At 57.5% G+C, this 53,902-nt stretch carries 67 protein-coding genes (1 of these 67 cut by a window edge); 13 read left to right on the plus strand and 54 right to left on the minus strand.

Annotated features, from left to right (window positions below):
* From AC1RN6_RS18545 to AC1RN6_RS18560, 4 genes are all read right to left on the minus strand, one after another.
* A partial coding sequence (locus AC1RN6_RS18545; RefSeq protein WP_493007357.1) for an ABC transporter permease subunit occupies positions 1-144 on the minus strand: 144 nt, incomplete at its 3' end.
* Positions 145-256: 112 nt separating this feature from the next.
* A complete protein-coding gene (locus tag AC1RN6_RS18550; protein WP_493006944.1) occupies positions 257-1,195 on the minus strand; it encodes a delta(1)-pyrroline-2-carboxylate reductase family protein in 939 nt (312 codons plus the stop codon).
* A gap of 4 nt (positions 1,196-1,199) precedes the next feature.
* The gene (gene lhpH / locus AC1RN6_RS18555; protein ID WP_493006945.1) at positions 1,200-2,210 is read right to left on the minus strand and encodes a trans-3-hydroxy-L-proline dehydratase; all 1,011 of its coding nucleotides are present in this window, start codon (positions 2,208-2,210) and stop codon (positions 1,200-1,202) included.
* Positions 2,211-2,467: 257 nt separating this feature from the next.
* The gene (locus AC1RN6_RS18560) at positions 2,468-3,595 is read right to left on the minus strand and encodes a branched-chain amino acid ABC transporter substrate-binding protein (RefSeq protein WP_493006946.1); all 1,128 of its coding nucleotides are present in this window, start codon (positions 3,593-3,595) and stop codon (positions 2,468-2,470) included.
* Between the two features lie 300 nt (positions 3,596-3,895).
* Between AC1RN6_RS18560 and AC1RN6_RS18565 the strand changes: the two genes are divergently transcribed.
* A complete protein-coding gene (locus tag AC1RN6_RS18565) occupies positions 3,896-4,360 on the plus strand; it encodes an Lrp/AsnC ligand binding domain-containing protein (RefSeq protein WP_007875383.1) in 465 nt (154 codons plus the stop codon).
* A 50-nt stretch (positions 4,361-4,410) separates the two neighbouring features.
* Here the strand turns inward: AC1RN6_RS18565 and AC1RN6_RS18570 are convergent, their stop codons facing one another.
* From AC1RN6_RS18570 to gpmA, 8 genes are all read right to left on the minus strand, one after another.
* Positions 4,411-5,538, minus strand: a complete 1,128-nt coding sequence (locus tag AC1RN6_RS18570) for a branched-chain amino acid ABC transporter substrate-binding protein (RefSeq protein WP_493006947.1) — start codon at positions 5,536-5,538, stop codon at positions 4,411-4,413.
* Between the two features lie 134 nt (positions 5,539-5,672).
* Complete coding sequence (locus AC1RN6_RS18575; protein WP_493006948.1) at positions 5,673-7,691, minus strand: TonB-dependent receptor; 2,019 nt, start codon at positions 7,689-7,691, stop codon at positions 5,673-5,675.
* 143 nt (positions 7,692-7,834) lie between these two features.
* The gene (locus AC1RN6_RS18580; protein ID WP_493006949.1) at positions 7,835-8,212 is read right to left on the minus strand and encodes a hypothetical protein; all 378 of its coding nucleotides are present in this window, start codon (positions 8,210-8,212) and stop codon (positions 7,835-7,837) included.
* A gap of 468 nt (positions 8,213-8,680) precedes the next feature.
* Complete coding sequence (gene dksA, locus AC1RN6_RS18585; protein WP_034378678.1) at positions 8,681-9,085, minus strand: RNA polymerase-binding protein DksA; 405 nt, start codon at positions 9,083-9,085, stop codon at positions 8,681-8,683.
* A 788-nt stretch (positions 9,086-9,873) separates the two neighbouring features.
* A complete protein-coding gene (locus AC1RN6_RS18590) occupies positions 9,874-10,629 on the minus strand; it encodes a HesA/MoeB/ThiF family protein (protein ID WP_493006950.1) in 756 nt (251 codons plus the stop codon).
* Between the two features lie 97 nt (positions 10,630-10,726).
* On the minus strand, positions 10,727-12,256 hold the full coding sequence (locus tag AC1RN6_RS18595) for a S41 family peptidase (protein WP_493006951.1): 1,530 nt from the start codon (positions 12,254-12,256) through the stop codon (positions 10,727-10,729).
* Positions 12,257-12,259: 3 nt separating this feature from the next.
* Positions 12,260-13,645, minus strand: coding sequence for a murein hydrolase activator EnvC family protein (locus AC1RN6_RS18600; protein ID WP_493006952.1), 1,386 nt, complete (start codon positions 13,643-13,645; stop codon positions 12,260-12,262).
* A 53-nt stretch (positions 13,646-13,698) separates the two neighbouring features.
* Positions 13,699-14,445: a 2,3-diphosphoglycerate-dependent phosphoglycerate mutase gene (gene gpmA, locus AC1RN6_RS18605; RefSeq protein WP_493006953.1), complete on the minus strand. Its 747-nt coding sequence runs from the start codon at positions 14,443-14,445 to the stop codon at positions 13,699-13,701.
* A gap of 112 nt (positions 14,446-14,557) precedes the next feature.
* Here gpmA and AC1RN6_RS18610 point away from each other — a divergent pair, with 112 nt between their 5' ends.
* From AC1RN6_RS18610 to AC1RN6_RS18630, 5 genes are all read left to right on the plus strand, one after another.
* Positions 14,558-14,983 carry a rhodanese-like domain-containing protein gene (locus AC1RN6_RS18610; RefSeq protein ID WP_050479894.1) on the plus strand — a complete coding sequence of 142 codons (426 nt, stop codon included), beginning with the start codon at positions 14,558-14,560 and terminating at the stop codon, positions 14,981-14,983.
* Entirely contained in the window at positions 14,980-15,240 is a 261-nt protein-coding gene (gene grxC, locus AC1RN6_RS18615; protein WP_050479895.1) for a glutaredoxin 3, read from the plus strand. Before AC1RN6_RS18610 ends, grxC begins: the two co-directional genes overlap by 4 nt.
* A gap of 57 nt (positions 15,241-15,297) precedes the next feature.
* Positions 15,298-15,792 (plus strand): protein-export chaperone SecB, encoded by a 495-nt coding sequence (gene secB, locus AC1RN6_RS18620; RefSeq protein WP_007875372.1) that lies wholly within the window; start codon positions 15,298-15,300, stop codon positions 15,790-15,792.
* Between the two features lie 138 nt (positions 15,793-15,930).
* Positions 15,931-16,383, plus strand: coding sequence for an SH3 domain-containing protein (locus AC1RN6_RS18625; protein ID WP_493006954.1), 453 nt, complete (start codon positions 15,931-15,933; stop codon positions 16,381-16,383).
* 140 nt (positions 16,384-16,523) lie between these two features.
* Positions 16,524-17,525 carry an NAD(P)H-dependent glycerol-3-phosphate dehydrogenase gene (locus AC1RN6_RS18630; RefSeq protein ID WP_493006955.1) on the plus strand — a complete coding sequence of 334 codons (1,002 nt, stop codon included), beginning with the start codon at positions 16,524-16,526 and terminating at the stop codon, positions 17,523-17,525.
* A 99-nt stretch (positions 17,526-17,624) separates the two neighbouring features.
* Here the strand turns inward: AC1RN6_RS18630 and AC1RN6_RS18635 are convergent, their stop codons facing one another.
* From AC1RN6_RS18635 to AC1RN6_RS18660, 6 genes are all read right to left on the minus strand, one after another.
* The gene (locus AC1RN6_RS18635) at positions 17,625-17,867 is read right to left on the minus strand and encodes a hypothetical protein (protein ID WP_493006956.1); all 243 of its coding nucleotides are present in this window, start codon (positions 17,865-17,867) and stop codon (positions 17,625-17,627) included.
* 247 nt (positions 17,868-18,114) lie between these two features.
* Positions 18,115-18,747: a protein-methionine-sulfoxide reductase heme-binding subunit MsrQ gene (gene msrQ, locus AC1RN6_RS18640; protein ID WP_493006957.1), complete on the minus strand. Its 633-nt coding sequence runs from the start codon at positions 18,745-18,747 to the stop codon at positions 18,115-18,117.
* 198 nt (positions 18,748-18,945) lie between these two features.
* On the minus strand, positions 18,946-19,605 hold the full coding sequence (locus AC1RN6_RS18645; RefSeq protein ID WP_493006958.1) for an HAD family hydrolase: 660 nt from the start codon (positions 19,603-19,605) through the stop codon (positions 18,946-18,948).
* Positions 19,606-19,617: 12 nt separating this feature from the next.
* The gene (gene ccsB / locus AC1RN6_RS18650) at positions 19,618-20,769 is read right to left on the minus strand and encodes a c-type cytochrome biogenesis protein CcsB (protein WP_493007358.1); all 1,152 of its coding nucleotides are present in this window, start codon (positions 20,767-20,769) and stop codon (positions 19,618-19,620) included.
* A 125-nt stretch (positions 20,770-20,894) separates the two neighbouring features.
* Positions 20,895-23,027, minus strand: coding sequence for a cytochrome c biogenesis protein ResB (locus tag AC1RN6_RS18655; protein WP_493006959.1), 2,133 nt, complete (start codon positions 23,025-23,027; stop codon positions 20,895-20,897).
* 131 nt (positions 23,028-23,158) lie between these two features.
* Positions 23,159-23,827, minus strand: a complete 669-nt coding sequence (locus tag AC1RN6_RS18660) for a c-type cytochrome (RefSeq protein WP_493006960.1) — start codon at positions 23,825-23,827, stop codon at positions 23,159-23,161.
* Between the two features lie 181 nt (positions 23,828-24,008).
* On the opposite strand from AC1RN6_RS18660, the gene yihA reads away from it, so the two are divergent.
* The 6 genes from yihA (at position 24,009) to cuyB (ending at position 29,795) form a co-directional block, all read left to right on the plus strand.
* The gene (gene yihA, locus AC1RN6_RS18665; protein WP_493006961.1) at positions 24,009-24,746 is read left to right on the plus strand and encodes a ribosome biogenesis GTP-binding protein YihA/YsxC; all 738 of its coding nucleotides are present in this window, start codon (positions 24,009-24,011) and stop codon (positions 24,744-24,746) included.
* A 340-nt stretch (positions 24,747-25,086) separates the two neighbouring features.
* Positions 25,087-26,097, plus strand: a complete 1,011-nt coding sequence (hemB, locus tag AC1RN6_RS18670; protein WP_493006962.1) for a porphobilinogen synthase — start codon at positions 25,087-25,089, stop codon at positions 26,095-26,097.
* A 270-nt stretch (positions 26,098-26,367) separates the two neighbouring features.
* Complete coding sequence (locus AC1RN6_RS18675) at positions 26,368-27,399, plus strand: taurine ABC transporter substrate-binding protein (protein WP_493006963.1); 1,032 nt, start codon at positions 26,368-26,370, stop codon at positions 27,397-27,399.
* A 55-nt stretch (positions 27,400-27,454) separates the two neighbouring features.
* Entirely contained in the window at positions 27,455-28,288 is an 834-nt protein-coding gene (locus AC1RN6_RS18680) for an ABC transporter permease (RefSeq protein WP_493006964.1), read from the plus strand.
* Positions 28,285-29,097: an ABC transporter ATP-binding protein gene (locus tag AC1RN6_RS18685; protein ID WP_493006965.1), complete on the plus strand. Its 813-nt coding sequence runs from the start codon at positions 28,285-28,287 to the stop codon at positions 29,095-29,097. Before AC1RN6_RS18680 ends, AC1RN6_RS18685 begins: the two co-directional genes overlap by 4 nt.
* Entirely contained in the window at positions 29,094-29,795 is a 702-nt protein-coding gene (cuyB, locus tag AC1RN6_RS18690; RefSeq protein WP_493006966.1) for a cysteate racemase, read from the plus strand. The genes AC1RN6_RS18685 and cuyB overlap by 4 nt, the downstream gene beginning before the upstream one ends.
* Before the next feature lie 158 nt (positions 29,796-29,953).
* On the opposite strand, the gene AC1RN6_RS18695 is transcribed toward cuyB, so the two are convergent.
* From AC1RN6_RS18695 to gbd, 3 genes are all read right to left on the minus strand, one after another.
* Complete coding sequence (locus tag AC1RN6_RS18695; protein WP_493007359.1) at positions 29,954-31,138, minus strand: ABC transporter substrate-binding protein; 1,185 nt, start codon at positions 31,136-31,138, stop codon at positions 29,954-29,956.
* A 114-nt stretch (positions 31,139-31,252) separates the two neighbouring features.
* The gene (locus AC1RN6_RS18700) at positions 31,253-32,848 is read right to left on the minus strand and encodes an aldehyde dehydrogenase (NADP(+)) (RefSeq protein WP_493006967.1); all 1,596 of its coding nucleotides are present in this window, start codon (positions 32,846-32,848) and stop codon (positions 31,253-31,255) included.
* Positions 32,849-32,862: 14 nt separating this feature from the next.
* Complete coding sequence (gbd, locus tag AC1RN6_RS18705) at positions 32,863-34,002, minus strand: 4-hydroxybutyrate dehydrogenase (protein ID WP_493006968.1); 1,140 nt, start codon at positions 34,000-34,002, stop codon at positions 32,863-32,865.
* 183 nt (positions 34,003-34,185) lie between these two features.
* On the opposite strand from gbd, the gene AC1RN6_RS18710 reads away from it, so the two are divergent.
* Positions 34,186-35,127 (plus strand): LysR substrate-binding domain-containing protein, encoded by a 942-nt coding sequence (locus tag AC1RN6_RS18710; RefSeq protein WP_493006969.1) that lies wholly within the window; start codon positions 34,186-34,188, stop codon positions 35,125-35,127.
* Between the two features lie 72 nt (positions 35,128-35,199).
* Here the strand turns inward: AC1RN6_RS18710 and AC1RN6_RS18715 are convergent, their stop codons facing one another.
* The 33 genes from AC1RN6_RS18715 to rplC form a co-directional block, all read right to left on the minus strand.
* The gene (locus AC1RN6_RS18715; RefSeq protein ID WP_007875357.1) at positions 35,200-35,838 is read right to left on the minus strand and encodes a peroxiredoxin; all 639 of its coding nucleotides are present in this window, start codon (positions 35,836-35,838) and stop codon (positions 35,200-35,202) included.
* Between the two features lie 167 nt (positions 35,839-36,005).
* Positions 36,006-37,784 carry a protein-disulfide reductase DsbD gene (gene dsbD / locus AC1RN6_RS18720; RefSeq protein ID WP_493006970.1) on the minus strand — a complete coding sequence of 593 codons (1,779 nt, stop codon included), beginning with the start codon at positions 37,782-37,784 and terminating at the stop codon, positions 36,006-36,008.
* Positions 37,785-37,839: 55 nt separating this feature from the next.
* Complete coding sequence (gene cutA / locus AC1RN6_RS18725; protein ID WP_493006971.1) at positions 37,840-38,172, minus strand: divalent-cation tolerance protein CutA; 333 nt, start codon at positions 38,170-38,172, stop codon at positions 37,840-37,842.
* A 35-nt stretch (positions 38,173-38,207) separates the two neighbouring features.
* Entirely contained in the window at positions 38,208-38,984 is a 777-nt protein-coding gene (locus AC1RN6_RS18730) for an ABC transporter permease (protein ID WP_493006972.1), read from the minus strand.
* 26 nt (positions 38,985-39,010) lie between these two features.
* Positions 39,011-39,943: an ATP-binding cassette domain-containing protein gene (locus AC1RN6_RS18735; RefSeq protein ID WP_493006973.1), complete on the minus strand. Its 933-nt coding sequence runs from the start codon at positions 39,941-39,943 to the stop codon at positions 39,011-39,013.
* A 376-nt stretch (positions 39,944-40,319) separates the two neighbouring features.
* On the minus strand, positions 40,320-40,709 hold the full coding sequence (gene rplQ / locus AC1RN6_RS18740) for a 50S ribosomal protein L17 (protein WP_050479914.1): 390 nt from the start codon (positions 40,707-40,709) through the stop codon (positions 40,320-40,322).
* A 189-nt stretch (positions 40,710-40,898) separates the two neighbouring features.
* Positions 40,899-41,876 (minus strand): DNA-directed RNA polymerase subunit alpha, encoded by a 978-nt coding sequence (locus AC1RN6_RS18745; RefSeq protein ID WP_007875351.1) that lies wholly within the window; start codon positions 41,874-41,876, stop codon positions 40,899-40,901.
* Positions 41,877-41,980: 104 nt separating this feature from the next.
* Positions 41,981-42,604, minus strand: a complete 624-nt coding sequence (rpsD, locus tag AC1RN6_RS18750) for a 30S ribosomal protein S4 (protein WP_493006974.1) — start codon at positions 42,602-42,604, stop codon at positions 41,981-41,983.
* Positions 42,605-42,771: 167 nt separating this feature from the next.
* The gene (gene rpsK, locus AC1RN6_RS18755; RefSeq protein ID WP_007875349.1) at positions 42,772-43,176 is read right to left on the minus strand and encodes a 30S ribosomal protein S11; all 405 of its coding nucleotides are present in this window, start codon (positions 43,174-43,176) and stop codon (positions 42,772-42,774) included.
* Positions 43,177-43,227: 51 nt separating this feature from the next.
* A complete protein-coding gene (gene rpsM / locus AC1RN6_RS18760) occupies positions 43,228-43,593 on the minus strand; it encodes a 30S ribosomal protein S13 (RefSeq protein WP_007875348.1) in 366 nt (121 codons plus the stop codon).
* Positions 43,594-43,621: 28 nt separating this feature from the next.
* Positions 43,622-43,735 (minus strand): 50S ribosomal protein L36, encoded by a 114-nt coding sequence (gene rpmJ / locus AC1RN6_RS18765; RefSeq protein ID WP_014004415.1) that lies wholly within the window; start codon positions 43,733-43,735, stop codon positions 43,622-43,624.
* Positions 43,736-43,773: 38 nt separating this feature from the next.
* Positions 43,774-43,992 (minus strand): translation initiation factor IF-1, encoded by a 219-nt coding sequence (infA, locus tag AC1RN6_RS18770; RefSeq protein WP_005663428.1) that lies wholly within the window; start codon positions 43,990-43,992, stop codon positions 43,774-43,776.
* A gap of 33 nt (positions 43,993-44,025) precedes the next feature.
* Entirely contained in the window at positions 44,026-45,357 is a 1,332-nt protein-coding gene (gene secY, locus AC1RN6_RS18775; protein ID WP_007875347.1) for a preprotein translocase subunit SecY, read from the minus strand.
* A gap of 25 nt (positions 45,358-45,382) precedes the next feature.
* Positions 45,383-45,814 (minus strand): 50S ribosomal protein L15, encoded by a 432-nt coding sequence (rplO, locus tag AC1RN6_RS18780; RefSeq protein WP_493006976.1) that lies wholly within the window; start codon positions 45,812-45,814, stop codon positions 45,383-45,385.
* A gap of 27 nt (positions 45,815-45,841) precedes the next feature.
* A complete protein-coding gene (gene rpmD, locus AC1RN6_RS18785; protein ID WP_007875342.1) occupies positions 45,842-46,021 on the minus strand; it encodes a 50S ribosomal protein L30 in 180 nt (59 codons plus the stop codon).
* Between the two features lie 10 nt (positions 46,022-46,031).
* Complete coding sequence (gene rpsE, locus AC1RN6_RS18790) at positions 46,032-46,550, minus strand: 30S ribosomal protein S5 (protein WP_007875340.1); 519 nt, start codon at positions 46,548-46,550, stop codon at positions 46,032-46,034.
* Between the two features lie 11 nt (positions 46,551-46,561).
* A complete protein-coding gene (gene rplR, locus AC1RN6_RS18795) occupies positions 46,562-46,924 on the minus strand; it encodes a 50S ribosomal protein L18 (protein ID WP_007875338.1) in 363 nt (120 codons plus the stop codon).
* Positions 46,925-46,936: 12 nt separating this feature from the next.
* On the minus strand, positions 46,937-47,470 hold the full coding sequence (gene rplF, locus AC1RN6_RS18800; RefSeq protein ID WP_007875337.1) for a 50S ribosomal protein L6: 534 nt from the start codon (positions 47,468-47,470) through the stop codon (positions 46,937-46,939).
* A 10-nt stretch (positions 47,471-47,480) separates the two neighbouring features.
* The gene (rpsH, locus tag AC1RN6_RS18805) at positions 47,481-47,876 is read right to left on the minus strand and encodes a 30S ribosomal protein S8 (protein WP_007875335.1); all 396 of its coding nucleotides are present in this window, start codon (positions 47,874-47,876) and stop codon (positions 47,481-47,483) included.
* Between the two features lie 14 nt (positions 47,877-47,890).
* A complete protein-coding gene (gene rpsN, locus AC1RN6_RS18810; RefSeq protein WP_007875333.1) occupies positions 47,891-48,196 on the minus strand; it encodes a 30S ribosomal protein S14 in 306 nt (101 codons plus the stop codon).
* 7 nt (positions 48,197-48,203) lie between these two features.
* On the minus strand, positions 48,204-48,743 hold the full coding sequence (gene rplE / locus AC1RN6_RS18815; RefSeq protein ID WP_007875323.1) for a 50S ribosomal protein L5: 540 nt from the start codon (positions 48,741-48,743) through the stop codon (positions 48,204-48,206).
* Positions 48,744-48,749: 6 nt separating this feature from the next.
* Positions 48,750-49,064 (minus strand): 50S ribosomal protein L24, encoded by a 315-nt coding sequence (rplX, locus tag AC1RN6_RS18820; protein ID WP_493006977.1) that lies wholly within the window; start codon positions 49,062-49,064, stop codon positions 48,750-48,752.
* A gap of 9 nt (positions 49,065-49,073) precedes the next feature.
* A complete protein-coding gene (gene rplN / locus AC1RN6_RS18825) occupies positions 49,074-49,442 on the minus strand; it encodes a 50S ribosomal protein L14 (protein ID WP_006464924.1) in 369 nt (122 codons plus the stop codon).
* 202 nt (positions 49,443-49,644) lie between these two features.
* The gene (gene rpsQ, locus AC1RN6_RS18830; protein WP_007875319.1) at positions 49,645-49,917 is read right to left on the minus strand and encodes a 30S ribosomal protein S17; all 273 of its coding nucleotides are present in this window, start codon (positions 49,915-49,917) and stop codon (positions 49,645-49,647) included.
* The gene (gene rpmC, locus AC1RN6_RS18835) at positions 49,914-50,105 is read right to left on the minus strand and encodes a 50S ribosomal protein L29 (protein WP_007875317.1); all 192 of its coding nucleotides are present in this window, start codon (positions 50,103-50,105) and stop codon (positions 49,914-49,916) included. The genes rpsQ and rpmC overlap by 4 nt, the downstream gene beginning before the upstream one ends.
* Positions 50,106-50,117: 12 nt before the next feature.
* On the minus strand, positions 50,118-50,537 hold the full coding sequence (gene rplP / locus AC1RN6_RS18840; protein WP_007875315.1) for a 50S ribosomal protein L16: 420 nt from the start codon (positions 50,535-50,537) through the stop codon (positions 50,118-50,120).
* A 2-nt stretch (positions 50,538-50,539) separates the two neighbouring features.
* Positions 50,540-51,358, minus strand: a complete 819-nt coding sequence (rpsC, locus tag AC1RN6_RS18845) for a 30S ribosomal protein S3 (RefSeq protein ID WP_493006978.1) — start codon at positions 51,356-51,358, stop codon at positions 50,540-50,542.
* 9 nt (positions 51,359-51,367) lie between these two features.
* Positions 51,368-51,700: a 50S ribosomal protein L22 gene (gene rplV / locus AC1RN6_RS18850; protein WP_183381547.1), complete on the minus strand. Its 333-nt coding sequence runs from the start codon at positions 51,698-51,700 to the stop codon at positions 51,368-51,370.
* A gap of 6 nt (positions 51,701-51,706) precedes the next feature.
* The gene (gene rpsS, locus AC1RN6_RS18855) at positions 51,707-51,982 is read right to left on the minus strand and encodes a 30S ribosomal protein S19 (RefSeq protein WP_007875308.1); all 276 of its coding nucleotides are present in this window, start codon (positions 51,980-51,982) and stop codon (positions 51,707-51,709) included.
* 9 nt (positions 51,983-51,991) lie between these two features.
* Positions 51,992-52,816: a 50S ribosomal protein L2 gene (gene rplB / locus AC1RN6_RS18860; RefSeq protein WP_050479919.1), complete on the minus strand. Its 825-nt coding sequence runs from the start codon at positions 52,814-52,816 to the stop codon at positions 51,992-51,994.
* Complete coding sequence (gene rplW / locus AC1RN6_RS18865) at positions 52,816-53,130, minus strand: 50S ribosomal protein L23 (RefSeq protein ID WP_007875303.1); 315 nt, start codon at positions 53,128-53,130, stop codon at positions 52,816-52,818. The genes rplB and rplW overlap by 1 nt, the downstream gene beginning before the upstream one ends.
* Positions 53,127-53,747 carry a 50S ribosomal protein L4 gene (gene rplD / locus AC1RN6_RS18870; RefSeq protein WP_493006979.1) on the minus strand — a complete coding sequence of 207 codons (621 nt, stop codon included), beginning with the start codon at positions 53,745-53,747 and terminating at the stop codon, positions 53,127-53,129. The genes rplW and rplD overlap by 4 nt, the downstream gene beginning before the upstream one ends.
* Positions 53,748-53,750: 3 nt before the next feature.
* A protein-coding gene (gene rplC / locus AC1RN6_RS18875; protein WP_007875299.1) for a 50S ribosomal protein L3 crosses the window boundary here: on the minus strand, positions 53,751-53,902 show its 3' end. Its footprint extends 505 nt past the window's final position; the window shows 152 of its 657 coding nt (coding positions 506-657); its start codon lies off the right edge, out of view; its stop codon occupies positions 53,751-53,753.

Below are 53,902 nucleotides of genomic sequence, written 5' to 3' on the forward strand. Positions count from 1 at the left end.
CATCGCTCCGATCATCAGCACGTCCCCGTGCGCAAAATTGATCAGGTTCAAGACCCCGTACACCATCGTGTAACCCAAGGCAATCAGGGCGTACATGCTCCCCAATACCAGGCCGTTGATGATTTGCTGGATGAATATGTCCATATGTCTCCTATGCTCCCTTTTTTCCGCCCCGGTTGTGATGAGGCGGTTCTTTGTAAATCTGAAAAAAATTTCCCTGCGTCAGCTCAGATCAAATCAGATCGGGCCTGCAGCTTCAGGCCTGCAACATGTCGCGCACCACACGCGCCGCCGCCAGATCCCACGAAGCCTGTCCCACGGTTTTGAACACTGGCAGGCCGCGATCTGCGGGAAGCGGTTCGCCGCGACCGGCGAGGATGTCGCCGATATTGCGGACCTGGTTCCAGTCGACGCCGGCCTGAATCAGGTCGCCCGCCTCGTGCTTGGCGCCGTCGATGTCGTCGACGACGATGGTGCGTTCAGCCAGCAGCGACGCCGGAAACTCCACCATATCGGGCTTGAAGGCACCGACGCCGATGGCCAGCGTGTGCGGCGCAAGTTTGGCCGGGATTACGGCGCTGCGCGAAGTGGTCAGGGCGATCAGCACATCGGTGGCGGGAACGTCTTTTTGCATGGCGTCTGCAGACAACGGGCTGGCGACGATGCCGCGATCGATGTGGCGTGTGCTGAGCTCGCTGCAAAACGCCTGGGTGCGGGCGATGTCGCGCGCCACGATCCAGAATTGCGTGACGCCGAAATATTCCACCAGCGCGTCGGCATGCGCAGCCGATTGCACGCCGGTGCCGATCAGCAGCGCCGACTTCGGCTTGGCCGGGGCTAGCGTCTGGATGCCGAGCAAAGTCATGGCCGCAGTGCGGCGCGCAGTCACCGTCGGGCCGTGCAGCAAGGCGATGCGGCGACCGGTCTGGGTTTCGAACACCACCACTTCGCCTTGGATCACCGGCAAGCCGTGCTTGGCGTTGTCGGCGTGGACAGTGATCAGTTTGGTGACGCTGAGGTCCGGGCTGACGGCCGGCATGCTGAGCAGCACGCTGGCGGCGTCGATCGGTACGACCTGGCGGTCGGGCGCGGTAATCTTGCCGCCGGAATATTCCTGCGCGGCTTGCGCCAGCGCCGGCACCAGGCGGTCAAACGGCAAGGCGTCGGCGGTTTGTTGGGCGTCGAGAATATGCATCGGTTTACCTCAGGAAGAAGCCGGTCGGAAACGGGTCGGACTCTTCCAGCACCCATTGGTTGGTGCTCATGATGTGCGCCGAACCGGTGACTTCGGTGAAGACCGCATCAAGCTCACCGACCTTGGTGGTGCCGGTGACTTTGACGCCGAAGTTGCTGCCGACGATGCTGCCGTTGACGTAGTTCTGGTTCAGCGCCAGTTTGCCGCGCTGGAACAATTGGGTCGCGCGGCCGGAAGTGCCGGTTCCGGTCGGCGAACGGTCGACTTCGCGGTCGGCGAAGATGCAGACGTTGGACTGATCGGCATCAGGGAAATTAGGCGCGCTGTCGATGATGGTGCCGTACAACGTATCCAAACCCGGCTCCAGCGGATGCTGAATCTTCACCTTGGCTTTGACGGCGGCCTTGGTTTCGGCGCCGAGCTGAATCAGTTGGCGCACCAGTTCCGGCTTGACGGTCAAATTGGCTTGGTCGGCGTTGATGTAATAGTAGAAGGCGCCGCCAAAGACGATGTCGCCGGTGATCTTGCCAAAGCTGGGCGTGTCGACTTCGACGTCCCGTTGATAAATGAAGGAAGGCACGTTCTTGAAGGTGACCTTGCCGGCACGCTGGCCGTCCCACTCCACGCTGGCGTCGATGAAACCGGCCGGCGCGTCGAAGCAGATGCGAGTGACCGGTGAAGTGCGCTCAACATAGCCCATCTCGACCAGCACTTTGCCCAGCGCGATGATGCCGTGGCCGCACATGTCGCTGTAGCCTTCGTTGTGGATAAAAATAACGCCGAAGTCGGCATTCGGCGTCAGTGGCGGAAACAGGTAAGCCCCGTACATGTCGGCGTGGCCGCGCGGCTCGTTCATGAGGAACTGGCGCAGGTCGTCACGGTTTTCTTTGAGCCAGCTGCGCTTTTCGAGGATGGTGGTGCCGGGAACTTGCGGCAAGCCGGACACGAGGATACGCAGGGGTTCGCCGCCGGTGTGGGCGTCGATGGTCTGGACGGTGCGGGTGTAACTGAGCATGAAACTTCCTTCTGCAAAATACTAGAAACTATTCGCAATGGGCAGTGTATTGCATTTCCGATTGCGTGCGCCGTATTGGTGATACGGATGCATCAATGCCTTGCCCGGTCGACAAGACGGGGCTATGGCGATCGCCGGCCCTGCTGCACTGCAGAGGGCCGGAGATGAACGGCGGAAATTACCTGGGGATCATTTCAGGGAAGCAATCACAAGGCTGCAATTGTTCCCTGACAGAAATGAAACGCGGGAATGAACGATCAGTAGCTGGTCAGCGCAACCGGCACGCCGTCCTTGAAGCGGAAGATCGTCACTGGCGATTGCTTCAGGTCATGCTTGTCGTCGAACTCGTACTGACCTGCCACGCCTTTGTATTTGATTTTAGCCAGCGCAGGGCCGTAGACCTTAGGTTCAACCGAGTTGGCCGCCTTCATTGCCTGAGCGATGACCATCATGCCGTCATAGAACGAGACTGCGTAGACTTCTGCAGGACGGCCGAACTTCTTTTGGTAGTCATCAGCGAAGGCCTTGCCTTCCTTGGCCTTCTCCAGCATGGTGCCGCCTTGAGTACAGTAGACGCTTTCGCCGATGGCGTCGCCGCCCAGACGGCCCATTTCAGGCGAGCAGATACCGTCGCCGCCCATCAGCAATGCGTCGATACCCAATTGCTTCATCTGACGCTTGATCGGACCGCCTTGTGGCGCGTAGCCGCCGATGAACACGGCTTGCGGCTTCTTGCCCTTGATGGAGGTCAGGATAGCGGTGAAGTCGGTTGCCTTGTCGTTGGTGAAATCCTTGCTGACGACTTTGATGCCGTTGGCTTGTGCGATCTTGATGAACTCTTCCGCCAGACCTTGACCATAGGCGGTACGGTCATCGATCACGGACACGGTCTTGATCTTCAGTTCCTTGGCTGCATACAGCGCCATCTTGCCGCCCAGCTGGCTGTCGCTTGCTGCAACGCGGAACAGTGTGGCAAAGCCTTGCTGGGTGATCTTCGGATTGGAAGCAACTGTCGCGGTGACGATGCCGGCGTCGTTGTAGACGCGCGAGGCAGGAATGGTCACGCCCGAGTTGTAAGGACCGACGATGGCCTTGACGCCCTGGTCAGCCAGCTTTTGCGCTACGCCCACACCCGACTTCGGATCGGCCTGGTCATCTTCCGCGATGATTTCGAACTTGATCTTTTTGCCGCCGATGACGAGACCTTGCGTGTTCAGACGCTCGACCGCCATTTGCAAACCGCCCTGGTTGTCCTTGCCGGCCGAAGCTTGTGGCCCGGTCAGCGGACTGCTGAAACCGATCTTCACTGTTTGCACTTCCTGAGCAGATGCGAATGCCGGGATGATGGCAAGTGAAGCGGCGATGATATGCATGCGGTTATACATGTTGTTTCCTCTCTTGGTTGAAGGTCAGGCTTGGGATAAATCGCTGAATTCAGGCCGGGGCGGCAACAAAGGCTAGACGGTCGCAAGGCGCAACTGCAGATAATGGCATGGCGGGTAAGTCTCTCTTCTGTGCTTTAGTCGGCTCGTCGCGTCCGGAAAGATCTGAAGTCCGATCCGGCGCAACACTTTTTATGGTGCTCGATTCTATTTACTCTTGAATGATATTAGTCCCGATAATTGCACTTATAATCAGAATTTAATTCACCCAATCTGCCTTTGGCAGAATTAAATTCAGATTCTATGGCTACGTTAGATAAAATCAGCAAAAAGATTCTGTCGGAGTTGCAAAACGATGGCCGCATCAGCAATGTCGACCTGGCCGCGCGCGTCAATCTGTCCCCCGCCGCCTGCCTGGAACGGGTGCGCAAGCTGCAGGACGCCGGCTATATTCTGGGTTACGCCGCCCAGCTCAATCCGGAATTGCTGGATGTTTCGCTGCTGGTATTTATTGAAGTCGTGCTGGACCGCACCACGGCCGACGTGTTCGAGGCTTTCAAAAAGAGCGTACAGAGCATTCCTGAAATCATGGAGTGCCACATGGTGGCGGGCGGCTTCGACTATCTGGTGAAGTCGCGCGTGAAGGACATGAACGCCTATCGTGAATTCCTCGGCAAGTCGCTGCTGCAACTCAAAGGCGTGCGCGAGACGCATACTTACGCAGTGATGGAAGAAGTGAAAAGCACCATCCGCCTGCCGATCAAATAATCCCTCCAGCTGCAGCACTGCACTGCGCCGGCGAGCCGGTATTCTGACAATCAAAAGCTTGAGAGCGGCGACAGCTTGCCGTCCTTGAAACGCAGGATGGTCACGGTTGACTCCTTCATGTCGTGCTTGGCGTCAAACTCGTAGGTCGCCGTGACGCCTTTGTAGCGCAAGCGCGTCAGCAACGGCAGGAAGGTGCGCGTCTCGGTCGAGTTGGCCGACTTCATTGCCTGCCCGAGCAGCATCACTCCGTCGTAGAACGTCGGTGCGTACACGTCCGGCATGCTGCCGTACTTGGTTTGATACGCCGAGGCAAACACCGCGCCGTCAGACACGCGCGTCAGCCACACGCCGCCCTGCACGCAATAAGCCCGGTCACCGAGACTGGCGCCTGCCTGCGTCAGCATGGCGGTCGAACATAAGGCATCGCCTCCAAGAAACAGCATCGACATGCCCAACTGCTGCATTTGCCTGAGCATGGCGCCGGCCTGCGGCACATAACCGCCGAAAAAGATGGCATCGACCCGCGCGGCGCGAACGTTGCTGAGCACGCCGCTGAAGTCGCTGGCTTTGTCGCTGATCGTTTCCTTGTGCGCGATCTGGATGCCATTCTGTTTGGCAGTCTTCTGGAACTCTTCGATCAGTCCTTGCGCATAGGCAGAACCATCATCGACGATGGCGACAACTTTGAGCTTGAGGTTGCGCGCAGCGTACAGGGCCATCTTGCTACCCATGTCGCTGTCGCTGGCGGCAATGCGAAAGACGTAATTCAGCGCGGCCTGCGTTACTTTGGGATTGGAAGCGACGGTCAGAGAGACGATGCCGGCGTCGTTATAGATCTTGGACGCAGCCAGCGCCACGCCGGAATTGAAAGGCCCGAGTACCGCTTTGACACCGGCATCCACCAGTTCTTTTGCCACCGCGGCGCCGGTTTGCGGATTGGCCTGATCATCCTTGACCAGCAATTCGAATTGCAAGGTTTTACCGTCGACCGTGATGCCCTGCTGGTTGAGGCGCTCGATCGCCATCTGCACGCCATTCAGCGCATCCTTGCCGGCGGGCGCCTGCGGCCCGGACAAGGGACTGCTGAAACCAAGTTTGACGACCAATCCATCTGCCTTTGCCACCGCACATACCGGCAACAATAACAGCAGCGCAGAAACGATCCGTATGATCAGCATGCAGCTCCCCCGTGATTCGACACAAACGTTTTCTCATCGTATTGCCGGACAGAATATAACAATCCGATGCCGGTTGCAGATGAAAAAACCGGCGAAAAGCATTGCTTTGCGCCGGTTTGGAGGAGAAGCGGCGATCAGAATTCCGTACGAACGCCCAAAATCAGATTACGACCAGATTGCGGCACGGTATCTTTCAATATGGATGTCGAAAAACGAATATCCTGATTCAACAAATTTTTGACCAACGCAAACCAGGTCACGCGCATCGACTGCAATTTCTGCGTGTACGACAGATTGGCGTCGATCTGTGTATAGGACGGCGTTACGCTTTGCTCGAAGGACGCCAGACGGTCTTGCTTGAGTGCACGCAGTACTCGTACGCCACTGGCCCAAGGTCCCTGGCGGTATCCGACATCAACGCCGTAGCGTGTGGCCGGTTGCAGCGGCAGGCTGCCCTGGTTGTCGAGCTTGCCGCGCGAGGTGTCGGCAAATCCCCGCGCCGAGAAACCTTCACCGCTGAGGTTGTAGCTGACCTCGGCTTCCGCACCATAAATCGTGGCGTCGCCCTGCGACCAGAAACGCTGCAGGAACTCGCCGGCCGGATCAGGATTGCCGCTGTCGTCGACCTGGCCGTTAGTACGGCCGTAGACGAAGTTCTTGACCTTGTTCTGGAACAGATTGCCCTTCCACCGCACCAGGCCTTCGGTTTTCTGCAACGTCAATTCGATATTGTGCGAGGTCTCCTTTTGCAGACTGCTGTCGCCGATGTCGAAGGTCGATGTCGAATCGTGCGGGCCGTTGGAATACAACTCTTCCACGGTCGGCGCGCGTTGCGCCACGGAATAGGTTGCTCCCAGACCGTAACCCGGCATGAAGCTCCACATGGCGCCGGTGGACCACGAGAACAGATTGAAATCACGGTTGAGCAAACCTTCCGGACGGCGCTGCACTGATTCCAGACGCAGGCCGGCGCTGGCCAGTACGTCGCCGAATTTGCGCTCTTCAACCAGGAAACCCGCGAACGAGCTGGACTTGGTTTTAGGCGTCAGTTGCGGCGAGCCGTCCACCGCCGACAAGGCCGCGTAATTGCTTTGCTCGGTCTGAACGCCGAAATTGCCGCGCCAGCCTGCCAGCGGTTTGTGCGTCAGTTCCCAGCGCGTTTGCAGGGAACGGTTGGTGAATACCGTGTCGGAGGTGCCGTCTTCCTTTTTCTCGGTGTGTGTGTAGTCAGTATAGCCAAGCTTGAATTTGAACGATTCGATGCCGGCAAACGGCTCACGGATCAGGCTGTCGAGGTCGTAGCGGGTCTGATGCAGGTCGATGAAGGACTTCTCCGCCGTCGGAATGCCGTAGTGGTCGTCCAGCGACGACACCGACGCACCGATGTGGCCCCAGTCGGCGATGTACGAACCGCCAACGCCGACGCTGCTCTCATGCGTGAAGGAATTCGGCAAGCGGCCGGAAGCGCTGGTGGCGTCGCCTTGCCTGGCGTTGCCGGGAATCTTGTAGTTGTCGGTATCGCGATAATTTCCGTCGATATGCAGGCCGATCCGGCCTGCGGAACCATCGACGCCGAATGACGTATTTTTCTGCCCGTCGACGGTGCCGTAACGCGCTTCGACCTGTCCGGTCGGCTTGCCCACCAGTTCGGTCGGAATGCGGTCGTTGACGACGTTGACCAGACCGCCGATGGCGCCCGATCCATACAACAGCGCAGCCGGGCCGCGCAGGATTTCGATCTGGCGCGCAGTCGCGGCTTCGGTGGCGACGGCATGATCGTTGGAGACGGTCGACACGTCGGCGGTCGACATGCCGTTTTGCAGCATCATCACGCGCGGGCCTTCCATGCCGCGGATGATGGGCCGCGAAGCGCCGGCGCCAAAGCTGGAGGCGGACACGCCCAACTCATGCGACAAGGTATCTCCAAGTGAATTGCCGAGCTTGTTGCGCAATTCGTCGCCGGACAGGACCTTGGCGGGCGCGAGGATCTGCGCGTTTTCTTCGGATGCGAAGGGACTGGCGGTGACGACGACTTCCTGCAGCTTCTGCTGCTGGTCGGCTTGTTGCGGCGGCGTTTGTGCGATGGCGGCCGAAGACATGGCGGCGAGCGCGGACAGGACGGCGCTTGCCAAAAGAGTTGGCTGGACTTGCATGGTGTTCCTTGACTGACAAATGAAGGTGGAGGCTGGCCGGGGGCGAATAGCGGCAGCAATCGTGGCGGCAGCAGGCAGGAACCCGCGCCGGCGCGATGGCAATCGCCATTGCAATCCGGTCAGCAAATCAAAACGTTCAATGGTCAGCGCGGCGGCGCGCGCGAGGAAAAATGGCAGACGACCGGCGCATCCCAGGAGGCAAATGCCTGCCATAGCGCAAGCACCTGCACGCCGGGAATCACCGGAGGGGAAAAGAAGTGAACGTGGATGCCGGTAGCGCCGCTGGCGGCATCATATTCGACGCAGGAATGGTGATGCTTTTGACGTTCGACGCTCTGTTTGCCGGACGCCTTTTCGCCGGCGTCGGTGTCGTCGTCGATATAGTTGAATACCGCCGCATTGAACGACGCTTCCGCGACACGCTCCATCGCCGGCGGCCAACCGGCATGCGCAATGCCGTGCAACAAACCGAGGTACTGAGAGAACAGCAGCATCACCGCCAGCAGCAGCGCCCATGCCATGCGCCGCGCCGGTGATCGCAATGCACGCAAGCGCCCTGTTCGCGCATATGCGCGAAGGCTAAGTGCATGCAGCGATGTAGCAATGGCAGCGGCCATGATGATCGGGCGGTTCCGGCAAAGATAAATGAGAGGAGAAGAGCAAAACGGCATCCATGCGATGCCGTGAAATGCGCGCGCCAAGCGTGTCGGCGAGCGCGAATTATAACAGCATATTGCAACACTGTTGCATTTAAGGATTGCAACGCCAAGTTTGCACTGTGCCATCAAGCCGGTGTGGAGCACGCCGCCCATCGCAACAGTTGAGAGACCGCCGGTCAGCGCGACGGCAAGAAATCAACGCACATGACAGTACCTGCGGCGAGGATGCGCAAACATCGCGGCTCGCAGCCACGAAAACGATAAAAATGGAGTTTGGTGAGCGAATGGCGCCAGCCAGGTGGCGCCATTGCTTGAGGATTGCTACAGAACTTAGTCGCCGTACAGCTTTTGTTTCAGTTCGCGACGTTGCTGCGCTTCCAGAGACAGAGTTGCAGTCGGACGTGCCAGCAGACGCGGGATGCCGATCGGCTCGCCAGTCTCTTCGCACCAGCCGTATTCGCCCGCATCGATGGAGACGATGGATTGCTGCACTTTTTTGAGCAGCTTGCGCTCGCGGTCGCGAGTGCGCAATTCCAGCGCATGCTCTTCCTCGATGGTCGCGCGATCGGCAGGATCGGGAACCAACACGGTTTCACGCAAATGTTCAGTGGTTTCGCCTGCGTTCTTGAGCAGATCTTTTTCCAGCTGTTGCAAACGGGCCTTGAAAAAAGCAAGTTGCGCTTCGTTCATGTAGTCCTTCTCGCCCATCTTGAGGATTTGTTCCTCAGTGAGCAAGGTTTGCGTATCAGGGGTAGTTTTGGGAGTTTTAGTTGCCACTTCGCTTACTTTCAATACTACGGGTTTTTCAATTTTATCCTTTAATCCGGCGCTTGCTTCCTGGTTTGCTGCCTTGGTTGCTACTGCCACGCGGGCTTTGCTGCCGCCTGCGCTGATGCCGGATTTGGTCGCTTTTGAATCCACTTCCCTTGCTGCCGATGGTACTGCCTTCTTGGGCATGCTATCGATTGCTTTGCCTGCGCTCTTCCCTGTGCCGGGCTTCGCCGACGCTGGTGCCGTTTTTTTAACGGTCAGGGATTTTACTACAACAACATTGCCTGTCGACGAAGTTGTGTTCTTCTTCGGCGCCACTGCGGTTTTTGCTGCGGCCGCAGTGTTTGTCGCGGCCTTGCTGCCTGCCGGCGATGCCTTGCCGGACGCTGTCTTTTTTATCGGCGTTGCCGCCCTGCTTGCCATTTTCGGAGGTGTCTTGACGGCCGTTTTTGGCGCTTTGACAACAGACTTGGCGGCGGCTGTGCCCACTGCGGCTACCTTGCTCGCAGCGGAGGTGCTTTTTTTGACGGTTTTCTTCGCGATGACGCCCATAGACTTCCCTTCCCCCGAATCACTCGGTTTGCGGTAGATCATTTGCCGTCTCCGGCTCGCAACGCGTACAAATGCAAATCCAATACAGTGTATACCAGAACTTGACGCATAAATAGCACTTCGCAAACCCCTTTTGCGATGCATCAATCATGCTGTACGCCCTACTGCTAGCCGTTGCGGACGTTTTGCCGCGCGGCTGCTCAGGCGTGGACGTCTCCGCACACCGGGCAGGCGGCGTTGCGCGCGAAACGGATGCTGGTCCACTCCATGCTGCGGGCATCAAGGATCTGCAGGCGCCCGGCCAGTGATTCGCCGATGCCGGCCACCAGCTTGAGCGCCTCGGCCGCCTGCATGGTGCCGATAATGCCGACCAATGGAGCAAATACCCCCATGGTCGAACATTGCACCTCGTCAAACTTCTGATCCGGCGGAAACAGGCAGGCATAGCACGGCGCGTCGTCCCGGCGCGTGTCGAACACGCTGATCTGGCCATCGAAACGGATCGCAGCGCCCGATACCAGCGGCACCTTGTGCTGCACGCAGGCGCGGTTGACGGCGTGACGGGTGGCGAAATTGTCGCTGCAGTCGAGTACTACAGAAGCCGTACCCACTAATTCGGCCAGCCGTGCATCGCTGACACGCTCGGCGACGGTGACGATCTCGATGCTGGGATTGAGCTCTTCCAGCGCCTGCCGCCCCGACTCCACCTTGAGCTGACCGACCCGCGCCGTGGTGTGCATGATCTGGCGCTGCAGATTGGTCAGATCGACGGTATCGTCATCCACCAGCGTGATCTTGCCCATACCCGCCGACGCCAGATACAAAGCCGCCGGCGAACCGAGTCCGCCGGCGCCGATCACCACCGCATGCCCTGCCAGGAGTTTTTCCTGGCCTTCGATGTCGATGTCGTCGAGAAGGATGTGGCGCGAATAGCGCAGCAATTGCTGGTCGTTCATGGCGTGGCGGTGACGAAGAGTGGCGGAGCAGTAAATGAAAAGAGGGCTGCATATCTGCAGCCCTCTCAATGTAACGCAATTCCTTACTTTGCTTCTTTTACTTCTTTTCGATCTTCTCTGCCGGAGCCTTTTCAATCTTTTCCGGTGGAGTCTTACTATCCTTGCCGTCCTTACGGATATCCTTCACCGGCTTGTCGTCCTTGCTGGAAGTGTCGCGGATCTCGGCCTTGACCTTGGAGACCTGTACCGGCAAGCCCTTCAGGTGATTCAACGCCTGCGCCAGCTGGAAGTCGTCCTTGCTGCCGAATTCGAGCGGCTTGCGTTTCTTCTCCTGCGCAATCAGACGCTCTTCTTCTTTCTCGTCGACGGTGCTGGCTTTGACTTCGGTCGCGTCCTTGTCCTTGTCGTTGATCAGATGCTTGGTCAGGTCGGCTTCGCGCAGACGCAAGCCGTTGAGGCCATCGCCGTCAGCGTATTCATCGACCATGATGTCCGGCACAATGCCACGCGCCTGGATCGAGCGGCCGTTCGGCGTGTAGTAACGCGCGGTGGTCAGCTTGACGGCGGTCTGGCGGTCAGGTGGCAGCGGGATAACCGATTGCACCGAACCCTTGCCGAACGACTGCGTACCCATGATGGTGGCGCGCTTGTAGTCTTGCAACGCGCCGGCCACGATTTCGGAAGCAGACGCCGAACCCGAATTGATCAGCACGACCATCGGCACCTTCTTGATCGCATCCGGCAGACGCGCCAGCGGATCGCTCAGCGAACCTTGTGCATATTCGTCACGCTTGGCTGCATAGATGACCTTGGAGCTGGCCAGTTGGCCGTTGGTGGTCACGACCACCGCATCCTTGGGCAGGAAAGCGCCCGACACGCCGATCGCACCCGGCAAGACACCGCCCGGATCGTTGCGCAGGTCGAGTACGAGGCCCTTCAGATTCGGTTCCTGCGCGTAGAACGCCAGAATCTTCTTGGCCATGTCATCAACGGTCGGCTCCTGGAATTGCGTCACGCGCAACCAGGCGTAGCCGGGCTCGATCACTTTCGACTTCACGCTTTGCATGCGAATTTCCTGACGCATGATGGTGACGATGATCGGACGATCTTCTTCCTTGCGGGCGATCGTCAGCGTGATTTTGGTATTGGGTTCGCCGCGCATCTTCTTGACGGCTTCATCCAGGGTCAGGCCCTTGACCGGCGTCGTGTCCAGACGGGTGATCAGATCGCCCGCCTTGATGCCTGCACGGTAAGCCGGAGAATCTTCGATCGGCGAGATCACTTTGACGTAACCGTCTTCCATGCCGACTTCGATACCCAGGCCGACAAACTTGCCCATGGTGCTTTCGCGCAGTTCCTTGAAAGCCTTCTTGTCGAGGTAAGCGGAGTGCGGGTCGAGCGAGGCGACCATGCCGGAAATCGCTTCCGTGAGCAGCTTCTTGTCTTCGACAGGTTCAACATAGTTGGACTTGATCATCCCGAACACGTCGGTCAGTTGACGGACCTCTTCCAGCGGCAGCGGTTCTGCTCCGCTTTTCTGTGCGATGGCGTCCAACTGCATCGAAGCCGCCACACCTGCAATCATGCCCAGACCGATAAGACCGATATTCTTGAGTTTGCTGCCCATGTTTCACCTAGTAGTTACCCAGCCGAGTGGGTCGAAAGCGCGGCCCTGATGCCGCATTTCAAAGTATAAACCCGATTGCTCATTGCCGCCGCTATTACCTGCGCTGGCGATGACATCCCCGGTTTTGACGAGATCCCCGGCCCGCTTCAACACGGACTGATTATTGCCATAAATGGTCATGTACTGATTGCCGTGGTCGACGATGATCAGATTCCCGAAGCCGCGCAGCCAGTCTGCATAGACCACCCGTCCAGCCGCCACTGCCTTGACTTCCGTGCCTTCCGGCGCACGGATGAAAAGCCCCTTCCAGCTCGGCCCGTCACCGCGCTTGCCGCCGAACTTGGCAAGCAGGTCGCCACGCACCGGCAGGCGCAACTGGCCGCGCAGGCTGACGAACGGCTTACCAAAATTTTCCTCCGGCGATGGCGTCGCGTCGTTGCGGCCCAGCGATTGCGGCGCTTCGTCGTCGTCAATTGCGTCGGACGGCGCCGGCTTGCTCTTGGTTCCCGGCGCGGCCTTGGCTTGCTGGGCAACGCGCTTGTCGTGTTCGGCCTTGGCTCTGGCCAATTGTTCCTGGCGGCGTTTTTCACGCGCGGCGGCTTCGGCCTTCTTTTGCTCTTCGATGATCTGCGCCAGCTTGTCGACCAGGCCGGACAGGCGCTGCTCGTCACGCTGCAAATTACCGACTTCCTTGCGCTGGGCGGTAAGTTTGGTCGACAACTGCGCCAGCAAACCGCTGCGTTTGGCCTTTTCCTTTTCCAGCAGTTTCTTTTGCTCGTTCTCTTCCTGGGCGATTTCTTCCAGTTCGAACTTGGCGTTTTGCGTCGCGGCCTTGTTGTCCTTGATCGCCTGCAGATTCACGCGCAGGGTCTCGATCAGACGCGCCTGCGCCTGCGAGACGTAGCCCATGTACTGCAATTCGCGGTTGATGCGGTTGGGATTATCGCCGGAGAGCAAGAGCTTGATGCGATCCTCGTTGCCGGCCACGTACTGCTCGCGCAGCAGCTTGGACAGCTGCGCCTGCTGGACGTTGACCACGCCGGACAACTCCGACTGCTGCTTGACCAGCACGCCGAGCTTGGACTCGGTGTCGGCCTGCTCCTGCGTCAGTTCACGCAGCGAGCGATTGGCTTTGGAGATGGCCTGCTCCGACTCCGCCAGCGCGTCGGCGGCATTGCCCTTGGCGGTTTCAGTCTTGTCGATGTCGCGTTTGAGATTGGCCAGCTTTTGCTGCAGGTCGGCGCGTTCTTTCTCCGCCGCCTGCTTTTGCTTGGTGCGTTCGGTCACCTGCTGCGCCGAGGCGCATGGCTGCCAGAGCGCCGCCGACAGGAAAACCGCAGCTACGGCCACCGAGAGTACGTTCGCCGGTCGCAGCTGGAATGACGGCATAGGCCGCCAAGTGTGCTGCAGGATCTGCCGCTTAAGCATGCCGCGAGAGGTAGTTATTTCGATTTCCCTTGGCTGGCGACCGCTTTCAGGGCCGCTTCGATGGCCGACTGGTCGCCGAGGTAGTAGCTCTTGATCGGCTTCAGATCGGCGTCCAGCTCATACACCAGCGGCTGGCCGTTGGGGATATTCAGACCGACGATGTCGCTGTCGCTGATGCCGTCCAGATACTTGATCAGGGCGCGCAGGCTGTTGCCGTGGGCCGAGATGATGATCTTCTTGCCGGCGCGGATGGCAGGAGCGATGGTGTCGTTCCAGGCCGGCAGCACGCGGGCGACGGTGTCCTTGAGGCATTCGGTCAACGGGATCTGGTCGCGCTTCAGATCGGCGTAACGCGGGTCGTTGAACGACGCGCGCGGGTCGGTCGGCTCCAGCGGCAGCGGCGGCGTGTCGTAGCTGCGGCGCCAGACCAGCACTTGCTCGTCGCCGTACTGGGCAGCGGTTTCCGCCTTGTTCAGGCCTTGCAGGGCGCCGTAGTGACGCTCGTTCAGGCGCCAGTCATGCTGCACCGGCAGGTACATCAGATCCATTTCGTCGAGCGTGGTCCACAGCGTGCGGATGGCGCGTTTGAGCACCGAGGTGTAAGCCAGGTCAAAAGTGAAACCGGCTTCCTTGAGCAGCTTGCCGGCCTGCTTGGCTTCGGCCACGCCTTTTTCAGTCAGATCGACGTCAACCCAGCCTGTGAAACGGTTGGCAAGATTCCAGGTCGACTCGCCGTGGCGCATGAAAACGATTTTGTACATAGTGAGGAACAGTCAGAAAAAGGAAGCGATGAGAAAATAGCAATTGAAGATTTAAATAGCGTGTCAGCTTCTATTTTATAATGCCGGGATTCAGTAAACCCATTGAGATCCCGTGAAATTCATCGTAGACAATATTTTTCTGATCGGCCTCGTCATCATTTCCGGTGGCGCGCTGCTCGTTCCCTTCCTGCAACAGCGCGGCAGCAAGCTGACATTGCTGCAGGCCACGCAACTGATCAACACCGGTAAAACCCTGGTTCTGGACGTACGCGACGTCGAGCAATTCAATGCCGCTCACCTGCGCGACGCCCGCAACATCCCGCTCAAGGACCTGGCGCAACGCGTCGGCGAACTGGACAAGTTCAAGGGTAAGAACGTCATCGTCGTCTGCCAGTCGGGTACCCAGACCGCCAAGGCGGAAGGCATCCTGAAGAAAGCCGGCTTCCCCGAAGTACACGGCCTGACCGGCGGTATCGCAGCATGGCAAGCCCAGGGTCTCCCGACCGCCAGCCAGAACAGCCCGAAGGTCGCCAAATGACAGCCCGCGTCGTCATGTACAGCACTGCCGTCTGCCCGTATTGCATGATGGCTGAGCGGCTGCTCAAGAGCAAAGGTATCGAAGACATCGAAAAAATCCGTGTCGACCTCGATCCCCAGCAACGCGAAATCATGATGCAGAAGACCGGCCGCCGCACCGTGCCGCAGATCTATGTCGGCGACACTCATGTCGGCGGTTTCGACGATCTGAGCGCGCTGGACCGTGCGGGTGGACTCGATCCCCTGCTGCAAGCCTGATTTATTGCATCATTCCTACGTAAACCGTATTAATCCAACCTGAAACGAGAGCATTCCATGGCGGAAGAGAACCAACAAGCTGAACAGCAACCCGTATTCCAGATCCAACGCGTCTATCTGAAGGACCTGTCGCTGGAGCAACCGAACTCCCCGGCGATTTTCCTGGAACAGGACGCACCGGCCATCGAAGTGTCGGTTGACGTCGGCGCCGAAGCGCTGGCTGACGGCATTTTCGAATCCACCGTCACCATCACCGTGACCGCCAAGGTCAAGGACAAGGTCGCTTTCCTGGTCGAAGGCAAGCAAGCCGGCATCTTCGAAGTGCGCAACGTTCCTGCTGAACAACTGGATCCGCTGCTGGGTATCGGTTGCCCGAACATCATCTATCCATACCTGCGCGCCAACATCGCCGACGTGATCACCCGCGCCGGTTTCCCGCCTATCCATCTGGCTGAAATCAATTTCGAAGTGTTCTATCAGCAACGCCTGCAAGCGCTGGCCGAGCAACAAACCGATGGCACACTGGTCACCGGTTCGACCACCGTCAACTGATTCTGCCATACCGCTGCATTGTCGTTGCACCTGGTGCGAACGGCAATGCAGCGCGCTTCTTTCCTGCTATTCGATGCCTTCGTGTTCGTGCCAAGCTGTCCGGGCACGCGGCTTCAACCTCTACAGCGGAGCAAGTCCATGAAATTTTCCCCTCTCGTCCTGTCCGCTCTCGTACTTGGCTCGGCTGCCGCCGTTCCTGCTTATGCACTCGACTTCAAGTCAGTCGGCGCGGCACCGGCGATCCTGTACGACGCGCCATCCGAAAAAGGCCGCCGCGTCTCCATCGCGCCGCGCGGCATGCCGGTCGAAGTGGTGCTGACCTACGGTGACTGGAGCAAGGTGCGCGACGCCTCCGGCGCGCTGTCGTGGGCCCAGTCCAAAGCTTTGGCCGCCAAGCGCAACGTCGTCGTCAGCGCAGCCAATGCCAAGATCCACGCCGCTGCCGATGAAGCCAGCGCAACGGTCTTCAGCGCCGACAGGAATGTGCTGCTGGAACTGACCGATCCGACGCCGCAATCAGGCTGGGTCAAGGTCAGGCACCGCGACGGCCAGAGCGGCTTCGTCAAGACGTCCGAGGTCTGGGGCGATTGATTTCCCCGGGATTTCAGATAAGCGCCCGATCAGTATCAGTCTTGCTTTCCCCGATACCGGACCGGGCGCATACTCCGGGCATCACCAGGCCACACCTTGCCTTCACCAGCCATAGTCATTAGCCACTAGCGATAGCCTTCATGAACATTTCGATACTCGGCGCCGGCGCCTGGGGCACGGCACTGGCGATCAACCTGGTGCAACGTCACAAGGTCGTCCTGTGGGGCCGCAATGCCAAGACCATGCAAGACGCCGCCATACAGCGTGAAAACATGGACTATCTGCGCGGCTTCCACCTGCCGGAGTCGCTCAAAGTCACATCGGATCTCGATCTGGCAGTCAGTCACGTCACGCAAAGCCCGGCCGACAGCCTGCTGATCGTCGCCTCGTCGGTGTCCGGCCTGCGCGCGCTGGCGGAGACGCTGCGCGACCGCAACATCCCCAACATCGTCTGGCTCTGCAAAGGCCTGGAAGAGCAAACCCGCCTGCTGCCGCACCAGATCGTGCGCGAAGTGATGGGCGACAGCCTGCCTGCCGGCTCCTTGTCGGGCCCGTCGTTCGCACAGGAAGTCGCGCGCGGCCTGCCCTGCGCGCTGACCATCGCCAGCAGCGACAAGACCTTGTGCGAGCGTGTCGTCGCCGCAGTGCATGGCGGCAATCTGCGCGTGTATTCGAGCGATGATCTGATCGGGGTGGAAATCGGCGGCGCAGTGAAGAATATCCTGGCCATCGCCACGGGCGCGGCCGACGGCCTGCAACTGGGCTTGAATGCGCGCGCCGCGCTGATCACGCGCGGCCTGGCGGAAATCAGCCGCCTCGGCATTGCGCTCGGCGGACGTGCGGAAACCTTTATGGGCTTATCCGGTGTAGGCGATCTGATCCTGACCTGCACCGGCGATCTGTCGCGCAATCGCCGCGTCGGCTTGGGTCTGGCGCAAGGAAAGAAACTGGAAACGATCGTCACCGAACTCGGCCATGTCGCCGAAGGCGTACGCTGCGCACAAGCCGTACGCTCGCTGGCGCAGGAGCTGAACATCGACATGCCGATCACCAATGCAGTGGCCGGCGCCTTGTTCGATGGTATTTCCGTACAGGAAATGGTGGCGCAATTGCTGTCGCGCGATCCGCGCGAAGAAAACTAGAAAAACACGATAGCGTCAAAACAAACGCTGAAACCTGAAATACCGGACTGCACGATCAATATCCTGTGCAGTCCCGGCACTACCTCAGCTTGTAGCGCCTTAGCGGGCAACGATATCGCTGTCCATTTTGGGGCGTTTGAAACGCTTCGGCGACTCGCCCTCGACGATATCGTCGATCTGCTTGGGCAGCTTGTCGTACATGGAGCAATCGTCTTCGCGCTCTTTTGAGCGGAACGACTTCCCGGCTTTACTGCTGAAGCGGCCTTCCTTGGCGGACAGCGCGTATGGCTGGCGATGGCCGGCGCCAAGCGTAGTCTTTGGATTGCGTTCGATTGCTTGCATAACTCTATCCTTACCCGTCTTCTGACGTTCCTGTTCGTGACTTCCGCAGCAACATCGATTCTGTGAGGTGTCGAAGCTGCGTGTTTGTAGCTGCGCGTTTTTGGCGCGCTGTACGTCATCTAACGCACCAAATACGATTTGGAATACGCAGAAATCACTTTTTTGTCAGGGAATAGCAAGAAAAGTTAAACCGACCGCATGTTTGCGGCGTCGCAACAAATAAAAATTATCATTTATTTTCAATAACTTACATCTTCTTCTGCGGCCTGAATTTGAAGAACATACGCAGTAGCAGCAACATCGTAACAATTGTTGCGAAAAGTATCGGCTGCGCCAGCAGGTTCTTCCCGGCCTTCATCCACCAGAAGTGCAAAATGCCCAGCGGCAAGATCACGTACATCAGGCGATGCAGCCATTGCCAGCGTTTTCCGCCGAGTCTGCGCACCATGCCGTTGGTGCTGGTCACCGCCAGCGGAATCAGCAACACGAAAGCAATGAAACCGACCGTGATGAAAGGCCGCTTAAGCACATCCTTCCACATCTCCCCAACGTCGAAGAAGTGATCGAACCAGAGGAAGGTCGTGAAATGCAGTACGACATAGAAGAATGAGAACAGTCCGAACATGCGGCGCATGCGGATCAGCCAATTCCATCCCGTCAACCGGCGCAGCGGCGTGATTGCCAGTGTGATGCACAAAAAGTACAGCGTCCAGTCGCCAGTGTTGCGCGTGATGAACTCGATGGGATTGGCGCCCAGCCGGTCGGTGAAGGCGAACACGGCGAGACGCAGAAACGGCAGCAGCGACGCCGCAAACAGCAAGACCTTGAGGATGCCGACCTGCCGGGTCGTCAGCTTGCGGATGGCGTGCACCGGATTCATATCGCGGCCTGGGCGCAGTGAAAAAGAAGAACTTCGATGCTGCAGGGCAAGCGCCTGATCGACATGTGGACTCCGTAAGCGGTAATCAATACGTGAGGCAGGTGACCTGCCGGCCGCCTCAAATCGGCACCATCTTACAGAAATTCTCGATGTTGATTTTCCCCGACGACTAGCTGGAGAAATGCTGCGACCACGACTTCAGGCCACAGCCAGCAATCGTCCGGGCAATTCGGCCAATTCACGGATGACGTGTACGCCGTCCGGCAACTCCAGAATATGGTCTTCCGACTGCAAGGCAAACACCGTCATGCCGGCAGCGAGGCCGGCCTGAATACCGGGCAGACTGTCTTCCACCACGGCGCAGCGATGCGGCAGTGCGCCCAGGCTGGCGGCGGCATGCAGGAACAACGCGGGATCGGGCTTCCACTTCTGCACGTCGTAAGCGCTGAAAATGCGGCCGGCAAAATACGGCAGCATGCCGGTGACACGCAGGCACAGCTCGATTTTGGGACGAGGAGCGTTGGATGCGAGGCAGAACGGCACCGACAGCGCCTGTACCAGCTCCAGCGCGCCATTGATAGGCTGCAGGCGCTCGCTGAGCATTTCGGTCATGACGCCGCGCAGCTCGTGTTCAAATTCAGCCGGCAGCGGCGCGCCGTGCAATTCTTCAATGCGCGCCAGACACAGCTTCATGCTGGTGCCGCGGAATTGCTGCAAGGCTTCCTGCGCCGTCAGCGTAAGGCCGTAGCGTTCCACGTACTGCGACCAGGCATCGGCAACCACCACTTCGCTGTCGACCAGAGTGCCGTCGCAATCGAACAGCACCAGATCGAAGCCGGACCTTGCTTCTTTCTTCAACGTCGGAATCCTTTAGAGTTCACCGTAGGAATGCAGACCGGACAGGAACATGTTCACACCCAGGAAGGCAAACGTCGTCACCAGCAGACCGACCAGCGCCCACCAGGCCGCGACCTGTCCGCGCAAACCCTTCATCAGACGCATGTGCAGCCACGCCGCGTAATTGAGCCAGACGATCAGCGCCCAGGTTTCCTTCGGATCCCAGGACCAGTAGCCGCCCCAGGCTTCCGCCGCCCACAAGGCGCCAAGAATGGTGGCGATGGTGAAGAAGGCAAAACCGACGGCAATCGCCTTGTACATCACATCGTCAAGCACTTCCAGCGACGGCAGGCGATCTGCCAGATAGCCTTTTGACTTGAGCAGGTACGCCACCGCAACCATGGCCGACAATGCAAAGGTGCCATAACCGATGAAGTTGGCAGGGACGTGAATCTTCATCCACCAGCTTTGCAGCGCCGGTACCAGCGGCTGGATCTCGGCCGCATCGCGCGACATGGTGTACCAGAACAGGAAGCCGACCGCCGCCGTGATCACCAGCAGCACGAAAGCGCCCAGCTGACGGGTCTCGTAACGCTCTTCGTAATACAGATAGAACAGCGCCGTGATCATGCAGAACAGGATGAACACTTCGTACAGATTGGAAATCGGAATGTGGCCGACGTCAGCCCCGATCAGGTAAGACTCGTACCAGCGCACCAGCATGCCGGTGAAACCCAGCACCACCGCCGCCCAGCACAGCTTGGAGCCGATCGCGGAGCCGACCGGCGAACGGCCGATCAGACCGATCCAGTAGAACAAGGTCGACAGCACGAACAAGGCACTCATCCACAGGATGGCCGACTGGCTGGAAAGGAAGTATTTGAGGAAGAATTTCTTGTCGGCCAGTTCCAGATTGCCGCCGTACATGGCGATCGTCGAGAGCGCCAGCACCGCCAGCAGCGCCATGAGCCAGCGCACCTGCTTCCAGTGCCAGCCGAGCCAGGCAAAGGTCGGCGCTGCCAGGACCAGGACCGCCTTTTCGTAATAGTCCATATGACTGCCGTAGCGGTTCAGCGCGAACAGCGAGGCCGCCACTAATGCAGCGGCATAAATCCAGTCCAGCACGCTGAGACGTTTAAAAAAGCCGATATCCTGCGAGTAAGCGTGGGTTTGGCTCAATTCCATCATATTCTCCGATTTGTCTCCTGCCGCCATCCTACCCGTCTGCGGTGCGGGAGATATGTCGTTTCAGGCATAAGCGTTAAACGCTTATCCCCATAATCCAAAGCCTGTCATCTCTGGCCCGTAGCTTACGCCGTTTGGGTCAATTTCGCTTTGAGTAATTCGAATTCCTTGTCGAAATCCATCGTCTTGCGCTGCGTACTCATCGCCATGAGCGCGTGCGACCCGCCCGACTCATCGGCCTGAGGACGAATCCAGACCCACAGGCGGCGCTCGCGGATGTACAGCATCGAGAACACGCCCAGCACCAGGAACAGGCAGCCCAGATAAACCACCTTCTTACCCGGCGAACGCGTCACCTGGAAGACAGACGCCTTGACCTCATCGAAGCTGCTCAATTGCAGATACACCGGCGCATGGTAAAACCCGGCGTCAGCCATGGCGTTGATCGCCAGTTGCAGAAAGCGCGCATGCTTTTCGTCGGTCGCCATCGCCGGCTGGCCGGCCTTCTCACGCGCGACTTGCCACAGTTCCCACATGCTGCCGTTGAGGATTTTCATGAAGATGTCGGCGGCTTTTTCCTGCTCTGCGGCCGGAATCTTTTCAATGAAGCGCGACACGGCGATGTAGCCCGAGTCCTTGCCGTCGCCGGCAAAAATGCTCAAGCCACGCAGCGCCGATTGCTGTACCTGTTCGCGCAACTGGTCGGAAGCGGTGCTGGTGCCTTTCATGGCCTGGCGCGCATAGCGTGCCGCCGCTTCTTCGCGCAGCGCCGGATTGGCCAGTGCGGCGCGCAAGCGCATCCATTCGTTGACACTGTCGTTCTCGTCAGCCGGGATGCGCAGGTAGCGGAACGGCTCGTCCGGCATGTCGCGCACGCCCGCCAGGAAGACATAAGCGCCGTCGACCTGCACCGACATCATGTAGTTGAGAAACTCGCGCGCCTGGCCGGTCTTGTCGCGCAATTTATATTGCACGCTGGGGCCGACGTTCTTCAGGTCCTTGTTGTTGGCGTTCTTGGCGCCGGAACCAAGATGCTTGTCAAAGCCTGCAGCAAAGCCCTGGTTAACGCTTTTATTGACGCTGCGCACATCCTGGCTGGCGCTGTTGCTCATGTTTTCGACGTTGAAAGGGCGGAAACCGGTCCATTCGACGGTGTAGTCGCTGTCTTTGCCCGCATCTTTACTCTTGTCGAATGGCGCCAGCGGCGTACTGCCGTTGACTTCGCCGGCAATCTGGAAGCTCTTGTCTTCCGCGCCGCTCATTGCATGTCCGGTCAGGCGCAACTTGCTGCCGCCATCTTCAAAGCTGGATTGATAGACCGCCACGCCGTTATAAATCAGCGGTTCGTTGACTTTGATCGTGGCGGAGAAATCCTTGCCGGTGGCGTTGTCGCGCACCACCACGTCGCTGGCGAACAGCTTCGGCATGCCGGTCGAGTAATAGTCGATGACGAAGCGCTTGAGCTGGATCGTGAACGGCAAGTCCTGGATCATCACGCCGTTTTGCTGCGGGATAATGGCGGTGCTGCTGCTGGCGCCTTCGGGGATCAGCGTATTGCCGCGGAAGGTGGGGTTGCCGAGGCCGAGGCGATGCTCGGCCGGAATCTGCGAAATCAGACCGTTGCCGGAGAACGGCGTCTTGCCGTAAAACCATTGCTGGAACCGGATCGGCAAGTCGGAGTCGAGCAAGCCGCCGACGCAGATGATGACGATCGCGCTGTGCGCAAAAATGTAGCCCCATTTATTGGCGGCGCCCTTCTTGGCAGCAATCAGCGTCGCGCCATCCTTTGCCACCAGTTTGACCTTGTAGCCGTTAGCGCCGATGCGCTGTGCCAATTGCTGCGCGAGGCCGGCAACCGGTGCGGCCGCTGTCCATTCGGCCTTGTGGTGGAAATTCTGCAGCGATTGTTCGCGCACGTTTTCACGCCAGCTTTTGACGTCCTTGATCATCTTGGGACCATTGCGCGCGATGCACAGCGAAGTCGACAGCACCAGAAAGCCCATGATCAGCAAGAACCACCACGCCGAATAGACGGCGTACAAACCCAGCTTGTTGAATACTTCGAACCAGAACGGCCCGAACTGGTTGACGTAGTTCGGCATCGGTTCGTTCTGCTTGAGCACGGTGCCGATGATGGAGGCGATGGCGATCAGCGTCAGCAGACTGATGGCAAAGCGCATGGAGGAAAACAGTTCAACGAAGTCTGCCACCCAGCGCTGCCGGGTTTTCAGTTGTATGCCTGCGGTACTGCCTGTCATAAGTGCTACCTTTAATGATGCTGCTTGTGCAGCGCTTTTGCAATTCCTGAGCGACTCCCCGCGGCCCCTGTGCGGAAATGAAAAAGGGGCGGCTTCTCAGCCACCCCCTCCAATTTGTTACCAGCTAATTTTTACTTCAAACCGGCGATGTAGTCTGCAACCGCCTTGATTTCTTTATCCGACAAACGTTCCGCAATCGTGGTCATTTGCGGGCTGTTGCTGCGTGTGCCGCCGCGGAAATTGGTCAGTTCGGCCACGGTGTAATCCTGATGCTGGCCCGCCAGACGCGGATACTGTGCGGGGATGCCGGCGCCGTTCGGGCTGTGGCAGCCTGCGCAGGCCGGGACATTCTTGGAAGCGATACCGCCGCGCCAGATGTGCTTGCCCAGTTCGATGGTGTCTTTGTTCTTGGCGGCGCCCGGTTTCGGTGCCTGCGCATTGAGGTAAGCCGCAATATTCTTCACGTCTTCATCCGACAAGGCCTTGGCCAGCGGCGACATGATCGGATTATTGCGGCTGGCGGAACGGAAATCGGTCAGTTGCTTGATGATATAAGCAGTATGCTGGCCGGCCAGACGCGGATTGGCGGTAATTGTGGAATTGCCCGCAGCGCCATGGCAGGAAACGCAGGCAGTGATGTTGCGGGTAGTGTCGCCGTTGGTATAAAGCGCCTCACCTTTGGCCGGATCAACCTTGGCGACTGGCTCTGGTTTCTTTTCTTCGGCTGCAAATGCTGTGGAAGACACCGCCAGCACTGCAATAAACAAGGATTTCAACAATGGTGAAAAGGCACGATTCATTCAAACACCCTGAGACTTGATTATATTAATAAATTGCCAGGTTGGCGACGATGCTTCTTTCCTCAATCTTTCCAAAAATTCCTGAAAAGTGTTTCCTCCAGCACAACACAACAAGAGGTAACCCCTTATTGTACAATAGCTTTTCGGCATTTTTGCCCACTTTTAATGCATTCCTCCTACTATGTCCCAACTTTGGCAAGCCCGTTTCTTCACCACGGTGAATCATCTCCGTGATTTGCCAACCACTCAGGTACCCGAGATTGCCTTCGCCGGCCGCTCCAATGCCGGCAAATCTACCGCAATTAATGTGTTGTGCAATCAAAAGAAGTTGGCTTTTGCTTCAAAAACGCCAGGACGGACACAGCATATCAATTATTTCTCCATCGGCGGCGCTCATGTAGCCCAGCATCGCAAAGATGAGACAAAAGTCGATGAAATCCGCGCCCTGCTGGTCGACTTGCCCGGCTACGGCTACGCCCAGGTCTCCGGTTCGGCCAAGCTGCACTGGCAGGAACTGCTCGGTGATTATGTACGCCGCCGCGAACAACTGGCTGCGCTGGTAATGATCATCGACTCGCGCCGACCGTTTACCGAACTCGATATTCAAATGGTTGAATGGTTTGCACCAACTGGCAAACCCATGCATTGCATTCTCAGCAAAGCCGACAAGCTCAACCGCAATGAGGCTACCAACGCGCTGCGTCAGGCAGAGACGTTTTTGGCCAGCTATGTCGATGCAAACGGCAAGCCTTTTCCGTTCACGGCACAATTGTTTTCGGCGCTCAAGCGTACCGGCATCGATGAAGCCACCGACAAGATTATGGAACTGGCAGGGCTGACGGATGAGGATATCGAAGGCACAGAACCTGCGGCAGAGAATGACGCTGCCGGCGGCGCAGACCAGCGCGAGGAAGAATGAAAGAAAGCCCGAAAGCGTCAGCCCAGATGTAAAAATGCCCTGGAAGGGGGGAAACCTTTCCAGGGCAAACGCCTATCGTTTGCACGATGAGCCCCGCTCAGGGAGGGAAGGGGAAGCGGGAGGCAACATACATTGCCTATGCGTAGGAACCCCGACCCGAGGAAAAGTTTCAGAGAGCGAATGGATTTTTTAATTATCGTTTTTTGCCTATTTTTTAATTGAATTTGTTTGGATTTGTCCGCATTTAACGTCGCTACCAACATACCGGGTGCAAGGTATCTGCGCCGCCCGCTCAGCGTCGTCTTCATGTACTTTTTCATGCGCTTTAGCGAGTATTCACATGTCATCGTCTATCAAGTCTCCCCAGTTCCCCGCCATCCGTATGCGCCGCATGCGCAAGGACGCGTTTTCCCGCGCCATGATGCAGGAAAATGTCATCACTCCGGCCGATCTGATTTATCCGGTCTTCATCCAGGAAGGCCAGAACCTGCGCACGCCGGTCGGCTCCTTGCCCGGCGTTGAACGCCTGTCCATCGACCAGTTGCTGCACATCGCCGAAGACACCGTCGCGCTCGGCATTCCGGTGCTAGCGTTGTTCCCGGTCATCGATCCGTCGCTGAAGACACCGGACGGCATCGAAGCCACCAATCCCGACGGCTTGGTGCCGCGTGCCGTCGCCGCGCTCAAGAAGCGCTTCCCCGAACTCGGCATCCTGACCGACGTCGCACTCGACCCGTACACCAGCCACGGCCAGGACGGCGTGATGGACGACAGCGGTTACGTGCTCAATGACGAAACCACCGCCCTGCTGGTCCGGCAGGCGCTCACGCAAGCACAAGCCGGCGTCGACATCGTGGCGCCGTCGGACATGATGGACGGCCGCATCGGCGCCGTACGCAACGCACTGGAAGCGGACAAATTCATCTATACCCGTATCATGGCGTACTCGGCCAAATACGCCTCGGCGTTCTACGGCCCGTTCCGCGATGCGGTCGGCTCGGCCGCCAATCTCGGCAAAGGCAGCAAAAGCACTTATCAGATGGATCCGGCCAACAGCGACGAAGCGCTGCGCGAAGTCGCGCTCGACCTGGAAGAAGGCGCCGACATGGTCATGGTCAAACCCGGCATGCCCTATCTCGACATCGTGCGCCGCGTGAAGGATGAGTTCAAAGTCCCGACCTTTGCGTACCAGGTCAGCGGCGAATACGCCATGATCAAAGCCGCCGCGCAAAACGGCTGGCTCGATCACGACAAAGCCATGATGGAAGCAATGATGGCTTTCAAGCGCGCCGGCGCCGACGGCGTGCTGACTTACTTCGCCCGCGATATCGCGCGCTACCTCAAGAAATAAATTAAAAAACAAGTCCGCCGGCGTCGCCACCCAGGCGGCGCTTTCTCCCTTTTCCGTCTATCCCCTTCCACCGGTTTCGCCCTACCCACGCGGCATAGTTGAAATCCGGATATCCAATCTCTGAATTGGTATTTTTACAAAGTCGCCGGACTCTTTATAGTCAGCGGAATACGGAGTCCTGTCGGGCTCCGATTCTTTTCGCGGGCGCGCTTTGTATTTCCATGACAATGCCGCGCCCGCTTTTCGCTCAACAAGAAAAAAGGTCCGGGAATGACATTGCACAAACTCTTCAAACAACTCGCGGCGATCGCCGCACTCACACTCAGTGTCGTCAACATCAACGTCGCCTGCGCCGAAGACGTGCCGCAAGAAGTCCGCTTCGCCTGGGCCGGCGGTCCGCGCGTCTGGATCCTCGGCAAGATCGACAAGTCCTTCGACAAATCCTTCGGCGCACCGGTGAAATGGATTCCCTTCGCCACCGGCGCCGACGTGCTGTCGCTATTTGCGGCCAAAGAGATCGACATCGCCCGCTTCGGGTCCAGCCCGGCAGTGGCCGGCATCGCGCGCAAATTGCCGATTGAAATCATCAGCGTCCCCGAAGTCATCGCCACCAGCGAACGCCTGATCGGGCGCAAGAGCAAGAACATCAACAGCGTCAAGGATCTCGAAGGCAAGACCGTTGCCTATCCGCCCAACTCGACTGCGCAATATGCGCTGGAGCTGGCTATCAAAGTCAATCGCCTCGACAAATCCAAGATCCGCCTGGTGCCGCTGAAGCCGGCCGATCAGGTCGCCGCATGGAAGCGCGGCGACATCGATGCAGCCTACGTCTGGGGTCCGTTCACGCAACAATTCGAAGCCGATGGCGGACATGAAATCTTCGTCACCAAGCAACTGCAAAAAGATGGCTTCCTGATCTACAACAACTTCGTCGTGCGCAAGGAATTCGCCGAGAAATATCCGCAACTGGTCGTGAAGTTCCTGCGCACTTATCAGGAGAAGGTCGACCAGTACAAGAAGGACCCGGACGGCTCCGCGCAATTGATCGCAAAGCATCTCGACATCCCGTTTGAAACAGCCCGCAGCGTGCTGACAGGTCTGGAATATCCGTCCAACACCGAGCAGCTGACACCGGCATTCCTCGGCAACGGCGCGACTACGCCGACCTCCGGTATCGCCAAAGCCGCCAAGGACACCGCCAACTTCCTGGTGGAAATCGGCGACCTGCGCAAGAGCGATATTCCGGAATCCTTCGCACCGGCGATCAATACGACGTACCTGAAACAGGCTGTGGCGAAATAATGCAATCGACGATGCAACACAACAAGCATTGCCGCGCCCGGCGAGGAGTACTCTCATGACGACACCCGTGAGCACATCTGCCAGTCAGTACATCGGCACGCGCTCGCAGTCCGGCATGAGCGCAACACGCCGTGCTGCCGTCAGCACTGGCGCTGTCGCGCTGGTGCTGGGTGTCTGGCAACTCTCCGGCACCCTGAAGTGGATCGATCCGCTGCTGCTGCCGCCACCGACCGAGATCTTCCAGACTACGGTCGACATCCTCGCCGACGGCTACCGTCAGGTCTCGCTGTGGCAGCACATCTGGGTCAGCGTGCTGCGCGCGACGGCGGCATTTGTCGCCGCCATCGTGACAGGCATTCCGCTGGGACTGGCGATGGGCTTGTCGCAACCCGTCAGCGCGGTGCTGGAACCGTTCGTGCAATTCTTGCGGCCATTGCCGAAGATCGCGCTGATTCCCTTGACGGTGGTGTGGTTCGGCATCGACGAAGGCTCCAAGTTTTTTCTTATCTTCATTTCGTGTTTCCTGAGTGTCGTGGTCAGCGCAGCTGCAGCAGCAGTCGGTGTCAGCAAGAACCGGATACGCGCCGCGCAAACGCTCGGCGCCAACCGCTATCAGATATTTACGCGCGTGGTCTTGCCGAACGCCTTGCCGGAAATTTTTACCGGCGTGCGCCTGTCGATCGGCATCGGCTGGACCTCGCTGATCGCCGCCGAAATGGTCGCCGCCAATTCCGGTCTCGGATGGATGGTGATCAACGCCGGCACCTATCTGCGTACCGATGTCGTCATGCTCGGCATTCTGCTGCTGGGCGGCATCGGCTATCTGTTTGACCTGGCGCTGGTGCTGCTGCAACGCGCCGTTGTACCTTGGGCGGGACGCGACGCATGAACCAGCTTGCACAACTGCCCGCACGCGTGCGGCTCGACGGCGTCAACAAAAGTTTCACCTCCGGCAAGCAAGCGGCGACGCCGGTGCTCTCCGACATCACGCTGGAACTGGAACAAGGCGAGCTGGTCTGCCTGCTCGGTCCCTCCGGCTGCGGCAAGTCGACCATCCTCAACCTGATTGCCGGATTCGAACAAACCGACACTGGCGCTATCCTTCTTGACGGAACGCCGGTGAACAAACCCGGCCCGGAACGCGGTGTGGTGTTCCAGCAGCCGACACTGTTTCCCTGGCTCTCCGTGCTGGACAACGTGACGTTCGGCCCGCGCATGGCGGGAGTGAAAAAGTCAGCCTATCTGCCGGAAGCGGAACGCTATCTGCGCCTGGTCGGCTTGCAGGATTTCCATCCTCACATGCCGTGGCAATTGTCCGGCGGCATGCGCCAGCGGGTCGCCCTCGCGCGCGCCTGGCTGCCCAATCCGGAAATCCTGTTGATGGACGAACCCTTCGGCGCGCTCGATGCGCAAACGCGGCTGATGATGCAGGAACTGCTCACCAGCGTCTGGCAAAAAACCGGCACCACCATCCTGTTCATCACCCACGATGTCGATGAGGCGCTGTTCCTCGCCGATCGCGTGCTGGTGATGTCGGCGCGGCCGGGGCGCATCTGCGCCGAGTTCAGGATACCTTTCCCGCGTCCTCGCGATGTCGAGTTGCTGGTCGCCGACGTCGGCTACGGTGCGCTCAAGCAAAAGATCCTTCACATTGTGCGCGAAGAAGCCCGCAAGAGCATGGGGAGCACAGCGTCATGAGTGCGCCGCTGCTAGGCGTGCTCGGCGGCATGGGTCCGCTGGCGGCGGTGGATTTTGCGCGCAAGCTGCTGGAATTGAATCCCGTCGAAACCGAGCAGCAGCACATCCCGACGCTGCTGTGGAATGTGCCGCAAATTCCGGATCGCCAGCTCGCTCTGTCGCGTGGCGGCCTTTCTCCGTTGCCTGCCATGCTGCAGGGCATCGCCGTGCTGAACGCCGCCGGCGCCACACGCATTGCGGTTGCGTGTAACACCGCGCATCACTGGTTTGAAGAACTGGCGGCAGCAAGTCAGACGCCGCTGTTTCACATCGTCGACGCCACACTGGCGCAGTTGGACGACAAGCAGGAAGCCGTCGGTTTGCTGGCGACGCGCGGCGCCTTGCAGTCACGCCTGTATCAAGACCGCTTCGACGCTTTACAACGCCGTTACGTGGTCAATACGGAAGACGAACTCGACGAATTGTTCATGCCCGGATGCTACGCAGTCAAGCACGGCAAAATCGCCGAAGGCGGGCGTTTGCTGGAAGCTGCAGGGCAACGCTTGCTGGCGCGCGGCGCGACCCGTCTGGTGCTCGCCTGTACGGAAATCGCCACCGGCCTTGAACGCATCAGCTCTCCTCTTCTCGCCGTGTCGGTCGACACCAATGAGGCGCTGGCGCACGCTTGCCTTGCGTATTGGCGCGAGCAAAACAAATAGACTTTTCTGACGCCGCATAAAAAAAGCGCACCCCGACGTGAGTCGAGATGCGCTGAAATGCATCGGCTTTCGCCGACTTCTGCTCAGAAGCCATTCACTTGTCTTTGCGCCTGCTTTGGCATCTACTGCACAGAGACAAGTTGATATTCAGTTGATGTTTATTTCCACAAGGAGCACTTCGACTCCGCTTTGGTCATGTAAGCCTGGTCGCCTGGAATCGTCTGCACCAGCTTGTAGTAGTCCCACGGGCGCTTGGATTCGGACGGCTTTTTCACTTCCATCAGGTACATGTCATGCACCATGCGGCCGTCAGGACGCACCACGCCGTTGGAAGTGTAGAAGTCGTTGATCTTGTTCTTGCGCAGGTAGTCCATGATCTTGTCGGCATCGGTGCTGCCAACCGCTTTGACCGCCTTCAGGTACTGGCCTACAGCCGACGCATCGCCGGCCTGGAACATCGTCGGCATCTTCTTCATCTTGCCGAAGTAACGGTTGCCCCATGCGCGCGACTGGTCGTTGAGATCCCAGTACCAGCCGTCCGTCAGGTACATGCCCTGCGTAACTTGCAGGCCCAGCGAATGTGTGTCGGTGATAAAGATCAGCAGACCCGCCAGCTTCATGGTCTTGTTGACGCCGAATTCATTGGCCGCCTTGATGGCGTTGATCACGTCGCCGCCCGCTACCGCCAGACCCAGGATCTGCGCCTTGGAGGACTGCGCCTGCAGCAGGAAGGACGAGAAGTCGGACGTTGCCAGCGGTGCGCGCACCTGGCCGACGACGGTGCCGCCACCGGCCTTCACGACGTCGCTGGTGTCTTTTTCCAGCGAGGTGCCGAAGGCATAATCGGCCGTCACGAAGTACCACGATTTGCCGCCTTGTTTAGTGATAGCAGCGCCGGTGCCGCGCGCCAGCGCTGTGGTGTCGTAGGCGTACTGGATGGTGTAGGCGTTGCATTCTTCATTGGTCTGGCGCGTGGTGCCGGCGCCGACCGAGATGAAGACCTTTTTCTTTTCACCGGCGACTTTGCCCATGGCCAGGCTGGCTGCGGAATTGACGCCGCCGATCAGCATGTCGACGCCGTCGCGGTCGAACCATTCACGCGCCTTGTTGGCTGCGATGTCGGCCTTGTTCTGGTGATCGGCAAAAACGAACTCGACCTTCTTGCCGTTGATGGTGCCGCCGGCATCGGCAATCGCCATCTTGATGGCTTCGATGCCGCCCTGGCCGTCCATGTCGGCATAGGTGCCGGACAGATCGGTGATGAAGCCGATCTTGATGGTATCGCCTGCGGCGTTGGCCGCTGTCATGTTGCTTGCGAATGCTGCGCACATTGCAGCGGACATCGCTGCCAGTTTCAGAAATTTCTTCAAACCTGTCTCCTCTGTTGTTATGGTTCCACCGTAGCGCGCAGCTGCATGAGCATGGGACAGCCGCACGCTACCTCCCTCTTCACTTCGTTACGCTGTGCGCGGATCGTTCACGACAGCCTTGGTTTGTTCACCATCGACCAGACGCATCAGACCCAGCGGATTGGCGTTTTGCAACGCCGCCGGCAACAGCTCGTCCGGATAGTTCTGATAGCAGATCGGACGCAGGAAACGATCGATTGCCAGGGTGCCGACGGAGGTGCCGCGGGCATCCGAAGTCGCAGGATACGGACCGCCATGCACCATGGCGTCGCTGACTTCAACACCGGTCGGGAAGCCGTTGACCAGCAGGCGGCCAGCCTTGTGTTCCAGCAGCGCGATCAGATCCTGATAGGCGCGCAGATCTTCCGGTTGCGCCTGCAAGGTCGCGGTCAGCTGACCGTGCATGTTGCGGGCGAAGTCGATCAGCTGTTCGCGGCTTTCCAGCTCGACGATGACGGTTGCAGGGCCGAACACTTCTTCTTCCAGCGGCGCATCCTTGGTGAACAGCACCGACGCTTCCGCCTTGAACAGGTGCGGCACGGCCTGGGTATCGCTGCTGCCGCCGGCGGCAACGGCGACCACGCCAGGGACCTTGCTCAGACGTTCCACGCCACCGCCATAGGTCTTGAGACCGGCGCTGTTTAGCATGGTCTGAGGCGTTTGCGCAGCCATCGCTTCGCGCAGTTGTTCGATGAACCTGGTCAGTTCCGGCGAACGTACGCCCAGCACCAGGCCCGGGCTGGTGCACAGCTGGCCGACGCCGACCACGACCGAGCCGATCAGATCGCGTGCAATCGCTTCGCCGCGTGTCGCCAGTGCTTGCGGCAACAGGATGATCGGGTTGATGCTCGACATTTCAGCGAATACCGGAATCGGTTGCGGACGCGCTGCCGCCATGTCGCACAGAGCACGGCCGCCGCGCAGCGAACCGGTGAAGCCGACCGCCTGGATGCCGGCGCTCTTGACCAGTTGTGCGCCAACGCGATCACCGTAAATCATGTTGAAGGTACCGGCTGGCACGCCGCTGCGCTTGACGGCGCGCTCAATGGCGTCAGCCACCAGCTCAGACGTGATCAGATGGCCGCTGTGCGCCTTGAACACGACCGGGCAACCGGCTGCCAAAGCTGCCGCGGTATCACCGCCGGCAACCGAAAACGCCAATGGAAAATTGCTGGCGCCGAACACGCCCACCGGACCGAGGCCGATGCGATATTGACGCAGATCGGGACGCGGCAGCGGCTGACGTTGCGGCAGTGCCGTGTCGATACGAGCACCGTAGAAATCGCCGCGGCGCAAGACCTTGGCGAACAGACGCATCTGGTTGCTGGTGCGGCTGCGCTCGCCTTGCAGACGAGCTGCCGGCAATGCGGTTTCGCGCGATACTTCGGCAATGAAGTCGTCGCCGAGGGCGTCGATTTCTTCAGCGATGGCGTCAAGAAATTTCGCGCGCGCTTCTGCAGGCAAGGCGCGATAAACCGGATAGGCTGCGCTGGCGGCATCAACCGCGGCGCTGACTTCCGCTTCGGTTGCGGTCAGGAATGGAACGGCATGCGCTTCGCCGGTCGCTGCTGCGATGCTGAGCAACTTGACGTCGCCCTTGCCGCTGCGTGCGCCGCCGATGTAGTTGTGTCCGAGGATGGTCATTTGTCTCTCTCCGTTTACATCGATTGTGTGAGCATGCGCGCGTAGTCGTCTTCCGACGCGACACGCGGATTGGTCTTGTGGCTGTGATCAGCCAGCGCGCCCTTGATGATCTTGGGGAACATGTCTTCGGTAACGCCGAGTTCGGCCAGGCCGGTCGGCAAGCCGAGACGCTTGCTCATGTCCTTGATGGCAGGACCGATGTCGGCTTCGTTCGCCAGACCCATGGCATGTGCCATGCGTGCCAGTTTCTTTTCCTTGATGACAGATTCCGAATCCTTGTTGAATTCGATGATGGCAGGCAGGAAGATCGCGTTCAGGGTGCCGTGATGCAGACGCGGATTGATGCCGCCCAGCGAGTGGCTCAGGCTGTGCACACAGCCCAGCCCCTTCTGGAATGCCATCGCACCTTGCATCGAGGCGCTCATCATGTTCAGGCGCGCTTCGCGGTCGTGTGGCTCTTTGGTGGCGCGTTCGATGTGCGCCCAGGCGCGCCACAAACCGTCCAGCGCGATACCGTCGGCTGGCGGATTGAAGGACGGCGCCATGAAGGTTTCCAGGCAGTGAGCAATCGCGTCCATGCCTGTCGCGGCGGTCATCATGGCCGGCAGATTCAATGTCAGTTCCGGATCGCAGATCGCCAGGCGCGGCACCAGGTACGGCGACAACACGCCGACCTTGCGGCCGTCATCGAGAATCAGGATCGCGCCGCGGCCAACTTCGCTGCCGGTACCGGCAGTAGTCGGGATGGCAATTACCGGCGCGGTCTTGGCGGTGATGTTGGCGAGGCCGCCTTCGATCAGGGCGAAGGATTTCAGCTTGCCCTCATGCGTGCCGCACACGGCCACACCCTTGGCAAGGTCAATCGACGATCCGCCGCCGACCGCAATGATGCCGTCGCAAGCGCCGTCGCGGAACATCTTGACCGCAGCGCGCACGGCGTTTTCATTCGGGTTCGGAGGAGTCTGATCGAACACGGCGACTTGTGCGCCGTCTTTCAACTGGGCCACGACCTTGTCGAGGATGCCGGCGTTGCGGATGCCCATGTCGGTGACGATCAGCGGTTTGCGGATACCGATGCGGTCGCATTCCTGCTGCAGCAGCGCCAGTGCGCCATAGTCGAACTGAACCTGGGTAATGTAGTTAATCAGTGCCATTACATAGCCTTAAAGTTATAGATATACTTGCACTGCCATTCGGATCCGGCCGTCTCCAAATGTCTTTGCGCATGGCATTTTCCCTACGCAAATCAAGCTTTAGAGGCGAAACTGTATGCCAATCATCACGCTTTGCCTAATGAGAGCTACTGATACAGCTATAACCATGACTCATACAAAACAATGCAAGACATTCCATCCTTAAGCTCTATCACTTCCCGCCTGCATCTCAAGCAGCTGCGGCTGCTGACCGCGCTGGCCGACCACGGCTCGCTGCTCAAGGCGGCGGAGCAGGTTGCACTGACGCAACCCGGTGCCAGCAAGGCTTTGCAAGAGATTGAGACGACCTTGGGCGCGCAGCTGTTCGTGCGTACCAACCGCGGATTGGAAGCGACCGACCTCGGCCATTGCGTGATCCGCTATGCGCGCCTGATCCAGACCGACCTGGCGCACCTGCGCGAGGACATGATCGGCATCCTGCAAGGCCATGGCGGACGGCTGGCTCTGGGCGTGATCATGGGGGCGGTGCCGCTGCTGACCGATGCGCTGACGCGCTTGCTGGAAAAGCGCCCCGCCTTGTCGGTGGAAATCGTCGAAGACACCAGCGCGCGACTGCTGCGCATGCTGGATCAGGGCCGGCTGGACATGGCAATCTGCCGCACCAGTATCAGCCAGCAGCCGCACCTTTATGACAGTGTCAATATTCACAACGAAAAGCTGGCGGTCGTCGCCAACATTCACCATCCGCTGGCGCAGCAGCAGACGCTGCAACTGAGCGACCTGGCCAACTCGCGCTGGGTGGTGTATTCCGCCAACATGCCGATGCGCCTGCTGCTGGAACGCGAATTCCACGAGGCCAACCTGCGTTTCCCGCTGCATTTGCTGGAAACGACCTCGGCCTTCACGACCTTGTCCCTGTTGCAGAGAAATCCATCCTTCGTCGCGCTGATGTCGGTCGACGTGGCGCAGTTCTGCACGCGCTTCGGCATGACGACGATCCTGCCGCTGACGCTGCAGTCGCGCAGCGAACCATATCAGCTGGTGACGCGCCACGGCAGCATGCGCTCATCGGTTGCGCAGTTGTTCATCGACGAGTTCGCCGAAGTGCCGCCGGAACTGGCGTAGCGTTGCTGTTAGCTTCAGACGTAAAAAAAGCGCTCCCGTCGGGAGCGCTTTTTCTTGAGGCGAAACGTCTGCTTACTTGTTCGGCTGCGGCGTGATGCGCAGATAAGGACGTGGCGAGGTGTAACCCTTCGGATATTTTTGCTTGATCACTTCTTCATCCTTGACCGACAACGGGATGATGACGTCGTCGCCGTCTTTCCAGTTACCTGGGGTCGCGACGGTATAGCCATCGGTGAGTTGCAGCGCATCCAGCACGCGCAGCACTTCGTCGAAATTGCGGCCGGTGCTCATCGGGTAAGTGATGATCAGACGCACCTTCTTTTTCGGATCGATGATGAAGAGCGAACGAACCGTCGCGGTTTCCGACTGGTTCGGATGGATCATGTCGTACAGGCCGGCAACTTTCTTGTCGACGTCGGCAACGATAGGGAAGCCGACCACGGTCTTTTGCGTGTCTTCGATGTCCTTGATCCATTGATTGTGCGCTTCGGCGCCGTCCACCGACAAGGCGATGGCTTTGACGTTGCGCTTGTCGAATTCAGGTTTGAGCTTGGCGGTCAGGCCCAGCTCGGTGGTGCAGACCGGCGTGAAATCGGCCGGGTGCGAGAACAGGACCACCCAGGAATCGCCCGCCCATTCATGGAACTTGATTTTCCCGATAGAGGAATCTTGCTCGAAATCCGGTGCGGTATCGCCCAAACGTAAGGTCATCTCAGTCTCCTTGGTCATGAAAGTAGTAAGGGAAATGCGCGTCGACAGAGTGCGAGACGCATCCAGAACAGGGCGTTAACTATAAGTCTGCGCCGGTCACGTATCAACAACTATTAATGCGTAACCTAATAACCTCAGGCTATGACAAATGGATCGCGACAGGAGTCTTACCGGACGGCTTGCAGACTCTGCAGAAACTGGTCGGCGTTCTGATAACCGATCACACGCTTGCCTGGCAATTCGCGCCCTTGACGATCGAACAAGATGATGCCCGGCGGTCCGAACAGCTGAAAGCGTTTGAGCATGGCTTTGTCGTCGGCGTTGTTGGCGGTGACGTCGATCTGCAGCAAGACCATTTTCGAAAACTGTTCACGCACGCGCACATCGGTGAAGGTGAATTTTTCCATCTCTTTGCAGGAGACGCACCAGTCCGCATAGAAGTCGAGCAAGGCCGCTTTGCCGTTGGTCTGCGCCAGCGCGGCGTCGAGTTCGGCGATCGAGCGCACGCGCACGAAGTCGGTGTGCGCAGCCTGAGCGCCGCTGCCATCGCCGCCACGCAGATGCGACAAAGGCGCCAGAGCATCGCGCCCGCCAGTGGCGACGCTGACCAGTTGCAACAATCCCAAGGCAACAAACACCAGACCGAGGGCGCGCGAAGTCCAGCGCACCGGCTGGCTCCACAACAAATACGCGCCGTAAGCGATACCGAGCGCCGCCCAGCCCGCGACGAACAACCACGCAGGAATAACCGGCGACACCATCCACAACGCGGTCGCCAGCATCAGCACGCCGAAGAAGCGTTTGACCGATTCCATCCAGCCGCCGGCACGCGGCAACAAGGCGCCGGCCGATGCGCCAATAATCAGCAGCGGCACACCCATGCCGATGGCCATGGCGAACAAGGCGCTGCCACCCAGCACCACGTCGCGCGTCTGGCTGATGTAGAGCAAAGCGCCAGCCAGCGGTGCGGCTACGCAAGGGCCGACGATCAGCGCCGAAATTGCGCCCATGATGAAGACGCCGGCCAGCTTGCCGCCGCCCTGCTGCTCCGACGCCTGCGTCAGTTTGGACTGCAGCGCCGACGGCACCTGCAATTGATAGAAATCGAACATCGACAGCGACAGGCCGACCATCAGCAAAGCGAACACGCCCAGCACCCAGGGATTCTGCAGGGCGGCCGACAAGCCTTCACCGATCATGCCGGCGGCGATACCCAATGCGGTGTAGACCAGCGCCATACCGAGCACATAGGTGACAGACAGCAACAAGCCGCGTCCTCGACTGGACTGAGCACCTTCACCGACGATGATGGACGACAGAATGGGCACCATGGGCAAGACGCACGGCGTGAACGACAAGCCGATGCCGAGCAGGAAAAACAAGGACAGCACTGCCAGCAGCTTGCCGCTCTTGAGGACGGCGCTGATCTTGTCCATGTCGGAGGCATCTGCACCGTTGGCACCGCCGTTTGCAGCGGAAGCCGCTCCATCGCCGGCAGTTGCTTTCACTACCTGGCCGATGGCGTCCGGCGACAGTGCCGCTACAGTGTCCATCGGCGGGTAACACAGACCTTTATCGGCGCAGCCCTGCCCGGTTGCGGTCAACGTGAAGGAGCCGGCAGCGTCAACCGGAATACGGATGCTGACACTGTTGTGATAGGTTTCCACTTCCTTCTGGAAGTTGTCGTCGTACTTGACCTTACCCTGCGGGAACTCCGGCTGGCCGAGCGTCGCGCCCTTCGCCTTGAAGTGGAAGCGGTCGCGGTACATGTAATAGCCGTCGGCAATGGCGTAATCGACTTCCAGCGTCTTGGCGTCCAGCATTCTGGCGAAGAAGCTGAACGCCACTTCAGGCGCCAGATAATCTTCCGCATGCGCAGTCGCCGGCGCCATCATCGATACGATTGCGACCGGCATAGCCAGCAACAGCGGCATTAGCGCCATCATGCCGCTTTTCCAACTTCCCCCTATGGCGCCGTGTATTACGGCGGCCAGCAAACGCTTAAACATTCAACTCTTTCCTTGTTTCTGCAACGATCCAGTTCAGATAGGCCGGCAAACCGGCCGCAATCGGGATGGCGATGATCTCGGGTACATCATACGGATGCGCCGCCTTGATGGCGGCTTCCAATTCGGCGTAGCGCGCCTGCGTGGTCTTGATCATCAGCGTAACCTCGCTGGCATGCTCAACGGCCCCTTGCCACTGATATACCGACTGTACCGCAGGCATGATATTGACGCAGGCGGCCAGCCGTTGCTCCACCAGCGTACGCGCTATGCTGCCTGCCAGCTCAGCGTCCGGCACGTTGCTCAGTACGAGCAGAGTTTGGTCCATGGCAGTCCTCCTTATGAGTAGCGTGCAGGCCGATCTCAGAACCGGCGGCGCGTGAAAATCATCGCCACATAAAATCCACAACAACAATATGCCGCAAGTATCCCCAGATCCAGCAACGGCGTCTGCGGCCAGCCGCCAAGCACCAGCGGACGTACCAGGTTAACGGCCGCGCTCAACGGCAGGAACTGCGATACCAGCTGCAGCCACGGCGGCAACTGCGCAACCGGATAATACACGCCCGACAGAAAAACCATCGGTGTCAGGATTAATGTGAAATAGTAGGTGAAAAAATCATAGCCACGCGCGAGCGCATTCATGATCAGACCGAGCGAGGCGAAGGTCATGCCCGCCAGGAACAGCACCGGCAACACCAGCAGCACTTGCAGATGCAGCCCGATACCGAGCGCAAACATCACGCACAGAATCGCGACACCGCTGAACAGCGACTTGGTGGCGCTCCACAGCAGTTCCGCCAGGACGATGTCGTCCAGCGCCAGCGGCGCATTCATCAGGGCATCCCAGGTGCGTTGCACGCTCATGCGCGAGTAGGCCGAGTACAAGGCCTCGAACGACGACGCCATCATGACCGACATGCAGATCGATCCCGAGGCCAGATAGTGAATGTAGGGAATGCCGTCGACTTCCTTCAGCATGCTGCCCAGACCGTAGCCGAAGGCGATCAGCGTGATCAGCGGGTCGGCGATGTTGCCCAGCACGCTGGCGACCATCAGCTTTTTCCAGACCAGGAAATTGCGCCGCCAGATCGGATAGAAGCGCAACGAGAATGCGGGAAAGGCGTAGATGCTTGTCATGTCGTGATCCTTGATTCTCGATATTCTCAATCGCGCATTTCGCGGCCGGTCAGCTTGAGAAAGAGATCCTCAAGATTGGCCGGCCGGTGCAGATAGCGCACGCCCTGGACGTTCTGCAAGGTCGCCAGCAGTGTGTGCGCCTGATTGGTATAACAGAACACCGTTTCGCCGCTGTGCTCGACACGCGCGGCGTGATCGCGACCATGCTGTCCGGCCCAGGTGCGGGCGTTTTCGCCGTAGACTTCGATGACTTCCGCTTCGATGTGCTGGGCGATCAGTTGCTGCGGCGATCCTTCCGCAATCATCTTGCCGTGATCGATGACGGCCAGACGGTCGCACAGGCGTTCCGCTTCGTCCATGAAGTGGGTGGTCAGCAGTATCGTCTTGCCTCGCGCCAGCAGGCTCTTGAGACGCTCCCAGATCATGTGGCGCGCTTGCGGATCAAGGCCGGTGGTCGGCTCATCCATGAAAATCAGATCGGGGTCGTTGACCAGCGCCCGCGCCAGCGTCAGACGACGCTTCATGCCGCCGGACAGTTCGCCGATGCGCGCATCCTTCTTGGCCGACAGGTTGGCGAATTCCAGCAAGTCCGGAATGCGTTGCGCCATCACGGCGTCGGCGATGCCGAAGTAGCGGCCGAAGACTTGCAGGTTTTCCTGCACGGTAAAGTCGGGATCGAGATTATCGGCTTGCGGCACTACGCCGACCCGCATGCGGGCGGCGCGCGCCTGGTCCGGTATCGGCTTGCCGTTGAGCCGGATCTCTCCGCTGTCCGGGATCGACAAGCCGAGGCAGAGTCGCAAGGTAGTGGTCTTGCCGGCGCCATTCGGGCCGAGGAGACCGTAGCATTCGCCGGGACGCAAGGCAAAAGACAAGTCGTTGATGATAGGCGTGCGCCCGGCACCGGTGCCAAAAGCTTTGTGCAGCTTGCTGACTGAAAGTATCGATGTCTCTGTCATGTTGTCCTTGGCGTTGTAACGGGAGCGTCTCTGTCGTCTCTGCGGTCTTTGTTTGTAGCTGCAATGCGCAATGCTGCAGCGTTAGTCATTGCAATAGAGTTAGCAGTCATCGCTAGGGACGTTCGGCCGCCGATAGTCAGGATCTCCGATGGCAGGCACACGGTCGCTCTGCATCCTTTTAGCTATCAGGTGAATGCCCCCGGCAGTGCCCGTGTTTCACCGCACCTCGCCATTCGACCGCGTGCGGGCCTGGTCGTTTCCACATTCCACACACTTACAAGACACTGCGCATCTCGTCGCCCGAAAATGCAAAAAGCCAGGCATAGCCTGGCTTTTTTTTTCATCGTGCTTGACGCGATGTCAGCATGCAGCGAGATTACTCAACGCTTGGCGCTTCTTCGGAGACGTCTGGACGATCGACCAGTTCAACGAAAGCCATCGGTGCATTGTCACCAACGCGGAAACCCATTTTCAGGATACGCAGGTAGCCGCCGTTACGAGTAGCGTAACGTGGGCCCAGTTCGGAGAACAGCTTGCCGACGATTTCGCGATCGCGCAGGCGGGAGAATGCCAGACGCTTGTTAGCCAGTGTGTCAGTCTTGCCCAGAGTCAGGATAGGCTCGACGACGCGGCGCAGTTCCTTGGCTTTTGGCAGAGTTGTCTTGATTGCTTCGTGACGCAGCAGGGATACTGTCATGTTGCGCAGCATTGCCAGGCGGTGCGAGGAAGTACGATTCAGTTTACGGAGACCGTGACGGTGACGCATGATATTTCCTTTCAGATTACAGTTTTAATCCAGCTCTTCTATCGGCAGTGTCTAGTTGCCGCGGACCGGTATCGATTAGGTTATTGCCTGTTGCCAGGACTTGTTGCTACTACTACGGTGCTGCTTGATTCTTTACTGCCTTGCTTTGCATGGTGAGCGACTTTTAAACCGCTCACCATCATTGCAAAATTACTTTTCCAGGCCGGCTGGCGGCCAGTTTTCCAGCTTCATGCCCAGGGTCAGACCACGGGATGCCAGAACTTCCTTGATTTCGTTCAGGGACTTACGGCCCAGATTCGGTGTCTTCAGCAGTTCATTTTCGCTACGTTGGATCAGATCGCCAATGTAGTAAATGTTTTCGGCCTTCAGGCAGTTTGCCGAACGGACTGTCAGTTCCAGATCGTCGACCGGACGCAGCAGGATAGGGTCGACTTGCGGTGCACGCGATGGCGCTTCGGCAGTCGCTTCAGTGCCTTCCAGAGCAGCGAACACGTTCAGTTGATCAACCAGGACGCGAGCCGATTGACGGATCGCTTCTTCCGGCGTGATCACACCGTTGGTCTCGATGTTGATGACCAGCTTGTCCAGGTCGGTACGTTGTTCCACACGCGCCGATTCGACAGCGTAGGAAACACGGCGCACTGGCGAGAACGATGCATCCAGGATAATGCGGCCGATGGTCTTGTTAGCATCTTCGGACAGACGGCGAACGTTACCCGGCACATAGCCACGGCCCTTTTCGACCTTGATCTGCATGTCCAGCTTGCCGCCTGCTGTCAGGTTGGCGATCACGTGATCTGGATTGATCAGCTCAACATCGTGCGGCAGATCGATATCCGACGCCAGCACAACGCCTTCGCCTTCTTTCTTCAGAGTCAGTGTGACTTCGTCGCGGTTGTGCAGCTTGAAGACCACGCCCTTCAGGTTCAGCAGGATGTCAACGACGTCTTCTTGCACGCCGTCGAGGGACGAATATTCATGTACAACGCCGGCGATGGTGACTTCGGTCGGGGCATAACCGATCATCGACGACAGCAGAACGCGACGCAGCGCGTTGCCCAGGGTGTGGCCATAACCACGTTCGAATGGCTCCATCACGACCTTTGCGTGACCGGCGCCGAGCGCTTCAACTTCGATAATACGTGGCTTCAACAAACTATTTTGCATGAAATGTCCTTTTCAATACCCTCGGTTCGTTACACCGATAAGGCTGATGGCATGTCGGAAAAATGCCCACCGAGAGGTGGGCACGGGGAAAATCAGGGTGCAGATTAACGCGAATACAATTCGACGATCAGCGATTCGTTGACGTCGTTGGCGATTTCGCTGCGGTCCGGGGAAGTCTTGTAAGTACCTTCGAGCTTCTTCGCATCGACGGAAACCCACGATGGGAAACCGGATTGCTCAGCCAGCGACAGGGCTTCAGCGATACGCACTTGCTTCTTGGCCTTTTCACGAACGGCAACAACGTCGCCGGCCTTGACTTGGTACGAAGCGATGTTCACGACGATACCGTTGACAGTCAGCGCCTTGTGGGACACCAACTGACGCGCTTCAGCGCGGGTCGAGCCGAAGCCCATGCGATAAACGACGTTATCCAGACGGGCTTCCAGCAACTTCAGCAGAGTTTCACCGGTGTTGCCCTTGCGACGGTCCGCTTCAGCGAAGTAGCGGCGGAATTGGCGCTCGAGTACGCCGTAGATACGCTTGACCTTTTGCTTTTCGCGCAATTGGTTACCGTAATCCGAAGTACGAGCACCCGAAGTGCGGCCGTGTTGACCTGGCTTGGAGTCCAGTTTGCACTTGGAATCCAGCGAGCGGCGTGCGCTCTTCAGGAACAGGTCGGTGCCTTCGCGGCGGGAAAGTTTTGCTTTTGGTCCGATATAACGTGCCACGGTATTTCCTTTATTAAGTGACGTCCCAAAGCCATCGCTGGCCTGAACGCTAGTTTGATCTGCGTGCTATCAAACAGTGGGCTTAAGAACAAAACCCGCCAAGGTCATTGGCGGGTGATTTCCGACACTTCCGCGTATTCGGCGAAAGCGCAAGATTATACTACAGATTAGATACGACGACGCTTTGGTGGGCGGCAGCCGTTGTGCGGGACCGGAGTCACGTCCTGGATCTGGGTGATCTTGATGCCCAGATTGTTCAGTGCGCGGACAGCCGATTCACGACCTGGGCCTGGACCCTTGATGCGAACTTCCAGATTCTTGATACCGCATTCGATTGCAACCTTGCCGGCAGCTTCAGCAGCGACCTGAGCAGCAAACGGAGTCGATTTACGCGAACCCTTGAAACCGGCACCACCCGAAGTCGCCCAAGACAAAGCATTACCTTGGCGATCAGTGATCGTGATGATGGTATTGTTGAACGAAGCGTGAACGTGAGCGATACCTTCTGCAACGTTCTTCTTAACTTTCTTGCGCACACGTGCTGCTGCGGCGTTATTTGGGGCTTTTGCCATAATTATTTCCTTGATTCCGAACCGACTAGCAGTTACAGAGACGCTAGGGGATTATTTCTTCAACGATTGAGCGGCCTTGCGCGGACCCTTGCGAGTACGTGCATTGGTGCGGGTACGTTGGCCACGGCAAGGCAAGCCCTTACGGTGACGCATACCACGGTAGCAGCCCAGATCCATCAAACGCTTGATGTTCATGGACAGTTCACGACGCAGGTCACCTTCGACGACGAATTTTGCAATTTCGTCACGAAGCTTTTCCAGCTCGTTATCGTCCAGATCCTTGACCTTTTTGTTGGTCGGAACACCCGTAGCGACGCAGATTTCTTCTGCGCGTGGGCGGCCAACACCGTAGATGGCTGTCAGGCCGATAACAGTGTGCTGATGGTTGGGGATATTCACCCCTGCAATACGTGCCATGCGTTATTCCTCGATCAATAACGTTAAATTAACCTTGGCGCTGTTTATGACGCGGTTCTGTGCAGATAACACGAACTACGCCTTTGCGCTTGATGATTTTGCAGTTGCGGCAGATCCGCTTAACTGATGCGAGCACTTTCATTGTGGCCCTCTTTCTTTCAATACTAGGTTCGTTTCACACTACTTGGTACGGAACACGATACGTGCCCGGCTCAAATCATAAGGAGTCAGTTCCACTGTCACCTTATCTCCTGGGAGGATGCGAATATAGTTCATCCGCATTTTCCCGGAAATATGGCCGAGTACAACATGTCCGTTTTCCAACTTAACTCTGAATGTCGCATTAGGCAGATTCTCCAGAATCTCGCCTTGCATCTGAATAACGTCGTCTTTTGCCATTCCGCGTCTGTTCCTTTGGGCGTTACCCTTCACCTATCGTGAAGTCATGCCGCCCTTGAAATTTGCTTTACGAAGCAACGATTCATACTGCTGTGACATTACATAATTCTGAACCTGCGCCATGAAATCCATGGTGACGACCACAATAATCAGAAGAGAAGTTCCACCGAAGTAGAAAGGCACCTTCCAACGTGCGATCAAGAATTCCGGCAACAAGCAAACCAGTGTGATGTACACCGCACCAGCCAACGTCAAGCGCATCAAGATCTTGTCGATGTAGCGTGCTGTTTGATCACCTGGACGAATACCTGGAACAAACGCGCCGCTCTTTTTCAGGTTATCTGCAGTTTCTTTGCTGTTGAAAACCAACGCAGTATAGAAAAAACAGAAGAAAACAATTGCGATCGCATACAGCAGCGCATGAATCGGTTCACCTGGCGCCATCGATGCAGCCAAATCCTTCAGGAAACGAATGAAAGGATTCGATGTATCGCCGGAAGTGAACCAGCTCGTGATCGTCGCCGGGAACAAGATGATCGACGAAGCAAAAATAGGAGGAATAACACCAGCCATATTCAGCTTCAGCGGCAAATGACTGCTTTGACCGCCGTAAATCTTGTTGCCAACCTGACGCTTCGCATAATTCACCAGAATCTTGCGCTGGCCGCGTTCAATGAACACAACCAGGAACGTCACCAGAGCGACGATCAGGCAGATCAGAATCGCCGACAATGCGTTCATCGAGCCTGTACGAACCAGCTCAAACAAACCACCTAATGCGTTTGGCAAACCAGCTGCGATACCGGCAAAGATAATGATGGAAATACCATTACCCAGACCACGCTCTGTAATTTGCTCGCCCAACCACATCAGGAACATCGTACCGGTCACCAGTGTCACCACCGTTGTCAGACGGAACGCCAGACCCGGATCCAACACAAGACCAGCTTGCGACTCCAATGCGACAGCAATACCCAGCGCCTGGAACGTTGCCAGCACCAAGGTGCCGTAGCGGGTGTACTGGGTAATCTTGCGACGACCAGCTTCACCTTCTTTTTTCAACGCTTCCAGCTGCGGCGATACTACCGACAACAACTGCATGATGATCGACGCCGAGATGTACGGCATGATCCCAAGAGCGAAAATTGTGAAACGCGACAGAGCACCACCGGAGAACATGTTGAACATGCCCAGAATGCCGCCCTGATTTTGTTTGAACAATTGCGCCAACTGCGTCGGGTCAATTCCTGGCACAGGAATGTGAGCACCGATGCGATATACAACTAATGCTGCCAGCAAAAACCACAAACGGCCCCAAGGGAAACCTTTTGCAGCGCCTTTAGCAAGTTGGGGTGTAGTCGCCAATTAATGCTCCGCGTCAACTGTCAGATTAAGCTACAGAACCACCGGCAGCTTCAATAGCTGCTTTAGCGCCCTTGGTAGCAATCAGACCTTTGACTGTTACTTTCTTGGTCAGCTCGCCCGACAAAATGATGCGGACAACCTTGGCCAGCTCAGGAACGATACCGGCTTGCTTCAACGCCAGGATATCGACTTCGCCAACTGGCAGGCTTTCCAGGTCGGACAAACGAACTTCAGCCTTATACGGCGTTGCCAGCGACTTGAAACCACGCTTTGGCAGACGACGTTGCAGAGGCATCTGACCGCCTTCGAAACCGACTTTATGGAAACCGCCCGAACGCGATTTTTGACCCTTGTGACCACGGCCGGCTGTCTTACCCAGGCCAGAACCGATACCACGACCGACGCGACGCTTGTAGTGCTTGGCGCCATCTGCGGGTTGGATTGTGTTTAATTCCATGATTTGCTCCGTTCGCAAGCCGGGGGCTTACGAAACCACTTTCACAAGATAGGACACTTTGTTGATCATGCCGCGAACCGATGGAGTGTCTTGCAATTCGGAAACCGAATTAACGCGACGCAGTCCCAGACCGCGCACTGTTGCGCGGTGGTCTTGGCGAGTACCGATCAAACCCTTGACCAGTTGTACTTTGATTGTGTTTGCCATCTGTTTCACCTTAGCCCAGGATGTCTTCAACAGACTTGCCGCGCTTGGCTGCAATTTCTGCTGGAGTGTTCATTTTGGCCAAACCGTCGAGTGTTGCACGGACCATGTTGTAAGGATTGGTAGAACCATTCGACTTAGCAACGACGTTGGTCACGCCCATCACTTCGAAAATTGCGCGCATTGGACCACCGGCGATAACACCAGTACCGTCTTTAGCCGGCGACATCAGAACAGACGATGCGCCATGCTTGCCGGTGACTGTGTGTTGCAGAGTGCCGTTCTTCAAGGTGACCTTGATCATCTTGCGACGGGCTTCTTCCATTGCCTTCTGCACTGCAACTGGCACTTCCTTCGATTTGCCCTTGCCCATGCCGATGCGGCCATCGCCGTCACCAACAACTGCCAGCGCTGCGAAACCCATGATACGACCACCCTTCACCACTTTGGTGACACGGTTGACCGCGATCATTTTTTCGCGCATGCCGTCATCTGGCTTGTCGCTTTGCGTTTTGGATTGCATTTTTGCCATGATGATTTTCCTTAGAACTTCAGGCCGGCTTCACGCGCAGCTTCAGCCAGCGCTTTGACGCGACCGTGATAACGGAAACCGGAGCGGTCAAACGCTACTTCGGTGACTCCAGCTTTCAGTGCCTTCTCGGCGACGCGCTTGCCTACCAGTGTCGCGGCAGCAGCGTTGCCGCCTTTGCCGGTCTGGCCTGCCAACTGTTGGCGCACTTCTGCTTCCAACGTCGATGCCGAAGCCAGAACGTTTGCGTCGGGGCCGATGATGCTCGCGTAGATGTGCGTGTTGGTACGATGCACGGCCAGGCGATTGACCTTTAATTCTGCGATCTTGGCACGGGTTTGAGTCGCGCGGCGCAGACGTGATTGTTTCTTGTCCATCGTCAACCCCTATTACTTCTTCTTGGTTTCTTTGAGTACAACCACTTCATCCGAATAACGAACGCCCTTGCCCTTGTATGGCTCTGGCTGACGATATGCGCGGATTTCAGCGGCGACCTGGCCAACAACTTGGCGGTCGATACCCTTGATTAAGATCTCGGTTTGAGTCGGGGTTTCACACTTGATGCCTTGTGGCATCTGGTGAACGACTGGGTGCGAAAAGCCCAGCGACAGATTCAGCTTGTCGCCTTGTGCTTGAGCGCGGAAACCCACACCAACCAAGTTCAGCTTCTTTTCGAAACCCTTAGTGACACCGTTGACCATGTTATTGACCAACGCACGCAGGGTACCGGACATCGCATTTGCTTCACGGCTGTCATTTGCAGCCTCGAAGTTCAGCGTGCCATTGTTGTTTGCAACCTTCACCAGGCCAGTCAATGGCTGGGAAAGCGAGCCCAACGGGCCTTTTACTGTGATCTGCGCTGCAGTAATGGTCGCTTCCGCGCCACTCGGCAGTGCAATCGGCATTTTACCAACACGAGACATATTGCACTCCTTAGGCCACGTAGCAAATCACTTCGCCACCGACACCGGTAGCGCGCGCTTTGCGATCTGTCATGACGCCACGTGGAGTGGAAACGATTGCCACACCCAGGCCGTTCATCACGTTAGGAATCTCGTCTTTGCCTTTGTAAATACGCAGGCCAGGACGGGACACGCGCTCGAGGCGCTCGATAACTGGACGACCGGCGTAGTACTTCAGGCCGATTTTCAGTTCTGCTTTGCCGCCGGCTTCAGCCACGGCGAAATCTTCGATATAGCCCTCGTCCTTGAGGACGTTTGCAATTGCGATTTTGACTTTCGACGACGGCATTGCTACGGTCGTCTTCTGCACAACTTGCGCATTGCGGATACGGGTCAGCATATCGGCGATAGGATCGCTCATACTCATTGCTTGTTCTCCTATTACCAGCTGGCTTTAGTCAAACCCGGGATTTCACCACGCATGGCGATTTCACGGACCTTAATACGACCCAAACCGAATTTACGGAATGTGCCACGTGGACGACCTGTCAGTGCGCAACGGTTACGTTGGCGGGTCGGAGCCGAGTTACGCGGCAGCGCTTGCAACTTCAGGCGCGCTTCGTAACGTTCTTCTTCCGACTTGGATTGGTCGTCGATGATAGCCTTCAACTCAGCGCGCTTGCCGGCGTATTTCTTCACCAGATCTGCACGCTTTTGTTCACGGTTAATCAGTGCCAGTTTTGCCATGGCAGCCTCAGTTTCTGAACGGAAATTTAAATGCGGCGAGGAGCGCTTTCGCTTCGTCGTCGGTCTTCGCGGTTGTCGTGATGCTGATATTCAAGCCACGCAGCGCATCGATTTTGTCGTATTCAATTTCGGGGAAAATGATCTGCTCTTTCACACCGATATTGTAGTTACCACGACCATCGAAAGCACGACCGGAGACACCACGGAAGTCACGCACACGTGGCAGAGCCACGGTGATGAAACGATCCAGGAACTCGTACATCTGGGCGCCACGCAGGGTCACCATGCAACCAATCGGATAGCCTTCACGGATCTTAAAACCCGCAATCGCCTTACGCGCCTTGGTCACGACCGGCTTTTGACCAGCAATCTTGGTCAAATCGCCGACAGCGTGCTCGATGATTTTCTTATCCGCAACAGCTTCCGACAGACCCATGTTCAATGTGATCTTCAGAATGCGCGGAACTTCCATTACCGACTTATAAGCGTACTTAGCAGTCAAGTCGGCAACGACTTTTTCTTTATAGAACTCTTGGAGACGTGCCATGATCTATTAAACCTTAACAACTTCGCCGCTGGATTTGTAAGCACGGACTTTCTTACCGTCCACGCTCTTGAAACCCACGCGATCTGCCTTGCCGGCCGCCGCATTAAACAATGCGATGTTCGACACATGAATTGGCATCAGCTTATCGACGATGCCGCCAGTTGCACCAGTCATTGGATTAGGCTTGGTCGCTTTTTTAGCAACGTTGACGCCTTCAACAACAACGTAATCAGCGCTGACACGCTGAGTTACCACACCGCGCTTACCTTTATCTTTACCGGTCAGCACGATGACTTCATCGTTCTTACGAATCTTTCCCATGACCACTCCTTACAGAACTTCAGGCGCCAGAGAGACGATCTTCATGAAGCGCTCTGTACGCAGCTCACGAGTAACTGGCCCGAAAATACGGGTACCGATTGGTTCCAGCTTGGCATTCAGCAGAACGGCTGCATTGCCGTCGAACTTGACCAGGGAACCATCCTGACGACGCACGCCCTTAGCGGTACGAACGACGACAGCGTTGTAAATTTCACCTTTTTTGACGCGACCGCGTGGAGCTGCGCTCTTCACGGTAACTTTAATCACGTCGCCGATGCCTGCGTAACGGCGCTTGGAACCACCCAAGACTTTGATGCACAAAACTTCGCGCGCACCAGTGTTGTCGGCCACTTCGAGCCGGCTTTCAGTTTGAATCATGATATTTTCTTTCCCAACTTAATCCGCTCAAATCACACAATGTGAATCGCGGTCAGTCTTGGTCCTGTTAGCAAGCGAACTCGCTAGTTAGGGGACGATTAAGCTACGTAACTGCATCTTGCCTCTTACCCTTGCCAAACACCAAGAAGCAAAAGAAGAGCTGAGCATTATGGCACCATAATGCTCAGTCCGCAAGCCTTACTTATACAATCTGTGCCACTTGTACAACGCGTGTCACGCTCCAAGCTTTGGTCTTGGAGATAGGACGACCTTCCTGGATCTCGACCGTATCGCCAGTCTTCGCCTGATTCGACTCATCATGAGCGTGGTACTTGTTAGTACGCACGATGATTTTGCCGTACAGCGGATGTTTGACGTGACGTTCGATCAGAACGGTAACAGTCTTATCCATCTTGTCGGACACAACCTTGCCAATCAGCGTGCGCTTGAGCGCTTGTTTCACTTGATCGTTCATTGTTGACCCTTCGAATTGATGACTGTTTTCACACGTGCGATATCGCGACGTACTTTCTTCAGTTGCGCGGTATTGTTCAGTTGCTGCGTAGCCACTTGCATGCGCAAGCTGAATTGAGCCTTCAACAGCTCATTCAGTTCTTTGGCCAGAGCCGCTTCGTCTTTACCGCGGAGTTCAGATGCTTTCATATTCCGCTCCTATTATTGACCGACTTGACGAACAACAAAAGTCGTCGACAGTGGCAATTTGGCTGCTGCCAAGCGGAACGCTTCACGCGCCAGAGCTTCGTCAACACCATCCATCTCGTACAGCATCTTACCTGGCTGAATTTCTGCCACGTAGTACTCTGGATTACCCTTACCGTTACCCATACGCACTTCAGCAGGCTTTTGGGAAATCGGCTTGTCCGGGAAAACGCGAATCCAGATACGACCGCCACGTTTGATGTGACGGGTCATAGCGCGACGAGCGGCTTCGATCTGACGTGCCGTGATACGACCACGACCAACTGCTTTCAGACCGAACTCACCAAACGATACGGCTGTACCACGCGAATGCGAGATACCCGTATTGCGACCTTTTTGTTCTTTACGATATTTTCTACGTGCTGGTTGCAGCATGATTATTCTCCTGCTTTCTCAGCCGACACACCGGCATCGGCAGCTTGACGTGGAGCACGCTTGGCACCCGCACCTGCTGGAGCACCACCGGTCTTCGGACGAGGACGAGCACCTGGCTTGCCATCATCACGACGTGGACCGCGACGCTTCTTGTCGTCTTCTGGCTCACCGACCAGCACTGGTGCTTCGCCGTTAGCCAGACGATCGCCCTTGTAAACCCAAACCTTGATACCGATGATGCCGTATGTGGTTTGTGCTTCGCCAAAACCGTAGTCGATATCAGCGCGCAGAGTGTGCAGAGGCACGCGGCCTTCGCGATACCATTCCTTACGAGCGATTTCGATGCCGTTCAGACGACCCGACGACATGATCTTGATGCCCTGAGCGCCGAGACGCATTGCGTTCTGCATCGCACGCTTCATGGCGCGACGGAACATAATACGCTTTTCGAGCTGCTGAGCGATCGAGTCAGCGATCAGCTGAGCGTCGGCTTCCGGCTTGCGGATTTCTTCGATGTTGACGTGCACTGGCACGCCCATCAATTTACCCAGCGCCGCCTTCAGCACTTCGATGTCTTCACCCTTCTTACCGATCACAACGCCTGGACGGGAGCTGTAAATGGTGATTCGGGCATTCTTCGCTGGACGCTCGATAACGACGCGACCAACCGAAGCGTTCTTCAGTTTTGTCTTCAGGTAAGCACGAACCTTCAGATCTTCGTTGAGCATGTCGGCAAAATTGTTATTGCCTGCATACCAGCGCGATCCCCAGTTACGTGTAACCGCCAGACGGAAACCGGTTGGATGAATCTTCTGTCCCATCGTGACTCCTTAGTTTCCGACAGTCACGTAAATGTGACAGGATTGCTTGGAAATACGATCACCACGGCCTTTTGCACGCGCTGTGAAGCGCTTGAGGACCGTACCTTTTTCCACATAAATGGTCTTGACTTTGAGCTCGTCAATGTCGGCGCCATCATTGTGCTCGGCGTTCGCGATTGCGGACTCCAGAACCTTCTTGATGATGACCGCGCCCTTTTTAGGGCTGAAGGCCAAGATATTCAGTGCTTGATCAACTTTTTTGCCGCGGATCAGGTCTGCGACCAGACGGCCCTTCTGAGCCGACAGGTGCACACCACGCAGGGTAGCTTTAGTTTCCATCATAGGACCTTATTTCTTAGCCTTCTTATCGGCAGCGTGACCCTTGAACGTACGGGTCAGCGCGAATTCGCCGAGCTTATGACCAACCATGTTTTCGGACACATAAACCGGCACGTGTTGCTTGCCGTTGTGCACCGCGATCGTCAAACCGATGAAATCCGGCATGATTGTCGAACGACGGGACCATGTCTTGATTGGCTTCTTGTCTTTAGTCGCTTGAGCAGCCTCAACCTTTTTGACCAGGTGAGCGTCGCAGAATGGACCTTTTTTCAATGAACGTGTCATGTTTTATCCTTATTTCTTGCCGCGGCGCGAGACAATCATTGAAGTCGTACGCTTGTTGCTGCGTGTCTTCTTGCCCTTGGTCTGTTGACCCCACGGCGAAACTGGATGACGACCTGCTGCAGTCTTACCTTCACCACCACCGTGCGGGTGATCGACCGGGTTCATGACCACACCACGCACTGTCGGGCGAACACCGCGCCAACGCATTGCACCAGCCTTACCAATCTTGCGCAGATTGTGCTCGCCATTGCCAACTTCACCGATCGTTGCACGGCATTCGATGTGAATGCGGCGTACTTCGCCGGAGCGCAGACGAACCTGAGCGTAAGTACCTTCGCGTGCCATCAGCACAACGCCGGCGCCTGCTGTACGAGCGATCTGGGCACCCTTGCCTGGCAACATTTCCACGCAGTGGATTGTTGTACCGACAGGAATATTGCGGATCGGCAGAGCGTTACCAGCCTTGATCGGCGCTTCGGAACCACTGACCAGTTGATCGCCGACAGCAATGCCCTTAGGAGCGATGATGTACTTGCGTTCGCCGTCTGCGTAGCACAGCAGAGCGATGTGCGCAGTACGGTTCGGGTCGTATTCGATACGCTCGACCTTGGCAACAATACCGTCCTTGTTGCGACGGAAGTCGACAACGCGGTAGTGTTGCTTGTGGCCGCCACCGATATGACGGGTAGTGATATGACCGTTGTTGTTACGACCAGCAGTCTTGGACTTCTTTTCGATCAGGCCGGCAAATGGACGACCCTTGTACAGGTCGCTGACGACCTTGACCATACCGCGCCGACCGGGCGAGGTTGGCTTAACTTTTACGAGTGCCATTATTTAGCCTCCTCGGTGAAGTTGATTTCTTGACCGGGCTTCAGGCTGACAAAGGCGCGACGTGTGTGGTTGCGACGACCGACCGAACGGCCGGAGCGTTTTTGCTTACCTTGACGATTCGCGACCTGAACAGACTCCACTTGAACTTTGAACAGCAGCTCGACCGCAGCCTTGACTTCCAGCTTGGTCGCGTCTTGCGTTACCAGAAAAACGACTTGCTCGTTCTTCTCGGCGACGAAAGTTGCCTTTTCAGAGATCACCGGCGCCAGCAGCACTTTCATCAAGCGCTCTTCGCTATGTTTAATTGCGTTCATGCCAGCAACTCCTCAATCTTAGCCAGTGCTTGCTTAGTGATCAGCACTTTCTTGTAGAAAACCAGGGAGACCGGATCAGCTTGACGTGGCTCAACAACCAGCACGTTCGGCAAATTGCGCGACGCGAGCAACAGGTTTTCTTCCAGCGTGTCAGTGATGACCAGCACGGAATCCAGACCCATGACTTTCAGTTTTTCGGACAGCAGCTTGGTCTTCGGCGCTTCGACCGAGAAATTCTCGACGATCGACAGACGACCTTCGCGAGCCAACTGGGACAGAATCGAGCAGACACCTGCGCGATACATCTTCTTGTTGACCTTGTGCGAGAAGTTTTCGTCAGGCGAATTCGGGAAAATACGACCACCGCCGCGCCACAGTGGCGAGGACGACATACCAGCACGAGCGCGGCCAGTACCCTTTTGACGCCATGGCTTCTTGGTTGTGTGATGCACTTCTTCACGGTCTTTTTGCTTGCGGTTACCGCTGCGAGCATTGGCTTGATAAGCCACGACGACCTGGTGAATCAGCGCTTCGTTGTAATCACGACCAAAGATGGTGTCAGGAGCAGCGACGTTCGATGCGGCTTGACCTTGATCATTCAGGAGCTTGAGTTCCATGAATTAGGCTCCCTTCTTGACTTTAACTTTAACTGCCGGGGAAACGACCACTTGGCCGTTTTTCGCGCCTGGAACAGCACCCTTGACCATCAGCAATTGACGCTCAGCGTCGATGCGTGCGATTTCGAGGTTTTGAACTGTGCAGGTAACGTCAC

Source organism: Herbaspirillum sp. GW822-FHT03A08 (assembly GCF_058801885.1).

Excerpts from the sequence above, each read along its gene's own strand:
- rplE (WP_007875323.1), bottom strand. The coding sequence starts at position 48,743 with ATGGCACGTCTCCAAGAGTTCTATAAAGAAAAAGTCGTTGCCGACTTG.
- yihA (WP_493006961.1), top strand. The coding sequence starts at position 24,009 with ATGTCCCAACTTTGGCAAGCCCGTTTCTTCACCACGGTGAATCATCTC.
- rpsK (WP_007875349.1), bottom strand. The coding sequence starts at position 43,176 with ATGGCAAAAGCCCCAAATAACGCCGCAGCAGCACGTGTGCGCAAGAAA.
- rplF (WP_007875337.1), bottom strand. The coding sequence starts at position 47,470 with ATGTCTCGTGTTGGTAAAATGCCGATTGCACTGCCGAGTGGCGCGGAA.
- gpmA (WP_493006953.1), bottom strand. The coding sequence starts at position 14,445 with ATGTACAAAATCGTTTTCATGCGCCACGGCGAGTCGACCTGGAATCTT.
- rpsM (WP_007875348.1), bottom strand. The coding sequence starts at position 43,593 with ATGGCACGTATTGCAGGGGTGAATATCCCCAACCATCAGCACACTGTT.
- rplO (WP_493006976.1), bottom strand. The coding sequence starts at position 45,814 with ATGGAATTAAACACAATCCAACCCGCAGATGGCGCCAAGCACTACAAG.
- rplQ (WP_050479914.1), bottom strand. The coding sequence starts at position 40,709 with ATGCGTCACCGTCACGGTCTCCGTAAACTGAATCGTACTTCCTCGCAC.
- rplR (WP_007875338.1), bottom strand. The coding sequence starts at position 46,924 with ATGGACAAGAAACAATCACGTCTGCGCCGCGCGACTCAAACCCGTGCC.
- secB (WP_007875372.1), top strand. The coding sequence starts at position 15,298 with ATGGCGGAAGAGAACCAACAAGCTGAACAGCAACCCGTATTCCAGATC.
- rpsH (WP_007875335.1), bottom strand. The coding sequence starts at position 47,876 with ATGAGTATGAGCGATCCTATCGCCGATATGCTGACCCGTATCCGCAAT.
- AC1RN6_RS18695 (WP_493007359.1), bottom strand. The coding sequence starts at position 31,138 with ATGTCCGCTGCAATGTGCGCAGCATTCGCAAGCAACATGACAGCGGCC.
- AC1RN6_RS18660 (WP_493006960.1), bottom strand. The coding sequence starts at position 23,827 with ATGAATCGTGCCTTTTCACCATTGTTGAAATCCTTGTTTATTGCAGTG.
- grxC (WP_050479895.1), top strand. The coding sequence starts at position 14,980 with ATGACAGCCCGCGTCGTCATGTACAGCACTGCCGTCTGCCCGTATTGC.
- AC1RN6_RS18590 (WP_493006950.1), bottom strand. The coding sequence starts at position 10,629 with ATGAACGACCAGCAATTGCTGCGCTATTCGCGCCACATCCTTCTCGAC.
- cutA (WP_493006971.1), bottom strand. The coding sequence starts at position 38,172 with ATGGACCAAACTCTGCTCGTACTGAGCAACGTGCCGGACGCTGAGCTG.
- rpsQ (WP_007875319.1), bottom strand. The coding sequence starts at position 49,917 with ATGAACGATCAAGTGAAACAAGCGCTCAAGCGCACGCTGATTGGCAAG.
- gbd (WP_493006968.1), bottom strand. The coding sequence starts at position 34,002 with ATGGCACTGATTAACTACATTACCCAGGTTCAGTTCGACTATGGCGCA.
- AC1RN6_RS18675 (WP_493006963.1), top strand. The coding sequence starts at position 26,368 with ATGACATTGCACAAACTCTTCAAACAACTCGCGGCGATCGCCGCACTC.
- cuyB (WP_493006966.1), top strand. The coding sequence starts at position 29,094 with ATGAGTGCGCCGCTGCTAGGCGTGCTCGGCGGCATGGGTCCGCTGGCG.
- AC1RN6_RS18595 (WP_493006951.1), bottom strand. The coding sequence starts at position 12,256 with ATGGGCAGCAAACTCAAGAATATCGGTCTTATCGGTCTGGGCATGATT.
- AC1RN6_RS18710 (WP_493006969.1), top strand. The coding sequence starts at position 34,186 with ATGCAAGACATTCCATCCTTAAGCTCTATCACTTCCCGCCTGCATCTC.
- hemB (WP_493006962.1), top strand. The coding sequence starts at position 25,087 with ATGTCATCGTCTATCAAGTCTCCCCAGTTCCCCGCCATCCGTATGCGC.
- msrQ (WP_493006957.1), bottom strand. The coding sequence starts at position 18,747 with ATGAATCCGGTGCACGCCATCCGCAAGCTGACGACCCGGCAGGTCGGC.
- AC1RN6_RS18735 (WP_493006973.1), bottom strand. The coding sequence starts at position 39,943 with ATGACAGAGACATCGATACTTTCAGTCAGCAAGCTGCACAAAGCTTTT.
- dsbD (WP_493006970.1), bottom strand. The coding sequence starts at position 37,784 with ATGATGGCGCTAATGCCGCTGTTGCTGGCTATGCCGGTCGCAATCGTA.
- AC1RN6_RS18635 (WP_493006956.1), bottom strand. The coding sequence starts at position 17,867 with ATGCAAGCAATCGAACGCAATCCAAAGACTACGCTTGGCGCCGGCCAT.
- AC1RN6_RS18730 (WP_493006972.1), bottom strand. The coding sequence starts at position 38,984 with ATGACAAGCATCTACGCCTTTCCCGCATTCTCGTTGCGCTTCTATCCG.
- rplX (WP_493006977.1), bottom strand. The coding sequence starts at position 49,064 with ATGGGAAAGATTCGTAAGAACGATGAAGTCATCGTGCTGACCGGTAAA.
- lhpH (WP_493006945.1), bottom strand. The coding sequence starts at position 2,210 with ATGCTCAGTTACACCCGCACCGTCCAGACCATCGACGCCCACACCGGC.
- AC1RN6_RS18560 (WP_493006946.1), bottom strand. The coding sequence starts at position 3,595 with ATGTATAACCGCATGCATATCATCGCCGCTTCACTTGCCATCATCCCG.
- AC1RN6_RS18575 (WP_493006948.1), bottom strand. The coding sequence starts at position 7,691 with ATGCAAGTCCAGCCAACTCTTTTGGCAAGCGCCGTCCTGTCCGCGCTC.
- AC1RN6_RS18655 (WP_493006959.1), bottom strand. The coding sequence starts at position 23,027 with ATGACAGGCAGTACCGCAGGCATACAACTGAAAACCCGGCAGCGCTGG.
- rpmD (WP_007875342.1), bottom strand. The coding sequence starts at position 46,021 with ATGGCAAACACAATCAAAGTACAACTGGTCAAGGGTTTGATCGGTACT.
- rpsE (WP_007875340.1), bottom strand. The coding sequence starts at position 46,550 with ATGGCAAAAATGCAATCCAAAACGCAAAGCGACAAGCCAGATGACGGC.
- AC1RN6_RS18630 (WP_493006955.1), top strand. The coding sequence starts at position 16,524 with ATGAACATTTCGATACTCGGCGCCGGCGCCTGGGGCACGGCACTGGCG.
- AC1RN6_RS18600 (WP_493006952.1), bottom strand. The coding sequence starts at position 13,645 with ATGCCGTCATTCCAGCTGCGACCGGCGAACGTACTCTCGGTGGCCGTA.
- rplD (WP_493006979.1), bottom strand. The coding sequence starts at position 53,747 with ATGGAACTCAAGCTCCTGAATGATCAAGGTCAAGCCGCATCGAACGTC.
- rplB (WP_050479919.1), bottom strand. The coding sequence starts at position 52,816 with ATGGCACTCGTAAAAGTTAAGCCAACCTCGCCCGGTCGGCGCGGTATG.
- rpsC (WP_493006978.1), bottom strand. The coding sequence starts at position 51,358 with ATGGGACAGAAGATTCATCCAACCGGTTTCCGTCTGGCGGTTACACGT.
- AC1RN6_RS18550 (WP_493006944.1), bottom strand. The coding sequence starts at position 1,195 with ATGCATATTCTCGACGCCCAACAAACCGCCGACGCCTTGCCGTTTGAC.
- AC1RN6_RS18715 (WP_007875357.1), bottom strand. The coding sequence starts at position 35,838 with ATGACCTTACGTTTGGGCGATACCGCACCGGATTTCGAGCAAGATTCC.
- AC1RN6_RS18745 (WP_007875351.1), bottom strand. The coding sequence starts at position 41,876 with ATGCAAAATAGTTTGTTGAAGCCACGTATTATCGAAGTTGAAGCGCTC.
- AC1RN6_RS18580 (WP_493006949.1), bottom strand. The coding sequence starts at position 8,212 with ATGGCATGGGCGCTGCTGCTGGCGGTGATGCTGCTGTTCTCTCAGTAC.
- rplV (WP_183381547.1), bottom strand. The coding sequence starts at position 51,700 with ATGATGGAAACTAAAGCTACCCTGCGTGGTGTGCACCTGTCGGCTCAG.
- AC1RN6_RS18625 (WP_493006954.1), top strand. The coding sequence starts at position 15,931 with ATGAAATTTTCCCCTCTCGTCCTGTCCGCTCTCGTACTTGGCTCGGCT.
- AC1RN6_RS18680 (WP_493006964.1), top strand. The coding sequence starts at position 27,455 with ATGACGACACCCGTGAGCACATCTGCCAGTCAGTACATCGGCACGCGC.
- rpsS (WP_007875308.1), bottom strand. The coding sequence starts at position 51,982 with ATGACACGTTCATTGAAAAAAGGTCCATTCTGCGACGCTCACCTGGTC.
- rplN (WP_006464924.1), bottom strand. The coding sequence starts at position 49,442 with ATGATTCAAACTGAAAGCCGGCTCGAAGTGGCCGACAACACTGGTGCG.
- AC1RN6_RS18565 (WP_007875383.1), top strand. The coding sequence starts at position 3,896 with ATGGCTACGTTAGATAAAATCAGCAAAAAGATTCTGTCGGAGTTGCAA.
- ccsB (WP_493007358.1), bottom strand. The coding sequence starts at position 20,769 with ATGGAATTGAGCCAAACCCACGCTTACTCGCAGGATATCGGCTTTTTT.
- AC1RN6_RS18700 (WP_493006967.1), bottom strand. The coding sequence starts at position 32,848 with ATGACCATCCTCGGACACAACTACATCGGCGGCGCACGCAGCGGCAAG.
- AC1RN6_RS18685 (WP_493006965.1), top strand. The coding sequence starts at position 28,285 with ATGAACCAGCTTGCACAACTGCCCGCACGCGTGCGGCTCGACGGCGTC.
- AC1RN6_RS18570 (WP_493006947.1), bottom strand. The coding sequence starts at position 5,538 with ATGCTGATCATACGGATCGTTTCTGCGCTGCTGTTATTGTTGCCGGTA.
- rpmC (WP_007875317.1), bottom strand. The coding sequence starts at position 50,105 with ATGAAAGCATCTGAACTCCGCGGTAAAGACGAAGCGGCTCTGGCCAAA.
- infA (WP_005663428.1), bottom strand. The coding sequence starts at position 43,992 with ATGGCAAAAGACGACGTTATTCAGATGCAAGGCGAGATTCTGGAGAAT.
- rpsN (WP_007875333.1), bottom strand. The coding sequence starts at position 48,196 with ATGGCAAAACTGGCACTGATTAACCGTGAACAAAAGCGTGCAGATCTG.
- rpmJ (WP_014004415.1), bottom strand. The coding sequence starts at position 43,735 with ATGAAAGTGCTCGCATCAGTTAAGCGGATCTGCCGCAACTGCAAAATC.
- rplP (WP_007875315.1), bottom strand. The coding sequence starts at position 50,537 with ATGCTGCAACCAGCACGTAGAAAATATCGTAAAGAACAAAAAGGTCGC.
- rplW (WP_007875303.1), bottom strand. The coding sequence starts at position 53,130 with ATGAACGCAATTAAACATAGCGAAGAGCGCTTGATGAAAGTGCTGCTG.